The following is a 56,488-nucleotide window of genomic DNA, read 5'->3' on the forward strand; positions in this document are numbered from 1 at the left end:
TCAACAACCCGAACGTCAAGGACGCCTGCGGCTGTGGCGAGAGTTTCAACGTTTGACCGACTCGACAGCGACGAGCAGCCAACTGCCGAGTTATTGCGCTCGCTGACGAAGGCCGCGCTGTCATCAATAGACGATGGACTTCAACGCCGACCACTTCTCCTTGTTCCAGTTGCCGCCGACCTTCCGCCTGGATGGGGCGCAGCTTGACCGGCGCTATATCGAGTGGCAGTCGCAGGTTCATCCGGACCGCTTCGTCGGTGCCGGCGACGCCGAACGGCGCCTGTCCTTACAATGGGCGACGCGGGTCAATGAGGCCTACCAGACGCTGAAGAAACCCTTGCCACGCGCCAAGTACCTTCTGCACCTGGCAGCCCACGATATCGAGAGCGAAAACAACGCCTTGATGCCGGCCGATTTTCTCGTCGAACAGATGGCGTGGCGCGAAGCCGTCGCGGAAGCGCGAGCCGCCCACGAACACCATGAACTCGAGCATTTGCACCACCGGCTGCAACGCGAGATGCGTGACCGCTACGAGGAACTCGCGGTACTGCTCGACGAACGGCGTGACCTGAATCAGGCGGCCGATCGTGTGCGCCGGCTGATGTTTCTCGACAAGCTGCTCGCCGAAATCGACGAGGCGATGGCGGAAGCCGAAGAATAGCTCGCGCGCCGGCCATCGATACCCCAGTAGCAACACGTACCAGGATCTTTTCATGGCACTTTTACAGATTGCGGAACCGGGCGAGTCCGCCGCTCCGCACCAGCATCGACTGGCGGTCGGAATCGATCTCGGAACGACCAACTCCTTGGTCGCAACGGTGCGAAGCGGACTCGCCGTCGTGCTGAGCGACGAACTCGGTCGCCCGCTTCTGCCCTCGGTCGTCCGCTATCTCGCCGACGGCAGCAGCGAGGTCGGTTACGAGGCACAAGCCAGACAGGCCTTCGATCCGCGCAACACCATCGTTTCGGTCAAGCGATTCATGGGTCGCGGGATCAACGACCTTAGCGACCGCGAGGCGCTGCCCTATGCCTTCGCCAGTGGCGAAGGCATGCTGCGCCTGGCAACCGTCGCCGGCCTGAAGAGTCCGGTCGAGGTATCGGCCGAGATCCTGCGCAACCTGCGGCGGCGTGCTGAAGCCTCGCTCGGAGGACAACTGGTTGGTGCCGTGATCACTGTGCCGGCCTATTTCGACGATGCGCAGCGCCAAGCGACCAAGGATGCGGCCAGACTCGCCGGTCTGCCGGTTCTCCGTCTGCTCAATGAGCCGACAGCGGCGGCCATCGCTTACGGGCTCGACAACGCGGCGGAGGGAGTGTATGCCGTTTATGACCTCGGCGGCGGAACTTTCGACATCTCCATCCTCAGACTAGCGCGCGGCATCTTCGAGGTGCTGGCGACAGGGGGCGACTCGGCGCTCGGTGGCGACGACTTCGACCGGCGGATTTTCTGCTGGATCATCGAGGCGGCAAAGCTCAAACCGCTTTCTGTCGAGGACGCTAGCATGCTGCTGACACGCGCCCGGGAAGCCAAAGAATACCTGACTTTTCACGGAGCCGCTCCGATCACCGCCCGGCTCGGCAGCGGCGAATTGGTCGATCTGACGCTGACCACGGAAACCTTCGCAGAAATCACTCAGACCCTGGTCGCCAAAACCATACAGCCGGTCAAGAAGGCCTTGCGTGATGCCGGATTGTCGGTCACCGACGTTAAGGGTGTGGTGATGGTGGGCGGCGCCACGCGCATGCCGCAGATTCAGCGCGCCGTTGGCGAGTTCTTCCGTCAGGAGCCGCTCAACAACCTCGACCCGGACAAGGTGGTCGCCGTCGGAGCGGCAACGCAGGCCAACTTGCTGGCCGGCAACCGGGCCGCCGGCGACGACTGGCTTTTGCTCGACGTCATCCCCTTGTCGCTCGGGCTCGAGACGATGGGTGGGCTGGTCGAAAAGATCATTCCCCGCAACTCGACGATCCCCACCGCGCGTGCGCAGGAGTTCACAACCTTTCGCGACGGTCAGACGGCGCTCGCCGTCCACGTCGTGCAGGGCGAACGCGAACTAGTCAGCGACTGCCGTTCGCTGGCGCGTTTTGAACTGCGCGGCATTCCTCCGATGGTCGCCGGTGCGCCGCGCATCCGCGTCAGCTTTCAAGTCGACGCCGACGGCCTACTGGCGGTGACGGCCCGCGAACAGACTTCGGGAGCCGAAGCGAGTATCGTCGTCAAACCATCGTACGGTCTGTCGGACGACGAAATTGCGGGAATGCTCAAGGAGTCGCTGACGCACGTCAAAGACGACGCACAACGACGCGCGCTGAAGGAATCGCAAGTCGAAGCGCAGCGCCTGATCGAAGCCGTCCGTTCGGCCCTCACGGCGGACAGCGACCTGCTGGCGGCAGACGAACTGGCGCGCATCGATAGCAACATCGTCAGATTGCAAAGTGCGGCACTTAGCGACAACCGACGACAGATCGTCCTGACGATGGACGATCTCGAATCCGCCACCCGGGAATTCGCGGCACGACGTATGGACAAGTCGATCCGGCGGGCCTTCGCCGGCCGCAACATCAGTGAGCTCGACGGCGAAACCACCATCGCGAAGAGCGGAGAGGCGGCATGACCCAGATCATCGTCTTGCCGCATGTCGAGCTCTGTCCCGACGGCGCGCTGTTCGACGCGCGCATGAACGAATCGATTTGTCAGAATCTGCTCGAGAACGGCATCGCCATCGAGCATGCCTGCGAAATGTCCTGCGCCTGTACTACCTGCCACGTCATCGTTCGTGAAGGCTTCGCCGGGCTCGAACCATCCGATGAGGTCGAGGACGACCTGCTCGACAAGGCCTGGGGCCTCGAGCCCAACTCGCGCCTGTCGTGTCAGGCAATCGTCAATGAAACGCCGCTGGTGATCGAAATCCCGCGCTACTCAATCAACATGGCCAAGGAAGGCAAGCGATGAAATGGACCGATATCAACGAACTCGCTGTGGAACTCGCCGAAGCCCACCCCGATGTGGACCCGCTGAAGATCAACTTCCTTGACCTGATGAACTGGGTTCTCGCCCTGCCCGGCTTCGAGGATGATGCGCGACACTGCGGAGAGAAGATTCTCGAGGCCATCCAACAGGCCTGGATCGACGAACGCGCATGAAGCCCGACGACACTGGAGGTCGGCAGCGCAACGTCCTGGGCGGTTTGCTCGGAACTTGCAGCGAGCGACCGATGACGGGATTTTTCCGCGATGGCTGCTGCCACACCAGCGACGAGGACATCGGTAGCCACACCGTCTGCGTCGTGCTCACGGCGGAGTTTCTCACCTTCTCGAAGGCTCGGGGCAACGACCTGTCCACGCCGCGGCCGGAGTTCGGGTTTCCCGGCCTGCAGCCCGGTGATCGCTGGTGCCTCTGTGCCGCACGCTGGCGTGAGGCGCTGCAGGCCGGCATGGCGCCACGCGTCGTTCTCAATTCGACCAACGAAGCCTCGCTGCTGATCGTCGGCCTGGACGACCTGAAGCGCCACGCCATCGACCTGAACTGACGCGCGCTCCGGCAGACGGTTCGCAGGCAGCTAAACCCGGTCGCGACCCGAGCTTGCGCGCTCCCATTTCCCGATGCCCGTCGACCACTACGAAAATTTTCCTGTCGCGTCGCTGCTGCTGCCTCGATGCCTGCGCCGGCCAATCGAAGCGATTTATCGTTTTGCCCGCTCTGCCGACGACATTGCCGACGAAGGCGACGCTACCGAGGCCGTCCGCTTGCAGCGTCTGGCCGACTACCGCCGCCAGCTGACGTACATCGAGCGCGGTGAGGCACCGCCAGACCCGCACTTTACTGACCTGGCGACGACCATCGGCGAGTGGCACCTGCCGATCCAGTTGTTCCACGACCTGCTGGACGCGTTTGCGCAGGATGTGGTGAAAAAGCGTTATGACGACTTTCCGGAACTCCTCGCCTACTGCCGACGCTCGGCCAATCCGGTTGGCCGCCTACTGCTGCATCTGGCCGGGCGGGCCAGCGACGACAACCTGCAGCGTTCAGACAGCATCTGCACTGCCTTGCAACTTGTCAATTTCTGGCAGGACGTCGCGATCGACTGGCAGAAAGGCCGCGTCTATCTGCCACAGTCCGACCTCGCGCGCTTCGGAGTTGCTGAAGCGGCGATCGCTGCCGGGTGTTGGAGTAGCGAATGGGCCGCCCTGATCGAGTTCGAGAGCGACAGGGCGCATCGGCTTATGCAGCAGGGGGCGCCACTGGTCCACCACCTATCCGGACGTCTCGGCTGGGAAATCCGTTTGACGATACAAGGCGGCCTGCGCATTCTGGAGAGAATTCGACGCGTCCGTGGAGATGTCTTTCGGCACCGCCCGGTCCTGGGTTTCAGCGACTGGTGGTGCATCGGGTGGCGTGCACTGTCCATGTAAGTCGTGCCAGAATGACTGCCCAGAGGAATTCTTGAGATCACGCATGACGCCCGACGAATACTGCCAACAGAAGACCGCCCGCAGTGGCTCCAGCTTTTACTACAGCTTTCTCTTTCTGCCGCCACCGCAGCGGCGCGCCATCACGGCACTCTATGCCTTCTGTCGAGAGGTCGATGATGTCGTCGATGAGTGCCAGGATCCGCAGCTTGCCAGCAGCAAGCTGGCCTGGTGGCGGCAGGAGCTGACCCGCCTCTACGCCGGCCAGTCGCAACATCCGGTAACAAAAGCCTTGCAGGCCGTAGCGGCGGACTATCATCTGCCGGAAGAACAGTTGCAGGAAATCGTCGATGGCATGGAGATGGATCTCCATCAGTCGCGCTATCTCGATTTCAAGGCGCTCTCGCTGTACTGCCACCGCGTCGCTGGCGTTGTTGGGCTACTGGCGGCCGAGATATTCGGCTACCACGACCGCAAGACGCAGCGCTACGCACACGATCTCGGACTGGCCTTTCAACTGACCAACATCATTCGCGATGTCGGCGAAGATGCGCGCAGGGGTCGCATCTACCTGCCGATCGACGAGTTGCAGCGCTTCGGCGTCACCGCCGCCGACATCCTCAACGCGCGCCACAGCGATGACTTCCGCCGCCTGATCGAGTTCCAGATCGCTCGTGCCGAAAGCTATTATGCGCAGGCCATCGACCTGTTACCCATCTCCGACCGCCGTGCCCAGCGCCCGGGACTGGTCATGGCGGCCATCTACCGGACGCTGCTCGACGAGATACGACGTGACGGCTGTCAGGTGCTCACGCAGCGTACCTCATTGACACCGATCCGCAAGCTTTGGATCGCCTCGCGGACCTGGCTGCGCGGATGAGGGTGGCGATCGTCGGCGGTGGCTGGGCCGGCTTGTCGGCCGCCGTCGAACTCGCCGGAGCGGGAGTCACGGTCACCGTTTTCGAAGCGGCGAAACAGCTCGGCGGACGGGCGCGCAGCGTCGACCTTCGGCCAGGCCAGTTGGACAACGGTCAACACCTCCTCATTGGCGCCTATCACGAGACGCTGCGCCTAATGAGGGAAGTCGGCGCGGATCCCGAGCGGCTGCTCAAACGTCTGCCGTTCGAAATCTGCTTTCCCGGTAGTCAGCCTGCGTCCTTCCGGATGCGCCTGCCGAAACTGCGGGCGCCGTGGCACTTGGCGGCCGGACTACTGAGCTGTCGCGGCGCCACGCTGAGCGAAAAGTGGCGTGCCTTGCGCTGCATGCGCTCACTGCAACTGGCGGGATATCGGCTGGCGGCGGACGAAACGGTCGCCACGCTACTCGACGGCCACCGCCAGACCGGCAACCTCCGCCGTTACCTGTGGGAGCCACTCTGTCTGGCAGCACTCAATACGTCACCGGAAAATGCCTCGGCGCAAGTTTTCCTCAATACCTTGCGCGACAGCCTCGGCGGCCAGCCTACCGCGACCGATCTGCTATTGCCGGCAGCCGACCTCGATCAACTGTTTCCGGCACCCGCGGCGAGATTCATTGTCGCGCATGGTGGTACGATCCGCCTGTCGACCCGGGTCGACAGGCTGGACGGACACTTCACCGTCACTGGCGAGCCCTTCGACTGTGCGGTGCTCGCCGTCGGCCCGCAGCACGCAGCGGCATTGCTCGCCACACGCGACGAAACACGACCCCTGGCGCGGCTGTTGGCCGACTACCGCTTCGAGCCGATCGGCACGGTCTACTGCGCCTACCCGCCGGAACTCCGCCTGCCCTGGCCAATGCTGGGCCTTGCCGCAGGCGATGCGACACGGCTTGGCCAATGGGCCTTCGATCGCGGCGCGCTAGGCGGCACGGCTGGACTGATCGCCTTCGTACTCAGCGGCCACGGCCAATGGGAGCAGGTGGACAACCAGACGCTGGTCGCCGCCCTGCACGGCGAACTGGCGAGCGTGCTGCGTGTCCGCTTGCCGCCACCGACTTGGCATCAGGTCATCCGCGAGCGGCGCGCCACCTTCTCCTGCCGCCCCGGCTTGGCGCGGCCGCCATCGGCAAGCGCGCTGGCCGGACTGTGGCTGGCCGGCGACTACGTTTGCGCGGACTATCCGGCAACCCTCGAAGCTGCTGTACGCAGCGGGGTGACAGCGGCGCGAGCCATACTGCTCAAGTGATCTCCTCGATCTGTCCGGCGTGCATCCGCATCCGGCGCCCGCAACGCGCCGCGATCTCCTCGTCATGCGTAACCAGAATCAAGGTCGTGCCACGCTCGGCATTGATGGCGAACATCAATTCGATGACCTGGTGCCCGGTCGCCGCGTCGAGGTTGCCGGTTGGTTCGTCGGCGAGAACGAGTTGCGGCCCGGGAGCGAAGGCGCGCGCCAGAGCAACGCGTTGTTGCTCGCCGCCGGAGAGATGTTTCGGATAGTGCTTCAAACGCTGCGCGAGGCCGACGCGCTGTAACCAGTATTCGGCCTCGGCACGCGCCTTCGGCAAGCCAGCCAGCTCGAGCGGCAACATGACGTTTTCTATTGCGGTCAGCGAAGGCAACAATTGAAAATTCTGAAAGACGAAGCCCAGCAAGCGCCCGCGGAGGACGGCCCGGGCATCCTCGTCGAGAACGCCAAGCCTTTCGCCAGCCAGGACGACCGAGCCACTGCTCGGCAGGTCGAGGCCGGCCAGCAAGCCGAGCAACGTCGATTTCCCGGAACCGGACGCGCCGACGATGGCTACCGTTTCACCAGCGGCAACAGCGAACGAAATCTCGTGCAGAATGGTCAACGGCTCGCCAGCGTTATCCACTCGCTTGGCGAGTTCACGAACCTCAACGACCATCGATGCCTCTCGAACCATGTTTGCTTCCCTCGGCTACCGTTGCCTGCTGCTCGCCGCTCTGATACTGGCCACGCCGACGATGTGCGCGGCAAAGACCATACTCGTTTTCGGTGATTCGCTGTCAGCGGGTTACGGCATCCGCCAGGATGCGGCGTGGCCGGCTTTGCTCGGCAAGCGCCTGCAGGACAGGAAGCTGGATTATAGCGTCGTCAATGCCAGCATCTCGGGAGAAACCAGCAGCGGCGGCCGAGCCCGCATCGACGCCGCGCTGGCCAAGCACTCGCCACAGATCGTCATCGTCGCGCTCGGCGCCAACGACGGCTTGCGTGGCCTGCCGCTGACGCAGTTGCGCGACAACCTCGGTGCCATCGTCGCCAGCGCGCAGCAACGGCAGGCCAAGGTCTTGCTGGTCGGCCAACGCGTGCCGCCGAACTATGGCAGCTACGCCGAGCAATTTCACATGACGTTCGCCGAAGTAGCGAGGGCCCGAAAGGTAACACTGGTAGACTTCCTCCTCGACGGCGTCGCGACGCAGGCACAGCTCTTTCAAGCGGACAACCTTCATCCGACGGCCGAAGCGCAGCCTCTGCTGCTCGACAATGTCTGGCGCGGACTCGCCCCGCTGCTAAAATGAGCGGCCTCCGATTCCAGACGCTTCTGGCATGAAACATGATATTGCTTCCGTCGAGCGACTCGACGAACTGACCAGTTTCGACGAGATCATCGACGTCCGCTCGCCTGCCGAGTTTGCTGACGACCACATCCCGGGGTCGATCAACTGCCCGGTCCTGGACAACCAGCAACGCATCGAAGTCGGCACGCTCTACAAACAGGTTTCCCCCTTCGAGGCGAGAAAGATCGGCGCAGCGCACGTTTCCGAGAACATCGCCCGGCATTTGAAAGCAAACTTTTTCGACCGCCCGAAGAGCTGGCGGCCGTTGATCGTCTGTTGGCGGGGCGGCCAACGCAGCGGCTCGCTGACCTACGTGTTGCGGCGTATCGGCTGGAACGCCCAGCAACTTGAAGGCGGTTATCGGACCTATCGTCGTCTGGTCATCGAGCGCCTGTCGGAACTGCCTCGCCGCCTGTCGCTAAAGGTCGTCTGCGGCGCTACGGGCAGCGGCAAGAGCCGCATCCTGCAAGCCATCGGTCGACTCGGCGAGCAGATTCTCGATCTCGAGGAACTCGCCTGTCACAAAGGTTCGGTGCTCGGCATCCTGCCGGGCTCGGCGCAGCCGTCGCAGCGCTTGTTCGAATCCCAACTGCTGACCCTGCTACAGGGCTTCGACCCCGATCGTCCGGTCTATGTCGAAGCGGAAAGCCGCAAGATCGGTACGCTGCATCTCCCCGCGGCGCTCATCGAGACGATGCGCGCCAGCCAGTGCATCAACATCGAAGCGTCCTTTCCAGCCCGCGTCGATTTTCTTCTCCGCGACTACGACTACTTTCTGGCTGCGCCGCAATGGCTCAACGCCTGCCTGCAGCCCTTGCGCGGTCTGCACAGCAGTGAAACCCTGTTGCGCTGGCGGCACTACGCGGACAGCGGCGACTGGCGACCACTGGTCAGCGAGTTGCTCGAGCAGCATTACGATCCGCTCTATCGCCGCTCGCAAAGCCGCAATTACACGGGCTTCAGGGCATCGGCCAGCGTCACCACCGACGATCTGACGGCAACCGGAATCGAAGCCGTGGCCCGCCGACTCTGCGACCGATAAAAGAAACTCTCTTCTCTCGTCGTCCTTCATTTATCATGCCCGTGCTTCTCTGGAGATCACGGCATGGCACAAGGCAGACGCGATAACCCCGTTGTGGTCACCGAACATGGACGGCGACCCTACCAGCAGAACGTGCATATCGGCAAGCACCACTTGATCGCCGACGAGCCCACAGACCTGGGCGGTACCGACGCCGGGCCGGCTCCCTTCGACCTCCTCCTCGCCAGCCTTGGCGCATGCACTTCGATAACCTTGCGCATGTACGCCGATCGCAAGAGACTGCCGCTGACCGGGATCAGCGTCGCTTTGGCGCACGACAACGTCGAGGTCGAAGGGCGCAAGGTCGATCGAGTCTCGCGCACCATCGCTCTGCAAGGCGAGCTGACGACCGAGCAGCGTGACAGCCTGCTGACCATCGCCAACAAGTGCCCAATGTATCGCACGCTGCAGTCGGCAATTGTCATCGAGAGTGCGCTCGCCGACGCCGGCTCGCCGGCGGTCGAGTGAGCGACCACGGCGCAAACGGCCGCTTTTTTTCGCCAAGGTACGACGCCGTGCCGTCTGTCCGAGCACCCTAGGGCCTGGCTGACCCTACTTCTACAGTGGAGAATTTCACCGCAAAGCGTCTTTGGAGCTTCCCGCCTAGAGACTTCCCGATGCGTCTATGGTAAAATTGGTGCGGCGCAACATCCACCTGTACCGCACCTCGCTGAAGAGGTGAAAGGGCCCATCATGCTAGAACATCACTACCTCACCACTCTGTTCGAACCCAAATCCGTCGCCGTCATCGGCGCTTCCGACCGCGAAGACTCCGTCGGCAATGTTCTCTTCCGGAACATCCTCGACTCCGGTTACAAGGGCCGCCTCTACCCGATCAATACCGCCCACGACACCATCCAGGGAGTACAGGCCTACAAGTCGATCGAAGAAATCAGTGCCCGAGTCGAGTTGGCTGTAGTCGTCACGCGACCGCAGACCGTCCCGAAGATCATCGAACAATGCGGTCGCAGCGGGGTCAAGAACGCGATAGTGATCACTTCCGGCTTTGCGGAGGCCGGCCATTCGGGTGCCGCGCTCGAACGCAAGATGATGGAAATTGCCCGCAGCTACGGCGTCCGTCTCCTTGGTCCGAACTGCCTGGGCGTCATTCGTCCGAACCTGGGCCTCAACGCGACATTTGCTCGCGTCAAAGCCAACGTCGGCCATCTGGCACTGGTTTCACAATCCGGCGCCATCTGCTCGGCTGTCCTCGACTGGGCGACCGCCAATCGTATCGGTTTTTCGAGCGTCATCTCGCTCGGAGGGACCGCCGACGTCGACTTCGGCGAGATCCTCGACTACCTGATTTACGATAACTTCACGCATTACATCCTGCTCTACGTCGAAGGCATCCGTGACGCGCGGCGCTTCATGAGTGCGCTGCGCTCGGCGGCCCGGATCAAGCCGATCGTTCTGCTCAAGGCGGGCCGCCACGCCGGTGGGCTGGCGGCAGTCGAAACGCACTCGGGAATGGCCGCCGGTTCGGACATCGTTTTCGAAGCAGCCGTCCGCCGGGCCGGCGTGGTTCGCGTCAAGAACATCGGGCAATTGTTCTACGCGGCCAAGGCACTCGCCTCGAAATTTCGGCCCCAGGGCAAGCGGCTGGGAATTATCACCAATGGCGGCGGCCCGGGCGCAATGGCGGCCGACCGCGCCGGCGACCTCGAGATCCCGCTCGCGGAGCTCTCAGCCAGCACGATCCAGACGCTGAACGCGGCCATGCCGCCAACGTGGTCGCAACGCAACCCGGTCGACATCGAGGGCGATGCGACGCCCAGGCGTTATCACGACGCAATTCTGGCCGTCGCTGAAGACACCGAAGTCGACGGCGTGTTGGTGATGCTGTCACCGCAAGCCATGACTCAGCCAATGGAAGTCGCCAAGGCGGTGATCGAGGTCGATCTGCTGACCGCGAAGCCGATACTGACCTGCTGGATGGGCGAGGAGCAGGTCCATGAGGCCCGCTCGCTGCTCGAAGACTCGGGCATTCCCTCTTTTCGCATGCCGGAAACCGCGGTCGAACTGTATTACCACATCTCCACCTACTACTGGAACCAGAAGCTGCTGCTGCAAACGCCGGCCCCCGTCTCCAAGCATGCGCGCCCGGAAACCGAAGGCGCCAAGATGCTGATCGAGGCGGTCCTGCAGGAGCGTCGCAAGCTGCTCTCGGAGATGGAATCGAAGGCCATCTTGCGTGCCTTCCGCATTCCAGTGGCGCAGACCATGGTCGCCCATACGCCGACCGAATCCCTGTTGCTGGCCGAACAGATCGGTTTTCCGATCGCCATGAAGATCGACTCGCCCGACATCGTCCACAAGAGCGAAGTGGGCGGCGTGCGGCTCAACATCACCAATGCCCCGGCAGCACGCAACGCGTATCACGACATCATCGAGACGGTTAAGAAAAGGCATCCGACGGCGCGCATCAACGGCCTGTCGATCGAACCCTACCTAGCGCGCCCGAACGGCCGCGAACTGATGATCGGCGTTTCCCGCGATGCGATTTTCGGCCCAATCATCACCTTCGGCGCTGGCGGTACCGAAGTGGAAGTATTCAGCGACCGCGCTGTCGCGCTGCCGCCACTGAACCGCTTCCTGGCCCGCGATCTGATTGCTTCGACGCGCGCCTCCAAGCTCCTCGGTGCCTTCCGCAACATGCCGCCGGTCAACCTGGAAGCGCTCGAAGATGTGCTGCTGCACGTCTCGCAGATGATCTGCGAGCTTCCCTGGCTGCAGGAACTCGATCTGAATCCGCTGATCGTCGATGAGAACGGCGCCATCGCCGCCGACGCGCGGATCGTCATCGATCACGCCGCCGCATCGGGTGACCGCTATTCGCACATGGCCATCCACCCTTACCCGGTGCATCTGATCCAGGACTGGGAGTTGCCGGATGGCCGGGTGGTGACGATTCGGCCGATTCGTCCGGAGGACGCCGAGCGCGAGCAGCAGTTCGTCATCGCCATGTCCGACGAAAGCAAGTACTACCGGTTCATGGATACCATCCGCGAGCTGACCCAGACGATGCTCGTGCGCTTCACGCAGATCGACTACGACCGGGAAATGGCGCTGGTCGCCACGATCCATGACAGCGAAGGCAAAGAAATACAGATTGGCGTCGCGCGCTACGTCACCAACCCGGACGGCGAATCGGTCGAGTTCGCGCTTGCCGTCGCCGACGACTGGCAGAAACACGGCGTCGGTCGCAAGCTGATGAACGCGCTGATCGAATGCGCGCGGGCCAAAGGCTATCGCACCGTGGTTGGCGACGTCCTGTCGATGAACACCAAGATGTTCAGCCTGATGACCAAACTCGGCTTTACGATCCACCCGCATCCGGACGATCCGGCCGTCAAGCGGGTCATCAAGCCGCTGAACAATTAGCCGGCCAGAGTTTCCAGGGGCCGGGGGCACAGGCAGCGCGTCAACCTACGCCGAGTCGAAGTCTTCGGCCCCGCCCCGCAAAAAGCCGCCGGTGAAGAAAACAGCCGGCGGCCTTTCTCGCTACGCGGGTGGCACTCCCAGTCCTATTGCGGCTCGAAATTGACGTCGTAAGGATAGGAACGAGGAGCTTCGGTAGACTCGCGACGCGCCTTCTCCTCGTCGAGATCGACCTTCCTGTCCCACCAAATCGCCCGACCTTGACGCTGATCGGCGAGCCATTCGGGGTGTCGAGCCATCATCTCGCGCATGAACTTGGTGTGATCGGACTCGTACAACGCCATCTCGCTTCCTCCTAAAAAAATCACCAATTTCCGTACGTTGCCGGCAAGCCGCTGTGTAACCGCAATTATACGCTCGCCGACGGCTTGCTGCCCGAAGCCCCAGCCGGCACGGCCGTATCAGTGAACCATGATCGGCCGCGCTGCGCCGGCACAGTACTCATCCAGCAACGCGTCTATTGACTGTTCGTCACGCTCGCTTTTGGGGATGCCGTCGATCGCCTGGCGCAAATCCCTGGCTACCGACCCCTGGATGAAGAGACTGCGGCCGGCCGCCTTGTCTAGCAACTCGAAGCTTTGTTGCACAGGGTAGGCCACGATCGCGTAGTGCGGACTGTTGTAGACGATGTTCATGTGTAACCCCTTTCCTGTCGAAGGCAGGATACGCCAGTTCATCCCAATGGGTGACCGCACATCCCGCGATCACCCCCAGTAAAAAAGCAAAATTCGTGCCCAAAATATCTGTCAGTTAGGCTTCATCCCTTTTCGAAGCGCATTATTCCGCCTTCGCCGACGACACGAATCGTGTCGCCCGCCGCAAACCGCCCCTCGAGGATGGCCTTGGCCAAAGGATCCTCGATCTGCGACTGGATCGCACGCTTGAGCGGGCGGGCGCCATAGACCGCATCGAAACCGGCCATCGCGAGCTTCGCCAAGACACCGTCACCCACTTCCAGATTCAGTTCGAGCTGCGCCAGGCGCTGTTCGAGGTAGGCCAGCTGAATCGTGGCAATAGCCTTGATATGCTGTTCGTCGAGCGCATGGAAGACCACGACTTCGTCGATCCGGTTGATGAACTCGGGCCGGAAATAGGTCTTCACTTCACCCATCACTGCCAGCTTGATCAACTGGTAATCATCGCCCGCCATCTGCTGGATCATCTGACTGCCGAGGTTGGACGTCATGACGATGACCGTATTCTTGAAGTCCACCGTCCGTCCGTGCCCATCGGTCATCCGTCCGTCGTCGAGGACTTGCAACAGCACGTTGAAGACATCCTGGTGCGCCTTTTCCACTTCGTCGAGCAAGATCACCGAATAGGGCTTGCGCCGCACGGCTTCGGTCAGGTAACCGCCCTCCTCGTAACCGACATAACCCGGCGGCGCACCGATGAGGCGTGACACCGAGTGCTTCTCCATGAATTCACTCATATCGACACGAATCAAGTGCTCCTCGGAGTCGAACAGGAAAGCGGCGAGTGCCTTGCACAATTCGGTCTTGCCGACACCCGTCGGGCCGAGAAAGAGGAACGAACCGTAGGGTCGGTTCGGATCGGCGAGACCGGCCCGCGAACGGCGAATGGCATTGGCGACCAGACGCACGGCCTCGTCCTGGCCAACCACGCGCTGATGAATTCTCTCTTCCATGCGCAACAGCTTCTCGCGCTCGCCCTGCATCATCTTCGACACCGGAATGCCGGTCGCCCGCGACACGACTTCGGCCACCTCCTCGGTACCCACCTCGGTGCGCAGCAGCGTGTTGCGCGAACGACCGTCGCCCGATTTCTCTGCCGCGCTCAGTTGTGCCTCCAGTTGGGGCAACTTGCCATACTGAATTTCGGCTACCTTTTCCCATTTGTTCTCGCGTTGCAGATGCGCCAGTTCGAGCTTCAGCTTATCGATTTCTTCCTTGATCTTGGCGCTGCCCTGCACCTGCGCCTTTTCCGCCTTCCAGATCTCGTCGAGATCGTTGTACTCGCGCTCCAGCTTGACGAGTTCTTCCTCGATCAGATGCATGCGCTTCTTCGACGCCTCGTCTCGCTCTTTGCGCACCGCCTCGCGCTCGATCTTCAGCTGTATCATCCGCCGGTCCAGTTTGTCCATGGCTTCCGGCTTGGAATCGATCTCCATCTTGATGCGCGCTGCCGCTTCGTCGATCAGATCGATCGCCTTGTCGGGTAGAAAGCGGTCGGTGATGTAGCGCTGCGACAGTTCGGCGGCGGCAACGATCGCTGGATCGGTGATCCCAACGCCATGGTGCAACTCATACCTCTCGCGCAGCCCGCGCAGGATGGCGATCGTCGATTCGACCGTCGGCTCGTCGACCAGAACTTTCTGGAAGCGTCGTTCGAGGGCGGCGTCCTTCTCGATGTACTTGCGGTACTCGTCGAGCGTCGTTGCGCCGACGCAGTGCAGGTCGCCACGTGCCAGCGCCGGCTTGAGCATGTTGCCGGCGTCGATCGCGCCCTCGGCTTTGCCAGCGCCAACCATGGTGTGCAATTCGTCGATGAAGACGATGATCCGTCCTTCGTCCTGTGCAATCTCCTTGAGCACCGCCTTCAGGCGCTCTTCGAACTCGCCACGATATTTCGCGCCAGCGAGCAATGCCGCCATGTCGAGGCTCAGCACCTTCTTGCCTTTCAGCGTTTCGGGAACTTCACCATTGACGATTCGCTGCGCGAGCCCCTCGACGATCGCCGTCTTGCCTACCCCCGGTTCACCGATCAACACCGGGTTGTTCTTGGTCCGCCGCTGCAGGATCTGGATCGCCCGCCGGATCTCGTCATCACGGCCGATCACCGGGTCGAGTTTGCCGGCTCGGGCGCGTTCGGTGAGGTCGATGCAGTACTTGCTCAGCGACTGACGCTGCCCCTCGGCCTCCTGGCTTTCGACCCCCTGGCCACCGCGCAGGGCGGCCACAGCCTGCTCGAGCGAAGGCCTCAGCAGGCCATGTTGTTTGAGCAGACGGCCACACTCGCCCTTGTCGTCGCACAGCGCGAGCAAGAACATTTCGGAAGCAATGAACTGGTCGCCGCGTTTCTGTGCCTCCTTGTCGGTGAGGTTCAACAGATTGGTCAGATCGCGACCAACCTGGACATCGCCAGCATGCCCTTCGACTTTCGGCAGACGACTGATCGCCTGAACGAGCGCCGTCTTCAGCGGCGCCACGTTAACCCCGGCATGGGCGAGCAGCGCTGTCGTCGAACTGTCTTCCTGCTGCAACATGGCGAGCAGCAAGTGTTGTGGTTCGATGAGCTGGTTGTCGTGGCCAATGGCCAAGCTCTGGGCATCGGCCAGCGCTTGCTGAAACTTGGTGGTCAGTTTGTCGAGGCGCATTCAGTGATCCTCCAGGTAAATATCGTCCTGCGCCCCAGATGGGGGCGTGCCGCGCCAAGTCAAGGGATTCTTGCGTCTGCCTCTCGGCGTACGTTTTTCTCTCGGCAAGGTGTGGCACAATCCGGCGATCTCAGAAGCGGGAGGCTGCTGGATATGAAACGTCGCTCAATTCTTACGCCCCTGTGGTGGATGCTCGGTGCCACCGCCATCCTCTCGGCCGCTGTCATCGCTTACGCTCTGTTCAATCTCCAACAGATCGGCGACCGCTTCAGGAGCTTTGTCGACACCGATCACGTGCGCTACGTCAGCATCCAGGAAATGTACGCCCAGGGGCTTCAGTCGGGCCAGGCACTACGCAATATCGTGCTCGACCCAAGCAATGAACAGGGCTACAAGAACCTCGACAACGCCCACAAGAAGTTCGCCGAGGCGCTGGCGACTTCTCGCCAGGTCGCGGCCGGCGACCCGTCGATGGAAAAACTCGTCGGCGAGGTCGGCGAACGCTGGCCAGCGTTGGTGTCGTTACGTGGACGACTCGCCGAACTTGCCCGCAGCGACACCAACGGCTCCGTTGCCCAGCTCAACCACGAGGAAACGCCGGCTTGGCGCGCGCTGCGCAAGTTGCTTCTCGACGAGGTCGAACGTCAGGAAAAGATCGTCGTCGGCACACGGTCAGCGGTCAATGGGCAGGTTTCCCAGTCCTTGCGCGCCTCGCTCGGGCTGGTCTGCACGGTGGCCCTGATCTGTCTGACAATGACGATTCTTCTGGCACGCGCCATTCGCCGGCCGCTTGGCGAACTCGAAAAGTCGATGGATCAACTGGCGTCTGGCGAAGGCAATCTGACCCACCGCCTGCCGGCGAAAGCCGAGAACGAAATCGGGCGCATTTCCGGCAGCTTCAATCGCTTCGTCTGCGACCTCGACACGACCGTCAAGGAGTTGCACCAGATCGCCGCCAAGCTCGGCCAGGCTTCGGATACCCTGGGTGCGCAGACCGAGCAGCTATCCGGGTCGACGCACTCGCAGTCTGACGCGGCGGCGTCGATTGTGACCGAGATTGAAGCACTGACCACAAGGATCGCAAGCGTTGCCGAGTCGGCGAACGACGTACGGCGGCTGTCCGACCGCAGCCTCACGGCCAGTAGCGAAGGGCAACAGCAGCTTGACCTTCAGGTGACGCAGCTCGAACGGCTGGAGCACGCGGTCTCCGAGATTGCGGCATCGGTAACCGACTACATCGCCAGTACGCAGACCATCTCCCGCCTGACCGATGAAGTCCGGGACATCGCCAACCAGACCAACCTCCTTGCCCTCAACGCCGCCATCGAGGCGGCGCGCGCCGGTGAACAGGGACGGGGTTTTGCGGTCGTCGCCGACGAGGTCCGCAAGCTCGCAGAAAAATCCGCCGGCTCGGCCGACGAGATCAACTCCGTTACTTCGATAATCAACGACAAGTCGGCAAGCTTGCAGGCGGTGGTTCAGGAGGGACTTGAAGCACTCGCCGCCAGCCGGCAATCACTAAACGCTGTGGTCAGCCGCCTGATCGACGGGAAGCAAGCGGTTTCGGAAGCGCATCGTGGCATCGACCAGATCACCACCGCCGTCGGCGAGCAAAAAGCCGCCAGCGAGGAGATTGCGCGCGACGTCGAAAGAATCGCATTGCTGGCCGGGGAAAACAATCGCTGCGCACAGGGCGCGGCCAACTCGGTGCACGAGTTCGAAGCCTTGGCGCGCTCCTTGCGTCAGACCGTGGCGCATTTCAAGACGACTTGACCAACTGCCATCCGCAGCCACGTGGTCCTGCGGGTGCCGGTCGATCAATCCTGCCAGCGTGCGGCCGCCAAGTCGTCGCCGGTGCGCGCATCGACCCAGCGCGCACCGGCCGGCGTCACTTCGCGTTTCCAGAACGGAGCGCGCGTTTTCAGGTAGTCGACGATGAACTGACAAGCGGCGAAGGACTCGTCGCGGTGCGTCCCGGCGACGGCGACGAGGACGATCTGGTCGGTCGGCAGCAAGCGGCCGACCCGGTGAATCACCAGCGTGTCGACAATCGACCAACGTCGACAGGCCTCATCGATGATCGCCTGCAAGGTCCGCTCGGTCATTCCGGGGTAATGCTCGAGCGACATTTCGGACACTCGGCTGCCATCGTTCTGATCACGCACCAGGCCAACAAAAGAGACCAAGGCACCCACTGCGGGATTGTTCCCGCGTAGCGCCGCCAACTCGACGCTCAGATCGAAATCGGCCTCCTGTATGCGAATCGCCATTTCAGCCTCCGGTGACCGGAGGAAAGAAAGCCACTTCATCCCCCGCCCGCAGTGGCGTATCCAGATGCGCGAGCTCCTGATTGACCGCGTAGCGCAGATTCCTGAACGTACTCAGGCTTTGCCACCGGCCGCCGCGCATCGCCAGAAAAGCCAGCAGACCGGCGACATCGTGCACGGAGGCGGGCAAGTCCAGTTCGTCGCTGCCCTGCCCAAGTGCTTCGCGCAGGCTGGCAAAGAAAAGCAGCTTCAACCTCATCCGTCCCCCCGGCTCAAGCCAGCAACTCGGAATAAGGCAGGAAACGAACGCTGTCGCCACGCCGGATGATCTGCTGCGACGGGTTGTCGACCAGCCCGTCGCCCCACACGGTCGAGCTCAGCGCACCCGCCCCCTGCTGTGGGAAAAGCTTGACGCGGTCATCGTCGGCGCTTCTGACACGCAGAAATTCCCGCCTTGAGTCTGGCCGCAGCCAATCGAAGTCGGCACGCCGCAGGTAGCTGACCGGCGCGCTCCAGCGGGCGCCCTGCATTTTCAGCAGGAAAGGCCGGACCAGCATCAGGAAGGTCACGAAGCTCGACACCGGATTGCCAGGCAGGCCGATGAACGCCACGTTTCCCCTGGAGGAACGGACGCCACCATAAACGAGCGGTTTTCCAGGCTTGATAGCAATCTTCCAGATCTCGATCCGTCCTTCGGCCTCGACAGCCGACCTGACGTAATCCTCTTCGCCAACGGAAACGCCGCCCGAGCTGAGGATCACGTCACTGTCTGTCGCCGCCGCACGCAAGGCCTGACGTGTCGCACTTAGATCGTCCGCCACCGTGCCTTGGTCGCGAACCTCGCAACCCAGTCGTTCGAGCAGAGCCGTAAGCAGAAACCGATTCGCATCGTAAATCGCCCCCGGCGGCAGCGGCTCGCCGGGCAGGCGAAGTTCGTTGCCGGTGAACAACAGTGTCACGCGCAAACGGCGAAACACTGGCAAACGTGCAATCCCAACCGACGCCGCCAAGGCCGTATCCTGCGGCCGCAAGCGCTGGCCGATCGGGAGAATCTCGCTCCCCGCCGCGATGTCGCTGCCCGCCGAACGAATGTGCTCGCCCACCGTCGGCCGATGATGGATCAAGACCTCATCGCCAGTCTGTTCGCAGAGTTCCTGCATGACTACCGCGTCGGCGCCGGCCGGGATGGGTGCCCCGGTAAAAATGCGTGCCACGCTTCCCGGCCGTAATCCGACGCCGACGCGGCCCGCCGGGATGCGTTGCGAGATCGGAAGGCGGGTCGCCGGACCTTGCAGGTCGGCTACCGCCAGCGCATAACCGTCCATCGCCGCGTTGTCGAGCGGTGGCGCGTCGACGGCGGCCACCTGCGGCAGCGCCAGGATTCTTCGGTCGCACGCCAAGGTCGGCAGCCAGACGATTTCGGAAACCGGCTGCGCACCCAGCAGCAGGCGCGACAGCGCTTCGTCAAAGGACAGCATGCGTTTCCCTCCCCGTTTCGGGATTACCCAACTGCATAGCCTCCACGACGAAGCGGGCAATCGCCTCGGTGTCGTTCAAGTCGAGCCAACAGGGAGGCGTCGAGCCAAGCATCTCTACTGGCTGATCGGAGGCGACGGCAACGATGTACGAATCGTCCGGCCACAGTGGCGGCTTGCCGTTAGCCGGCCGATGGACCTCCAGCTTCGGAATCGCCTCCCGCTTGCAACCTTCGACGAGAACCAAGTCGCAGGGCGAGAAATGCGCCACGTACTCGGCCAGCGACGGCTCGGCCGCACCGTGCCGCTCGCTCATCAGCACCCAGCGCGCCCGACTGGCGAGCAAGACCTCGGCGGCACCCGCCTGGCGGTGGCGGAAAGAGTCTTTGCCGGGACGATCGACGTCGAAGTCGTGATGCGCGTGTTTCAGCACCGAAACACGCAGTCCACCGGCGATCAGGCGTGGCAAAAGCTTCTCCAGCAGCGTCGTCTTGCCCGCCCCGGAGTAGCCTGTGATTCCGAAAAGCCGCATCCTCAGCTTCCCTCCCGAGTCTGACAGTGAACCGGTAGCACCGCCGCGAAACCGCCGCCGGGTGTCCGGAAATTGGTCGTCTGGCCGCGGTAGAGGCGGGCCGAAACGAGCTGTACGGCGCCCCGATAGACGTAGTTGCGCAGATCCAGCTTGAAATCCTTCTCCACGCCGTCGATCAGCAAACGCCGCTCCGAAGGCGCGACGATCGCCTGCGCCACATAGCCGCCGCGCGCCACCTCTTCGAAAACCCGGCGCGTCAGTTTGTCGCCCCGATAGGTCGCCTTGCTGCCGAAGCCAGCCGATGGCTTGAAGAACCACTGTTTGCGACTGGCCCAGAAAGCTTCGGCTTCTTCGGGCATGACCTCCTCGGTACGCGGCACGCTGGCGGCCAGCAATCGTCGGTCTTCGTCCGTCACGCCGATACGTCCGAGCCACTCGTCGTCGCCGAAGGCGGCCAAGTTGCGTTTGTCAGCGAACAGCGCATGCACCCGCGGATGCGGCGTAAGAACCACGGCGTCGGCGAGATAGGCGGCGCGCAGGTGCGCATGTCGAGAGTCTTCGAGAGCAAAATCCGTCAACCGATTGTAGACGAGATCGATGACCTGCCCACGACACCACAGGCCTTGGCCGTCGAACGACAGTTCGGCCGGATCGACGACCACCGCGGCGAACCCGTTCGCCTCGAAAAGCTGCTGGAAGAGTTCGAACTCCGGAGCCAGATACTGTTTCGCCGGCGCGCGATCGACGATGGCGATGTTGGCCAGTGGTCGAACCGACGCATCGCGGCCGCCCAGTTCCCACTCGTCACGGAACATCGCGACGAACGCGGCTTCGACCGGCTGGCCGGCTGGCATCCGGTTGGCCACTGCTTGACAACAAGCGCGCTGAGCGCGCAGCAGGCGCGCGTTGAGCAGCGCGCCGCCGGCATTCGAGTTGATCTCGATCAACTGCGGACCGTCGGGACCAAGATGGAAGTCGTAGCCCAGGAAAACACCTGCCGCACCCGGCGAATGGCGAGCCACTGGTGAGGCATAGGCCAACACCCGTTCCCGATAGGCCGGCAGTCTGGCCACACGTTCGACTGCGGCGATCGTGCGCGCCATGCGCGACAAATGCGCCTGGCTGACGAAAACCATGCTGTCCGCGAACAGGTGCGGCCGAGTGGTCAGCAGTTCGGCATGCGACAGATCACCTTCGCCCTCCTCGAGCGCCCGCTTCAGGGACTGGTGGTCGACCGAGATGCAGCTACAACCTCGATTGAGAATCTCGGCCGCGGCGCGACTGTCTGCCGGCAGCAGCTCGGTCAGCGAACGAACGGGGTAGCTATCCATAGTCCCTAGGCCATCACGTTGGACGAAAAGAAAGCCACGGCCTCGGCAAGTTCGCGCGTCCGCTTCATCGGTGGCAAACTGCGCCAGATCCGCTTGCCATAGGCTTTGTCTATCAGCCGTGGGTCGCAGATCATCAACACGCCACGGTCGTTCTCGTCGCGGATCAGGCGACCCGCCCCTTGCTTGACGTTGATCACCGCGCGCGGCAACTGGTACTCGATGAAAGCGTTGCGACCCTCACTGCGAAGGCGTTCGATGCGTGCCGACAGCACCGGATCGTCCGGCGGCGCAAAGGGCAATTTGTCGATCACTACGAGCGACAAGGCTTCACCACGAACATCGACACCTTCCCAGAAGCTTTGGCTGCCGATCAGGATGGCATTGCCCAAGCGGCGAAAGCGTTCGAGCAGTTCGTTTTTGCTGCGCTCGCCCTGCAAGAGTAGCGGCAGGTCGGGTTGGGCGCGCCCAAGCTCCGCGGCCAGCAACTCGTGCGTTCGGCGCATCGCGCGTAACGAGGTGCATAGGAAAAAGGCGCGGCCACCGCTCGCCACCAGCACCGGCAAGGCCGCCGCGACAACAGCCGCCGTATAGTCCGCACTGTTCGGATCGGGCAGACTTCGTGGAGCATAGAGCAAAGCCTGTCGCGCATAGTCGAAAGGGCTCTCCCAGCGTATCGAACAAGCGTCGAGCAAACCCATTTCGCTACAGTAATGGGCGAAGTCCTCCTGCACGGCAAGCGTGGCCGAAGTAAAAATCCAGGCGCGCGGATGGCCACTCATCTGTTTCTGCATGATCTCGGCGATCGCCAGGGGCGTGGCATTGAGCTGCAAAGAATGGCTATAGCTCTCCCCCCAGCGGACGTAGTCGGCATGGGCTCCGGACTGCCAGGACTGCAGGCGCGACTGCAACTCGCCCGCCCGTCGCCAGCAGTTCTCGAGCCCTTCGCTGCGTTGCGCCTGGGTTTCGAGCAGCGCCGTGAGCGCCGCAAAGGCATCGATCACGGCTGTCAGACCGCTGGCGAAACCGGGGCGTGCCTCGAGTTGCCGCAGTGCATGACGTGCTGGGTCAAGCGGCAGAGTGAGGCGCAATTCGCGGCTTGCCTTCTCGAGCCGCTCGCAGTGAGTGGGCAAGTCGAGGCAGTCGCGTGCCGCAGCGAGCGCCTCGAGCTGTATATCGCGCGTCAGATCGAGGAGTTGCGCCGTCGACACGCTCTCGCCAAAGAACAGGCTGGCGACTTCGGGCAACTGATGCGCTTCGTCGAAAATCACCGCGTTGCACGCCGGCAGCAGTTCGGCCGTCCCTTCGTCGCGCAACATCACGTCGGCAAAAAACAGGTGGTGATTGACGACAACCAGGTCGGCCGCCAGAGCATCGCGCCGCGCCGCCAGAACGAAGCACTCTTTGTGATTCGGACAGTCCTGGCCGAGACAGTTGTCGCGTGTCGAGGTCACCATCGCCCAGACCGTCGAATTTTCCGGCACATCGGTGCACTCCGCCTTGTCGCCGGTGCCCGTCGTCTTGGCAAAGCGCGCGATTCGCTGTGCATAGGCAGCGTCGTCGCGCGACAGGAAACGACCGTCGGCCAGCGAGCGCCCGAGATGGTAGTGGCACAGGTAGTTGGCGCGGCCCTTGAGCACCGCCACCCTGATCGGCGACTTGAGAATCCTGCGGATGGTCGGAATGTCGCGTGTGTAAAGTTGGTCCTGCAGATTGCGCGTCCCCGTCGAGATGATCACCTTGCCACCGGACAGCATGGCTGGCACCAGATAGGCGTAGGTCTTGCCGGTGCCAGTACCGGCCTCGGCGACCAACATCCGGTTGGCCGTCATCGCCTCGGCGATTCGCTCGGCCATTGCCACCTGCTGGCTACGCAACCGATAACCGGGAACTCCGGTCGCCAGTGGGCCCGTGGCGGAAAAGACGTCGGCAAGCGATGCGGTCATGAGCGATCTGTCGAGAGGAACCCGCATGCTACCAGAACCCGGCACCCGCTGCCGAGGACGGAGCCGCACACGGCAGCGGACGCACGAACCCCGTGGGCGCAAAGTCCTCTGCCGAACCCACCCAGCGGCGATGTCCGTGCGCCGCACACGCGGCGGACGGGTTGCGGCGACTCGCTAAGGATTCGGTTTTTCCATCAACTCGCGCAGAAAGCGCACCGGGATGGCGAAACTGATCCCCGACGGCTTGCTGAGCACCGATTCCTTGCTTTCCTTGACGAATACCATGTTGATGATGCCGATCACCTCACCGCGGTTCAGTTCGTACAGCGGCCCGCCGCTATTGCCGGGATACGCCGTCGCATCGAGCTGATAGATGTCGAAACTGCCACTGCGGATCTGTTGGACCACCCTGGCGTTGAGCTGTCGCGCGTTCGCCCCGGGCAGCACGATCGGCGTAATCGCCGAAACGATGCCGCGGTGCGTCACGGGTATCAGGCCAAGCACGCCACCGATCGGGAAGCCGGTGAAGGCCACCGATTGCCCTTCCTTTACCGGTTCGGACTCGTGCAGCGACACGGCCGGCAAAGCTTGACCGTCGATCCGCAACAAGGCGATGTCATGTACCTTGTCGACCGCGAGCGTTCGCGCCGGTCTTTGTTGCACCCCACTTGTTCCGGTACGGGCGACGACGACCAGCGTTTCTCCAGCCGCCACATCGAGCGCCTCGGGAAGCACATGTGCGTTGGTCGCCACCTGACGGCCGTCACCAACGACGAAACCCGTGCCCCGCATGACAAATTGCGGGCTGCGTGTCAGCTGATGTGTCCCGACGACGACCACCGAGGGCTTTACGCGTTCGATCATCTCCGACAGTTCGACCGCCCGTGCGAGGCCAGGCAAAGAGCCGCCACCGATCAGGATGAACGCAAGCAAGAAGCGAAGTAGCGGCCGCATGAGGTGATCAGGAACCTCGGGTCAAGCGAATCCGTGGCAACTCCGGCGACGGTGTCGTCACCCTGGCGTCGTACGGATGGTCGTCGCGCTTGAACAGGCTCATTATCCGTTTGACGTAGCCACGCGTCTCCGCATACGGCGGCACGCCCCGGTAACGATTGACCGCACCTTCGCCCGCATTGTAGGCCGCCGCCACGAGGCTGACATCGCCTTCGAAATACGCCAGCAACCAGCGCAAGTAGGCCAAGCCACCGCGCAGGTTCTGCTCCGGGTCGAACGGTTTCTTGACGTTGAAGCGTGCCGACGTGTCGGGTATCAACTGCATCAGGCCCTGCGCATTCTTGCTCGACAGGGCCGCCGGATTGAAATTGGACTCTGTCCGGATGACTGCCAGTGCCAGCCGCGGGCTGACGCCGTATTCGGGAGCCAACTGGTTGACCAGGCCGACGACCTGTCTCTGGGCTTCGGTGCTTGGCAGCATCACATCCTGGGCGTCATCGGCGGGAAGCAATTGGCGCATGCATTCCGGCACCTCCGTTGTCGGCTCGCCGACAAAGCGCTTCATCTTCTGCGCCGGCGCGTGTCCCTGTTTCGCCGCCAGGTCAAAGAAATACGCCGCCAGCGCGTCGTTCCGTTCGAGGCCCCGGGCATTGGCATACATCCAGCCGAGACTGTACTGCGCCTCGGCGTCGCCGAGACGCGCCCCATCGCAATACAGTTTTGCTGCCCGCGCGTAATCCCTGGCAACGCCTTCGCCATGTTCGTGGGCCAGGGCCTCCGTGCGTAGCGCCAGCAGGCGTTCGGCATCGGCGGGGCGAGGAACTTCTCCTGCCACGGTGGCGGCACACGCCGCCAAACCAAGCAGTCCGCAAAGCAATCGCGCCACTCGGCCGCAACGCGCGGAACCGAGAAAATGCGACGCTTTCATCGACAAACCTCCTCGGCGACAGCGAACCGGGAAAGGTACCAAGGCATCGCCGCGCGCACCCCTTCGGCGAGCCGATGGCTCGGAAAATAGCCGAGCAGGCGCCGGGCCTTGCCGATATCGGCTTGTGAATGGCGGACGTCGCCCGGCCGAAAGTCGCCGTAAATCGGTCGCAAGTGGCGAACTTCAGGCCGCAACTCCGTCAGTGCGTCACGCAGAACCTCGAAAAGCTGATTCAACGATGTCCGGTCGTCAACCGCGACGTTGTAAACCTGATTCACCGCGGCCGGATCGTCGGTCGTCGCGGCCAGCAGGTTCGCCTGCACAGCGTTGTCGACAAAGCAGAAATCGCGGCTGGTCTGGCCGTCACCGTAGATCGTCACGGGACCGCCGGTCAGCATCGCTCGAGTCCACCGCGGAATCACCGCCGCGTACGCCCCCTCCGGATCCTGACGCGCCCCGAAGACATTGAAGTAGCGCAGACCGATCGACGCAAAGCCATAACAACGCCCAAATACCTCAGCGTAGAGTTCATTGACCAACTTGGTCACCGCGTACGGCGAAAGCGGCCGGCCAATGCGTTCTTCCACTTTCGGCAGCGCTTCGTGGTCGCCATAGGTCGAGCTCGAAGCGGCATACACGAAACGCTTGACGCCAGCGTCGCGCGCCGCGACGAGGATGTTCAAGAAACCGTCCACATTGGCCGCATTGGTCGCCAGCGGGTTGGCCAGCGAACGTGGCACGGAGCCCAGCGCCGCCTGATGGAGCACGAAATCTATCCCGCGACAGGCTTCGCGGCAGGCGTCCGGATCACGAATGTCGGCCTCGATGAAGCTGTGACGCAGCCACTGTTCGGGCGTCACCAGGGAGCGCACCTCGTCGAGATTGCTGCGGTGGCCTGTCGCGAAGTTGTCCAGCCCGACGACAGTCTGGCCAAGCCCGAGCAGTGACTCGACCAGATGCGAGCCGATGAAGCCGGCACTTCCGGTCACCAGCCAGCGCGCCGGTTGCTCCGCCAGCCGCCGGCCGAGAGCGGCGATGGCCGGCGACGGCGATAAACTCAGAGACGCCACACCGTCACCCCCTGCGCGACCAGTTGGGCTTCGTTGAACAGGCTCTTGACGTCGGTCAGCACGCCGTCGGGCTGCAATTTACCGACATAGTCGGCCAGCGGCCGTTCCTTGAACTGGCGGTGCCCGACGGCGGCGACGATCGCCGCCGCCATCGGCAACTGGTCCCACTCCGTCAAATCGACCCCGTACTCGTGACGCGCTTCGTCGGCGTCGGCCACCGGTTCGTGGACAAAAACCTTGGCGCCATACGACTCGAGTTCCCGGATCACGTCGATTACGCGCGAATTCCGCAGATCCGGGCAATCCTCTTTGAAGGTCAGACCGAGGACGATGATCGGCGCGCCCTTGACCTGCCAGCCTTTGCGGATCATCTGCTTGACCGTCTGCTCGGCAATGAATTTGCCCATCCCGTCATTGATACGGCGACCCGCGTTGATGACCTCCGGGTGATAACCGAGCATCTCGGCCTTATGCGTCAGGTAATACGGATCGACGCCGATGCAATGGCCGCCGACGAGGCCCGGCCGGAACGGCAGGAAGTTCCACTTGCTGCCGGCGGCCTCCAGGACTTCGACCGTGTCGATGCCAATCCGATCGAAAATGATCGCCAACTCGTTCATCAAGGCGATGTTGAGATCGCGCTGGGTGTTTTCGATGACTTTTGCGGCTTCCGCCACCTTGATGCTGGACGCCGGGTAAACTCCGGCGGTGATGATCTCCGCGTAGACTTGACGAACCCGCTCCAGCGTTTCCGGCGTATCGCCGGAAACCACCTTGACAATCCGCGTCAAGGTCCTCTCCTTGTCGCCGGGGTTGATCCGCTCCGGCGAATAGCCAACGAAGAAATCCTTCTTCCACTTCAGTCCCGAATGCTTTTCGATGATCGGAATACAGATCTCCTCGGTCGCTCCGGGATAGACCGTCGATTCGAAAACCACTGTCGCACCTCGCTTGAGGTTCCTGCCAACCGCTTCCGACGAACCGATCAGCGGCCCAAAGTCCGGCTGATGCGCCTGATCAACGGGAGTTGGTACGGCGACGATCAGGAAATCCGCCTCGGCCAGTGCCGCCGGATCCGTGCCCACCTCAAGGTGGACCGCCGCCGCCAGATCGGCGCTGCTCACCTCGCCCGTCGGGTCGACATGCTTCCGATAATGCGCCACTTTGCTGGCCGACAGATCGAAGCCGATTGTCCGGCGCTTCTTGCCGAACTCAACGGCCAACGGCAGGCCGACGTAACCGAGACCAACTACAGCCATTATTGTCATTGATTTCCCATCCTTTTCGTGTTGTCCGCCTCCCATGGCGGTCGCTTGTGAACTTCTACAAGCCCTTCTGTAACTGCGCGACTTCTGCCTGCCCGGGGAACTTATCGCCGAGCTTTGCAAGCTGATCGAGTTCGCTTCTCGCGTCAGCCTTCTGCCCCGCCTTGAGCAAGGCCTTGGCGTAGTTGAGGCGGATCTGCGAGGCTTGCGGAGCGATTTCCAAGGCTTTCCGGAAGAGTTCGAGACCGCGCGCGGTATCGCCCTTATCGACCAGCAGAACGGCCAGAGTATCCATCACCGGCGGCTGATTCGGCGCCAGCTTGTTGGCTTTCTCGGCGTACTCGATCGCCTTGGGCTCCTTGAGTTGCCCACTCACCCACGCCAGATTGTTGAGCACCGTCGGATTGTTCGGTTGTCCTTCGAGCAGAATGCGATACTGCTTGGCGGCCGCAGCATAGTCCTTGCGGCTACCCGCAAGTTCCGCCAAGTAGAGCCGGAACCGCGCGTCCTTGGCGTGATCCTTGAGCCAGGCATCGGCAAACCTGTCTGCCTCCGCGCCGTTGCCGCTGCCGAGCAGTGCCGAGTGCAGCTTCGGCGCCAGTTCACCGCCATCGGCGACTTCCTTGAGCCCCTTGCGATAGGCGGTCACCGCTTCGGGCCAAGCCTTCTTCGCCGCATGGACGTCGCCCTCGAAGGCGTAACCGACGGCCTCCTTGGGCCGCTGCTTTTGGACCTCGCGCGCCACACTCAGCGCTTCCGGAACGCGACCGGCGTCGATGTGCAGCAAGATGATCCCACGCTGTGCTTCAATCGAGTCCGGCTGCACCTTGAGAGCCTTTTGCAGACTTTGCAGCGCCGCTTCCTTGTTCTTGGCGGCCACTTCGACCTCGGCCATGCGCAGATAAGGCAACACGCTGTCGGGTTTGAGCGTAGCCAGCTTGCCATAGGTGGACAAAGCCTGGTTGAAGTCGCCTGCCGCTTGCTGGGCGCGTCCCGCCGCATCGAGAATCTCCGGCCTTTCCGGCAGCGCGGCAACCGCTTCCTGGGCTGCCGAGAGCGCGCTCTTGACCTCCTGCTTACCGAGGTAGAGACCGATCAGTGCCAAACGCGGTGCTGGCTCTGTCGGATTGGCCGTCACCGCCTTGCCGATCAGTGCCGCCACCTCTTGCGTCGTTCCACCCGCCTTGGCACGCATCTGGGCGAGCGCCAAAAGCGCCTGCATATTCTTAGGATCCTTGGCTAGCATAGCCTCGAAGCGCTTTCTGGCTTCGTCGGGCTTGTTCTCGCCAAGATCCAGATTGGCCAGATTGGCGACCGCCGGGAAATAGGTCGGATTCAGGGCTACGGCCTTGTCGAAGCTCTTGCGGGCACCGGCAAGGTCGCGCTTGCCGAGCAACGCGGTGCCTCGCAGGTTGTGCGTCAGCGGGTTGTCAGGCTGTTTGCTCTCGAGGCCGGCGATCGCTTTCAGCGCCTGATCGAAGTCCCGGCGCTGCAAGTGCGCGGCAATCAGGGCCAGATCGGCGCGGTTACCCGGATCGGCCGCGGCTACCGCCTCGAGATCGCGGAAGGCCAACTCGGTATCACCCCTGGCCATATTGACCATGGCCAGCGAAGTGCGTTTGCCCGTGTTCTTGGGGTCCAGAGCGGCCGCCTTGGCGAAATAGCCTCCCGCCTTGTCGATCTGCCCATTCTGTACGAACACCTGACCGGCCAGCGCCAGCATGTTCGAATCCCGGTCGATCTTGTCGAGCACCGGCTCGAGAATGCCCAGCGCCTTGGCCGGCTGCGAACTACGCAGATAGTTGGCGATCAGCACGCGCCGCGTGATCCCGAGTTCAGGAGTCCGCGGAAGCGCCTTCAGCAGATAGGCTTCGGCCTGCGGGTAGGCCTGCAGTTCATACTCGATCAGACCGGCCAGTTGCAGAGTCAACGGGCTGTCCGGTGTACTCTTCAGCGTCAGCAGAATGGCTTCCCGGGCCGCCGTGTAGTCCTTTCGCTGATAGGCCAGCATGGCCCGCAAGTAAGTGGTTTGCGGATGGTTGGGCGCCAGCTTCTTCATGGCCTCGATCTGTTCGGCGGCTTCATCGAGCTTGCCCTCGGCCAGCAGGCTCCTGACCATCGCAGAGTAGGCCGGCAGGTAGTCGGGCTTGACCTCGAGCGCCTTGCGGTACGCCGCCATCGCCCCAGCGCTGTCGGCCTGAGCAGACAACAATTCGCCCTTGAGCTGCCAAGCATCGTAGAGTCTCGGCGATTTTTCCAGACCCGTGTCGAGCAGTGCCACGGCGCCCGGCAAATCGCCCTTGCCCGCCCTGACCCGCGCCTGACCCAGCAGGGCCGGTGCGAAACCCGGTTGCGCAAGCATCGCGGCAGCGAACGCCGCCTCGGCCAGATCGGGTTTGCCCTGCATGAGATAGGCCTGGCCCAGCACTGTCTGCAAGTCTGCCTTCGCTTCGGGCGACGAGAGTTCGGCTTTGCCCATATCCTTGACCACTTTGTCCGGCTGCCCGAGTGCCAGCAGCGCACGCGCCAGCAAGGGAGTCACCTGATCCGCCGGATAGTTGAACTCCTGCGCCTTGCGCAACTCGATCTCGGCGCCCTTCGCGTCGCCTCCCTCAAGCAGTGCCTTGCCAAGCAGAAAGCGTGCCTCGGCCAACTCGGGACTTTTCTGCAAAGCGTTCTTGAGCTGGATCACTGCCGCCTTGTGATCGTTCTTGGCGAGGTAGTCCTTGGCCGATGCGAGCATGGCTTCCGGCTTCTCACCTCCGCAACCTGCCAACAGAAGGGCGGCCAGCAGAGCCGACGCGGTCGCATTGCGCAGGCTGCGCAGTGAGTTACGAGTAGTCATGAATACCCTCATGGAGTGGTGGATGGTGGCCCAGGAAACCGCTACTTCAGTCCAAATCGATGCATCAGGTCATACAGCGTCGGGCGACTGACGCCGAGCAGTTCGGAGGCCTTGACGACATTGCCGTCGGCACGTGCCAATGCGGCGATGATGGCATGCCTCTCCGCATCGTCGCGCGCCTGCCGCAGGTCCATCACTTCGCCGCCATGGCGTTCGCTAGCGGCCAAGCCGACGTCGGCCGCCGTGATCTGGTTGGCGTCCGCCATGATCACCGCCCGCTTGATGCAGTTCTCCAGTTCCCGCACGTTGCCGGGCCAACCATGGCCTTCGATCGCCCGCAAAGCGTCTTCGCGCAGACTGATGCCGCTGCGGTTATGCTCCTCGGCAAACTTTCTCACGAAGGCGTGCGCGAGCAAGGCAGCATCACCGGAGCGGGCACGCAACGGGGGGATATTTACCACAATTTCCGCCAGTCGATAAAACAAATCCTCACGGAAACGCCCCTCCACGATCAAGGTCTTGAGATCCTGGTGCGTCGCGCAGACGATCCGCACATTGACCGGAATTTCCTGGCGCCCGCCGATCCGTTCGACGACGCGCTCCTGCAGGAAGCGCAACAGTTTGGCCTGTAGCGAATGCGGCAGGTCGCCAATCTCGTCGAGCATCAGAGTACCGTTGTTGGCGGTCTCGATCTTGCCCAAGGTAGTCCTGGCGGCGCCGGTGAACGCTCCCTTTTCGTAACCGAACAACTCGCTTTCGAGCAGGTTTTCGGGAATCGCCGCGCAGTTGATCGCCACGAATCGCTCGCGCCGTCGCGGCGACGACTGATGCACCCCGCGCGCCAGAAGTTCTTTGCCGGTCCCGCTCTCACCGAGCAGCAGGACAGTCGCATCGGTCACTGCAACCCGTTCTATCGTGCGGCAGACTCGCAGCAACTCGGGGTCACGGGTCAGCAAGCCCGACAGCGCATCGGGCTGCTGCATCGACTGCAGCCGCTTGTTCTCCTGCTGCAGTTCGTACAGCCGATAGGCGCGCTGAATGGTCAGGCCGAGCATGTCGACCTCGAACGGTTTGGCAAAAAAATCGTAGGCCCCGAGTGCCACGGCACGCAGTGCGTTCGCCCGGTCATTCTGACCAGTGAGAACGATGATCTTGGTATCCGGTGCCAGCGTCAGGATGTCTTCCAGCAACTTGAAACCTTCGGAAACGGAATCGGCATCCGGCGGCAAGCCGAGATCCATCGTCACCACGGGTGGACGATGACGCCTGACCTGCACCAGAGCACTCTCGCGGTCGTCAGCCGTGAGCGTCTCGTACTGATCGAACGCCCAGCGGATCTGCTTCTGCAGCGCTCGGTCGTCCTCGACAATGAGCAGGTGCGGCAACTTCTCGGAAGTCATTCCGTCTCCTTGGCTGAAGCATCCGACTGCAGGCCGGTGCCGCTGTCGAAAAGTGGCAGCAACAAGCTGACCTGGGTGCCAACATCGACGGCACTATCGACCGACAACTTGCCTCCCAGTTCGTGAACGTACTGGAAACTCTCGTAAGCGCCAATACCCATGCCGGTCGGCTTGGTCGTCTGAAAGGGCTTGAAAAGACGCTCGCGGATGAACTCCGGGCTCATTCCGTGTCCGGTGTCGCCTACCTCTACCAGTGCCTGAGTTCCTTGTCGGGCCAGCCTCATCCAGACCCGGCCGTTGGCGTTGGTGGCGTCGAGGGCATTCTGCACGAGATGACCGATGACACGTTCGATCCGTTCTTCGTGCCCACGCGCCACCAGACGTTCCTCGATCTTCACGTCGACGCTCCTTCCCTGCCCGGACTTGGCGGTCTGGATGCGCCGCAGAACGTCGGCCAGATCAATGCCGCGCGGGCCGTCGAGCGGTGTCGCGCCCTCGCGCAATTGCATCATCAATTGTCGCATGCGCTCGACCGAGTGTTCGACGGTCATCAGCATGTCCTTCTGAAACTCTGGATTGTCGCGATGGCGTTCGGCGTTCTTGAGCATCAAGGACAACTGCGCGACGATGTTCTTCAGATCGTGGACGACAAACGCCGACATGCGGTTGAACGAATCGAACTTGCGAACTTCGAGCAGTGCTTCGCTGGCCTGCATTTGTCCCAGGAACGCACCGGCCTGGCGAGCGGCAGTCTTCAACAGGTCGTTCACCTCCCAGTTCACGTCGACCCGCGTACGCGCCGTCGCCAGTACGACGAAGGCGATCAGTTCGCTACCGGTGTTAAGTGGCACGACCAGCCAGGCATTCGGCACTTCGACCAGCCACGCGGGAAGATCGAGACCGTCATAGCGGCGCGGCAGCGAACGGTACTCCTCGAGGTTGATCACCCAGCCACTGTTCAACAGGAACTGACACAAGGCGCTCCCCTCGTCCTCGGTGGCCGCCGACACGGGCATGTTCCAGCACGCGGCCTGGGCAAAGAAGCGTCCGGAGGGATCCTTGAGCCACAGCCCGCCACCCGGACTCTCGACCATGTCGGCCAGACCGCGCACGACATGCTGCCCCATGGCGGAGAAGCCGCCTTGTGAGGAAAGAGTCTGGGTAAAACGCAGCCATTCCTCACGATAGTCATAGCGATAACTGAAGAAATGCTTGCCGACCTGGACTCGCAACCTGGCTCGCATCGAACCGGAAAAAGTCAGAGCCACAAGGACCAGCAGAGCGGCAAACAGCAGCGCCATCTGCACGGCCCGTCCCCACTCACCGCCAAAAAATCGGACGTAGTAGCCAGCCGAGGCCATGAACAGCAGGTACACCCCGACGATGAGCAGGGTGACCGACTGCAGAGCGGCACGTTGCGACATGACGAGCCTTCTCTTCCAGTCATGGCTGCGAATCGCCGACAACGCGATCAGTGGCAATCCCAGCGCATGCGCAAAGCCCCGAACGCTGAACGCGTCAACGTCGACCCGGTTGAACAATAAGGCGTCCGAATACAGGTACAGGTCGAACAGGAAAGCCCCTCCCAGGCCGAGGCACAGGGGCTTGATGCTCCAACGAAAATCCGGCGAGACCTTACGGAACAACTGCTCGATCAGCACCAAGCCGAAAACGCTCATCGCCAGCGAGACAAGCAAGGCCGTGCGCTGCGCCGGCATCGGTGAGTCGACGCCGAAGAGCGCCAGCATCTGCGAACCGAAACCAGCCACCGTCAGCAGCAGGGCGATCCCGCCCAACCAGCCGAAGCGTCGCGACCAGGAGTCGACCTCTGCCGCCTCCGGTTTGATCAGAACAAGCAGAAAGAAGTACCAGCCACCAAAGCGCAAGGTATCCGTCAGCAAGCTGCCGACCAGGAAGAGGCCCTGCTGCGTCAACGCGAAGGCCAGGGCCAGCATCCCCCATAGAGCCGACAGCGCCACGGCCAGAAACATGGCCCGACTGCGACCGCCGGCCCGCCAACCCGATGCGAGATAAAGCATCAGAAAGGCCGCCAGAACTCCAGCCAGGCCGTAGCTCCACGCGGCGATCATTGCCATCTTGCTGCCCATCACGCTCCGCTATCCCTTCCGTTCCGATCAATCCCAAGCTTGGCAGGCGCCAGCGGACGAATTATCGCGCGCCCTTACCTGTCAACACCACGCCGACTGTCTGAAAGAGAATCACGATATCAAGAAAGAGCGTGTGATTCTTGACATAGTACAGGTCGTACTGCAACTTCTGAATGGAATCGTCGATCGTCGAGCCGTAGTGATAGCAGACCTGCGCCCAGCCGGTAACGCCTGGCTTGACGCTATGGCGCACGGCGTAGAACGGGATGTCGCGCGTCAGTTGGTCGACGAAATAGGGTCGCTCGGGGCGCGGTCCAACCAGGCTCATGTCGCCCGTCAGTACGCTGTAGAGCTGCGGCAACTCGTCGATGCGCAGCTTGCGGATCAGGCGTCCGACACGCGTCACACGATCGTCATTGGCCGTCGCCCAGCGTGGCTGGCCATCGCTCTCGGCGTCGTTGCGCATGCTGCGGAACTTGATGACCTTGAACAGGCGCCCATCGAGGCCAACCCGCTCTTGGCGGTAGAAGACCGGAAAACCGTCTTCGAGAACGATCAGAAGCATGGTCAGAAGCATCACCGGCAGAGCAAGAACCAGCAGGAAGGACGCCACGATGATGTCGAAGCAGCGCTTGATGCTTGCCCGACGCCAGCTCTGGCGAAAGCCTTCGCCAAAAATCAACCAGCTTACACGCAGTGAATCGATGCGCAGTTGCCCCAACGCGCGTTCGAAATAGGTCGCCAGGTCGAGAACTCTGACCCCTGAAAGTTTGCACTCCAGAAGTTCGCGCAAGGGGAGTGCGCCACCACGACGCTCGCGCACGGCGACGATGATCTCGTCGACCTTCAGCGAATGCGCCGTATCCGAAAGAGACATTTTTTGCGACAGCACGACCTGCGCCGGAACGACGACCTCGGCATCGGTGGGACTGGGGTAGAAGCCGACGATTTCGATATCGGGGTCGGACTTGCGCAGAACGCGGCCGACGTTTTCAGCTTCTTCGCCGACACCGAAAACCAGCACCCGGTGATTCAGGAGGGAACCCGTCCGGCTGTGTGCCACATGAACCCGGTGAGCCAGCGTCGCAAACAGGGCGGCCAGGCCGGAGAGCAGCATGAAACCACGGTCCACCTCGGCCACCGCCAGAGCGGCAAACACCAGGTAAGCCAGAGGAATCGCCAGGTAGAGTGAGAGCACCGCGCGCGCTTGAGTCTCGGACCGCGTGCGGCTGTGCACGCGCTGATAGATTCCCAGCCACGCATTCAGGACGATCATCGTAAACGCGAAGACGACCGCGTAGAACGCGACCTTGTCCAGCGCCGGCGACCCTCCCCGCCCGATCCACATGGCCGCAAGTATCACGCAGAGCACGGGGAACATCAGGTCGACCGCAACCTGAGCAATAGTCTTCCGATGAAACCAATGGTTGAATACTTTGATCACGATAGACCCCTTGCAAGCTCGAACCTGAAAACTTCTCGTTGATGACGGATTCTCTTCGAGCTTTCCTGCCGTTACGGCGAGAAAGCTTGGCAAACCTCACGAAACGAAGGCTATCACTCAGGAGAACTGCAGACCGTGACCTAATGCACAGGCCCTCAACAATGGCGCCGAGTCCAACCGCGCGGCTCGCGCCGGCCATGAGAAAACACTTTCAATAAAACGAACAAACATACGGATATAATTAATTTTTCAGAGGAAAAACGACTTGATTATGCGACTATTATACTTCGCGCAGCGTTTTTCTCGGAATTTTGGGGGGCCACTACCGGCGGTGTGGAGCTCGTTGTGGAACGGCCATCGACGACCAGCCCGCAGGACAGCAGCAAGAAGAACAGGAAGGCAGACCGCGGCATATCCAGCAGACTGGAAAACACCCCGACCGCCAGACCGGCGCTCAGCGCGGCCAACAGATAGGGCGCCAGGACATGGTTTCGTCCGGCACCGCACAGCAGATTGGCAAAGACCATGGCGAGGAGAGCGAGCAACAGCAGCAGCCCGGTCGCTCCTTGCTCGAGCAGTGTCTCGAGGAAGAGACTATCGATATGCCAAGGCAGATAGTGATGCCGAACGCCAAAAAACCAGTGCGACAGCCCGGCGGAAAAGTTTCCGTTGCGCAACAGTTCTCGGCCCGCCGCGTCGCGCAAGCTCAGATTGTCGATCTCGACCAGATTGCCGGCACTTTCCGGCCGCAGCACGAGAAAACCGAGCCCAGACGCCGGTCCGGAGCCGGCCATACTTTCCGGTACGCTGAGCACATGCGACAGGTGCTGCCAGCCACCGTCTCCGCCGGGCGCCGGCAGGCCGGCGCGCGCGCATGCCGCATCGTAGAGCAGATGGCGGTGGCAAATGGCGACATTCAACCGTAGCGGCTGCGCGTTGCGGACGTCCATCTCGAGGCTAAGGTCTCCGGCCCCGAGCCGCACGCGCTGCAGCAGTTCGAACGCCCAACGCGGCGGCGTGCCGCTGCCCAGGAGTGCCAGATGTCGTTCATCGCCCTGTTCGACGATGCGCAGCCGAGCAGGGATTTCACGACCCGGAACGTCCCGCGAGTAGTTTGCCGGGAAACGGCCCAATCCCTTGCCCAATAGAAACTCCGACGGCCCTCGCAGCAGGCTCAGGCCCTCGCTCCAGTGCGCCAGACGACCACCCAGATCGTGGTCGCTGGCCGCCAGGCGCCGACCCATGAAATCGCCCAGTCCGAAAACGGCGAGGCTTTCGCAGATCAACACCAGGACCAGGCCGCGGCCAGCCCAAACCCGCCAGCGTGGCGGCGCTTCGGCGACCGATGAGTAGGCGCCCGGAGCCAGCCGACGCGGCGTCAGTGCCCAGGCAAGAACACTCAGTGCGACGGCCGCGCCCAGATAGACAGCGCGCGAGAAACTGGTCAGGGCAGCATAACAGGCGATCACTGCCAGCAAGGCGGCCAGCACCCAGTGGCCTGCCGTCGGCGCGTGCCGTAGCGCATAGACGGCAAAGGGCAACGCGAGAACCAGAAAGCTATCGAGCGCCGCGCCACCGACATGCATCTCCCAGAACAGTGCCGTCGCGCGATAGGGCGTCGAGAAGTCGAGCAATCCAGGGTAGCCGCTACGCTCCCAGACCACGGCCGCGCTCACCAGCGCCAGCCCGCTCGCCACGCCAGCCGCCAGGCGCCGCGCGAGCAACGCCGGGGATTTCTGCAGCAAGCGGCGCAAGGACGGCAACAGCAAGGCAACGAAAAGCAAACTTTTGGCCACACGCAAGCTGTTCAACGGCTCCTCGTAGGACTGATACCAGCCCAAGCCGAAACTGCCCGCGTCGAGCAGACCGCGGGCCAGCGCAAGCAGCCAGAAAAGAAGCGCCACGCCAACAAGGCAGAAGCGCCTGGGGTCTAGGCTCTGCGCGCCGCAGGAAGGCTCGCTCGCCAAGCGTGCCTGACTTCCCGCCGCCGCCCCGAGAACGAGAAGATCGAACTCCTCCACTGCGAGCCATCCCGTCCAGGCGGAAAACCCGGCGACCGGCAGCAAGGCGGGCAGAACGAATGGCCAGGTCGCCGGCTGGTAGAACACCACTCCGCACCAGGCGACGAAAACCAAGCTCAGCACGACCGGCGACAGCGGATGCGCCAGTGCGATGAAGACACCCAGCGAAACGAGGAGCGTCGCCAACGCGCCATGCCACCAGCACACCGCCAAGCCGCGGCCGGCTACCATCGAGGGAAAGCCTAGAGATCCTCGCGAGCGATGCTCAAGGCTTCGCGCAGTACCGCGAGTTCGCCAATGTGATTGGCCAAGAGAAGGATCAGGCGCGCATTCAGCACAGCGCTCTGCTCGTCGGTGAGTCCGCGATGAGTGTCGATCAGTGCCGCGTAGAAGTCGTCACCCGGTGAAAAAGCGCGAAAATGCCGTTTGCCGACCTCTTTGAAATTCGACTCGGTATTCAGTGTCGCCATGCGTGACCTTTCAGGCGCTCCCGGTGGCACGCGCCAGGGCGGCGTGAATCCGGCGACCGTCGGCGCGGCGCCAGCGGGCGCTGACATGTTGATCCGGACGGATCAGGTAGACCGTGCCATCCGTCGCATCGTAGCGTTCGGCATAGCGACCGGCGAGGTCTTCGAGGACACGCCAAGCGGCCACCGGAACGACGCCGCCACGGGCGACGATGAGCATCAACTCGAGCGGCACCGGCAGATCGGACGCCGCCAGCGCCGACAGGCCCGCCGCCGCCGCGGCAGAAAGGGACTCGGCGTAGTACAGCAGGACAAACCGGTCACGTACCGCGTCGAGCAACCAGAGATCGCGTCCAGCCTCGCGCAACGGCGCGTCATCCATCGGGGCGCCAGGAAACATCGCCCCGCCAAACGATTCCTCGTCGGGCGTATTGAGCGATGAAGCGGTGAGGATGGAGGGTACCGATAGCCGACCCGAATTGACCAGCGCGCGCGCGAAAGGATACTTGCGCGCCAAGGTCAGCACCGCGTTGCGAAAGGTCAGTGAGGCTGGACTGCCGGGAGTGATGAACTCGGTCGACCGCGTCGAGTTCATGAGGTTTTCGTCGGCCGCGAACTGGCGCTCTTCGGCATAGCTGTCGAGCAGACTATCCGGCGCCTGGCGGTCGATGACCAGCTTCAGCTTCCAGACCAGGTTGTCGGCATCCTGGATTCCGGAATTGGCGCCGCGCGCGCCGAAAGGGCTCACCTGGTGCGCCGCGTCGCCGACGAACAACACCCTACGATGCCGAAAGTCGCTCATTCGCCGGCACTGAAAGGTGTACACACTCACCCACTCGAGTTCGAAAAGGCGATCGTCACCCAGCATCGCCCGGATCCGCGGAATCACCTTCGCGGGCTTTCTCTCTTCTTCCGGATCGGCCTGCCAGCCCAACTGGAAATCGATTCGCCAAACATTGTCCGCCTGGCGATGCAGCAGGACCGACTGCCCGCGGTGAAACGGCGGATCGAACCAGAACCAGCGTTCGGCTGGGAAATCGGCTTGCATCTTCACGTCGGCGATCAGAAAGCGGTCCGTAAAGATCCTGCCCTCGACCTCGAGGTTCAGCATTCGACGGATGCTGCTACGCGCCCCGTCGGCGACGATCAACCAGTCGCTTTCGAGTGTATAGCCGCCGTCCGGCGTCTCGACCTGCAAGACAACCCGGTCGTCGCTCTGACTGACCGAAACCACGCGGTTCTTCCAGCGCAGGTCGATCTCGGCAAGCTGCCGTGCGCGCTCGACGAGAAACTCCTCGAGGTAATACTGCTGCAGGTTGATCATCCCCGGACGCTTGTGATCCGGCTGCGATAAGAGCTGAAAGTTATAGACCTCCTCGTCACGAAAGAAGGTACGCCCGACGTTCCAACTGACGCCCTTGGCCACGCAGGCGTCGCCGACGCCGAGTCGGTCGAGTACCTCGAGCGCGCGCTTGGCGTAGCAAATGCCTCGCGAGCCGACCGAAACCGTGTCGTCGTCGTCGAGCAGAAGCACCGGCGTTCCTCGTTGAGCGAGGTCGATCGCCGCCGTCAGGCCGACCGGACCCGCTCCGACGACGACCACGGTGTGCTGCCGCCGCTCGCCGGAACGCAGTTCGAGCGGCGGCCGGTAAGCGAACTTCGGAGGCTTATAGGAACTCAACGCCGAGTGTTCCCAAACGCCGCCACTTCCCGGCCGTCCATCAGCCGGTGGCCTGTAGAGCGTGCCACATTTCGCGATCACGTTCGGCAGTCCAGATCCGTGGATGCCGGATGCCGCCCGCCTCGTCGACCGCACGTACCACGTCGAAAGGCAGGCAGTGTTCGTAGATGAAAACCTGGCCGAACTTCGGATCCATCGCGCGGCGCGTATGCGCCATCGCCTGTTGGAGAGTCATCCCGGCGGCCACGGCTTCCTGCGCGCAAGCGAACAACGTGCTGACGAAATCGGTCGTGTAGTCGATGCCTCTGGCGACGGCAGCCGGATCGCGCAGAGCGGGCCCGCGGCCCGGCAGCAGCTTCTCGGCGCCGAGGGCGCGAATTACGGCCAGCGTCGCTGGCCAGTCGGCGAGTTGCGCATCGCCGGCGTAACACGCCGCCTCGCACTCGACCAGATCGCCGGAAAAGAGAACGCTTTCCGACGGTACCCAGACGACGGTATCCCCGCGTGTGTGACCGGCTCCGGGGTGCATGACGCAGACTTCCAGCCCATCCATCCAAAGCGTCAGTGGCCCGCCGAAAACCAGCGTGGGCCAGGTCAGTCCGGGGATCGACTCGAACGCCTGGAACAGTCTGGGAAAGCGCTCGTACTCCGATTGCATGTCCTGCGCGCCGCGCTCGGCAATCATTTCGTAGGTTCCCCGACTGGCGATGATCTCCTGCAGTCCTTCGCTGCGGTACGCCGCGGCGCCAAGAACGCGCACGGCGTGGTAATGCGAGAGAACGACGTACTTGATCGGCCTGTCGGTCAGCCGCCGAATCTCGCCGATCAAGCGGCGCGCCATCACCGGCGTGGCCAGGGTATCGACGACCAGGACGCTTTCATCGGTGATGATCACCCCCGCGTTCGGATCACCTTCGGCGGTGTAGCCCCAGCAATGCGCCGACAACTGGACGAAACTCGTTTTCTTCTCGTCGAGGTCGGCAATTGACGCAAATTGACCAGTCATGCGCGGCTCCGATACGGATGGGGAAGACCCGGAAAGTCCCGGTTCCTGTCCGGCGATTCTGTCGGTCGGGGCCGATTCTGTCAATCACCGGCAGCTCGAGCAATGTTGCCCCTGACCGGCGATCGGCCGCTTGCCGCGCCGGCCGTCGCCCAAGGCACCCCAGCTCACTTGCCACACACCAGGTTATGGCGTCTAATCGGCACACTTTCCGCCAGCCCCCGGCCGCCCGCTGCCGGACGTTCGACCAAACTCGGGGGCCGGCCGTCAAACGGAGGTATCATGTTTTCGCCCGAATGGTGGCACTGGATCGTTCTCGGCCTCGCCTTGACAATGGCCGAAATGGCCATTCCCGCCTTTTTCATCGTCTGGTTCGGGCTGGCCGCGATAGGTGTCGGATTGCTCGTGCTCGCCGCACCGAGCGTCGGCTTGTCGACCCAGATCCTGGCCTGGGCGGCGCTGTCTGCCGGGCTTGTCGGGCTCTGGTTTCGCTTCCTGAAGCCGCGGACGATGACGGCCGTTGGCACCTCGGCGGCCACGGTGGCCGGCGAAGTCGGCATCCTCGTCGCCGACATCACTCCCGATAGCCGTGGCCTGGTACGTTTTCAGAAGCCGATCCTTGGCGCCGATGTCTGGGAGTGCTACTGTGATACCGCCATCGTGGCCGGCGAACGGGTTCGCGTGCTCGCCGTTGAAGGAAGCTACATCAAAGTGGAGAAAGCCAGATGACAGGAATGACCGTCTTTTCGCTCGTTCTTCTCGTTTTCGTCGCCGTCACCGTCGCCTATGGGGTGCGCATCGTTCCGCAAGGCGAGGAGTGGATCGTGCAGCGTCTCGGCAAGTACTGTACGACACTGCTGCCCGGACTGCGCTTCATCATTCCCTACGTCGATATCGTGTCCTACAAGGTGACCACCAAGGACATCATCCTCGACGTCCAGGAACAGGAAGTGATCACGCGCGACAATGCGGTCATCGTCGTCAACGCCATCGCCTTCATCAAAGTAACCGACCCTGTCAAGGCGGTGTACGGCGTGCAGGATTACTCCGAAGCGATTCGCAACATGATCATGACCACGCTGCGCTCGATTGTTGGCGACATGGAACTCGACCAGGCGCTGTCGTCGCGCGACACGATCAAGGCGCGCCTCAAGGCCGGTGTCGCCGACGAAGCGCTGGACTGGGGTTTGACCGTCAAGTCGGTCGAGATTCAGGACATCAAGCCTTCGCCGTCTATGCAGCGGGCAATGGAAATGCAGGCTTCGGCCGAGCGCGAGCGCAAAGCGATGGTGACGCGCGCCGAAGGAGAGAAGCAATCGATGATTCTGACCGCCGAAGCGCGTCTCGAATCCGCCAAACGCGACGCGGAAGCACAGGTCACTCTAGCCGAAGCGTCGTCGCAGGCGATCACCAAGGTCAATAGCGCCTTCGGCAACAACGAACTGCCGATGCTCTACCTGCTGGGCGAAAAGTACATCGCCAGCCTGAGCAGGATGGCCGATTCCGGCAACGCCAAGCTCGTACTCCTTCCGGCCGATCTGCAAAGCACCTTGCGCGGACTCTTCCAGCGCTGGCCCGGGAGCGAGCGGTGAGCCGTGTTCCCGCTCCCAGCCAGCAGATCCCGACCGGCGGTGCGCCGCGATGAACGCCGGCTGGATCATTTTCGGCCTGTGCATCGTGTTCATTGTCGGCGCGGCACTCCCCCTGCTCAGGGAGCGTGGCCGCCGTCAGACACCGCCGCTGCCGCACCGGGAAACCTTGCGCGACTGGCGCAATGAGAAGTAATCGCCGCGTCAGGCGATCGCCGGCCGAAAGAGGCTCGTCCATTGTCGACCGGGCGGCGAAAAGGCCGTTCAGGCATCGGCAATTCACGCTGGCGCCCGGCCGGCGGGGGCCCGAGCGCGAGCTTTTCGGCCAGCCGAAGTCAATGATCAGCGCGGCCGATCGGAAACCAACTCCGGCCCTTGCACCATCAACTCGCCGGAGCGTCCCGGCACGCTGCCCCACACCACCTCATGATGGGGCAAAGCAGCCGGCTTCAGAGCGGCGCGCTGTTCCTGCAGAGTGAGCAGGGAATAACCCTGTTGCCGCCAACCGACGAGCAGTTTCTCGAACACCGGCAGCAGCTTCATTCCCTCCAGTTCGGCGTGCAAAGTGTAGACATGGCCAGCGGCCGGTGCCGCGCTGGTCAGCGACAGAAGGCAGTCGTGAACGTTGGTCTCATCCACTCCGCCGACTCCGATCAGTTCGTCGAGCGTCGGCAAGGTGGTCGGCAATTGCGGGACCTTGACCACATCAGCACCCCATACCGGAAGGAAAGGTCCACGGCCGCGGCAGTCGGAGGCGTGCGTGAAACCAAGATCGTGCGTCAGGCGCAAGGCGTGCGCATTCATTTGCCACCCGGCAGCCCCATGCACCTTCGCCGCCGTCCCGAAGACGCTGGCGTAGCGCCGGGCGGCGAGCACCATTTCCCGTTCCGTCCATGGCCTGTCGGCCTGGCGCACGCCGTCCTGCCAGCGTATGTGATCCCAGCAATGGATGCCGGTTTCGAAACCGGCGGCGGCGGCGCTGCGCAGTACATCGACGCAGCGCCGCCCGATGTCTGGACCCGGCAGCAGAATGCCGTACATCAGCGTCTTGAAGCCGTAGTGCGAGAGCACCGAGGTGCGCGACACTTTGCCGAGGAAGCCCGGGCGGAAAGCACGTTTTATCGCCCGGCCGGTGTGATCGGGACCCAGAGAAAACAGGAAAGTGGCTCCGGCGCCATGCCGGCGCAGAAGCTCGATCAGACGAGGCACCCCGATCAGAGTGCCGCGGTAAGTGTCGACGTCGACCTTGAGAACCAGTTGCGGCATCAAGCGAAGCCGCCGTCAGACGATCAACTGGCTGGCTTTGGCGACGTTACCCCGGTAAGCCTCGAAGATTCCGCGCAGCGCGTCCTCGAAAGTCACTTGCGGCTCCCAGTCCAGGTCGCTCCGGGTATTGTCGATTTTCGGCACCCGGTGCTGCGTATCCTGATAGCCGGCGCCGTAGTAGTCGGCGGAGGAGGTCTCCAGCACTTTCACCTTGGCCGCAGATGCCGCGTATTCGGGGTATTCCTGGGCAAGATCCAACATCAGCGTCGCCAGTTCGCGAATCGAGTAGTTGTTCTTCGGGTTGCCGATGTTGTAGATCTTGCCGTTGGCGACGCCGTCCTTGTTCTCGATGATCTTCATCAGTGCGGCGATGCCGTCGCTCACGTAGGTGAAGGAGCGTTTCTGCGCGCCACCATCAACCAGTTTGATTGGTTCGCCGCGCGCGATATGCCCGAGGAACTGCGTGATGACTCGCGAGGAGCCTTCCTTGGGTGTGTCGATCGAGTCCAGACCGGGACCAATCCAGTTGAAGGGGCGGATCAGCGTGTATTGCAGGCCTTCCTGCTGACCGTAGGCGTGAATCACCCGATCCATCATTTGTTTGGCGCAGGCGTAAATCCAGCGCGGCTTGTTGATCGGGCCATAGATGAGAGGCGACGTATCCGGGTCGAATTCCGGGTCCTGGCACATGCCATAGACCTCCGAGGTCGATGGAAAAATGACGCGCTTGCGGTACTTGACCGCCTGGCGGATGATCGGCAGGTTGGCCTCGAAGTCCAGTTCGAAGACACGCAACGGCTCCTTGACGTAGGTGGCGGGAGTGGCGATCGCCACCAGCGGCAGGATCACGTCGCACTTGCGTACGTGATACTCGATCCACTCCTTGCTGATGGTGATGTCGCCCTCGAAAAAATGAAAGCGCTCGTGGCCCAGCAGGTCGGTCACGCGCTCGCTGCTGAGGTCCATGCCATGGACCTCCCAGTCGGTGTTGGCGATGATGCTTTGTGAGAGATGATGGCCGATGAAGCCATTGACGCCGAGAATGAGGATTTTTTTCATGGTTGTCAGCACAGAGGGACAGGGTTCCGGCCGACTCGCGCCGGAAGCGTGAGGGGATCGATCGCTTCGCCGTCCACTTCGAGGGCGAGAATTCTCAATATCCCGCCGTCGACGCAGCGGGCGAGCAAGCGGCTGGCGTCCGCCTGGAGCACCGGCTGGCCGACCGGCCCCCCGGTTTCCGGTAGAAACCGACTGCGGGTGATGACGATGCGCTGCGCTCCAAGATCGAAGAAGGCTCCGGGATAGGGTGGCGCAAGCGCACGGATCAGATTGTGTATCCGAACGGCCGGCTGGCTCCAGTCGATACGTCCATCCTCCGGCTTGCGCCCGCCGAAATAGCTGCCCGCTTTGAGGTCGAGCGCCTGGTGTCGTGCCGTACCGGCGAGTAGCGCGGGCAGTACGCGGTCGAGCGCCAATTCGGCGGCCACCGTCACCTTGTCGAAAACCTCTTTGGCGGTATCGTCGGGCAAGATCGGTACGGCCCGCTGGGCCACCATGTCGCCGGCGTCCGGCTTGTCGACCATGCGGTGCAGCGTCGCCCCGGTTTCCCGCTCGCCGTGGATCAACGCCCAGTTCACCGGTGCCCGGCCGCGGTACTTGGGCAGCAGCGAGCCATGCATGTTGTAGGCCGCACGCGGAATCGCCAGGAGGGCGGGCGAAAGCATCCGACGGTAATAGAAGGAGAAGAAGAAATCGGGTCGCAGTTCCCGCAGCCGAACGATCAACTCGGGCGTTCCCGGATCGGCTGGCGTGACCACCGGAATGTCGTAGTCGCGAGCCACATCGGCCACCCGCTCGAACCAGACGTTCTCCGCCGGATCGTCCTCGTGACTGACCAGCAGGGCGACCTCGACGCCGTGCGCCAGCAGCACACGCAGACAACGGGCGCCGACGTTATGGTAAGCAAAGACGACGGCGCGCGACACGCGGTTCATTCGCTTTCCTCGAGCACGGCCTCGATCAGGTAGCGCGGACGATGGCGCACCTGCAGATAGACGCGGCCCACATACTCACCGAGCAGACCGATTCCGAACAGCGCCAGGCCGATCAGGAAGAAGAGCAGCGCGAACAGGGTGAACAGCCCCTCGGCCTCGGGACCGACGACGAGGCGGCGCACGATGAGCAACACGAACAACCCGGCCGACCCCAGTGAGACCAGCATACCCAGCATCGAGAACCACTGCAGCGGCACCAGCGAAAAGCCGGTCATCAGATCGAAGTTGAGCCGGATCAAGCTGTACAGGGAATACTTGGACTCGCCGGCGGTACGCTCCTCGTGTTCGACCACCACTTCCGTCGGCTGTCGGGCAAAGGTGTAGGCCAGCGCGGGAATGAAGGTGCTGACCTCACGACACGAATTGACGGCATCGACGACCTGACGCGAATAGGCGCGCAGCATGTTGCCTTGATCGGTGATCCGGATACGGGTCGTCGTCTCGCGCAATCGATTCATGGCCTTCGAAGCCCAGCGGCGAAACAGGCTATCCTGACGCCGGCGGCGGATGCTGCCGACGTAATCGTAACCTTCGCGCATTTTGACGATCAGCTTGGCGATCTCTTCCGGCGGGTTCTGCAGATCGGCGTCGAGGGTGACGACGATCTGGCCACGCGCCTTCTCGAAGCCCGCCAGGATGGCAATGTGCTGGCCAGCGTTGGCGGCGAGAAGAATGGCCCGAGTGACATCGGGACGCTTCTGGTACTGTTCGCGCAGCATGGCGGCCGAGCGATCGCGGCTGCCATCGTTGACGAAGATGATCTCGTAAGGCTCGCCGAGCCGGTCGAGCGCCGCATAGACGCGGTCGAACAGGGCCGGCAGGCCCGCCTCCTCGTTATACACCGGAATGACCACGGAGATCTCGGGGGAACTCATCGCTCAACGTCCCAGCGCTTTGGCCAGAGCGATGCAAACGCGGTCTACGTCGGCCTCGGCCATGGCAGGAAACAGCGGCAAGCTGACGGTCCGCGCCGCCACGTCCTCGGCATGAGGAAACTGACCGGCCGCGTAACCCAGGCTCCGGTAGAGTGTGAACAGGTGCAGCGCAGGATAATGGACGCCGACGCCTATGCCCTGCTCCTTCATCGCAGCAAGGAAAGCGCCACGCTGGGTTCCCGGCGGCAACAGCGGCTGGAACATGTGCCAATTGCTGTGCGTGAAGTCGGCCGGCGGCAGATCCAGGCCGAGTGCCGGGTCGAGTCGCGCAAAATATCGCCGCGCCAACGCCCGACGCCGCTCGGTGAAGTGCGTCAAGTGCTCGAGCTGGCCGAGGCCGATGGCAGCGGCGACGTCGGTAAGATTGAACTTGCCTCCCGGCAGGTCCACGTCCATGCCGCCATCAGGATAACGCTTGACGCCCTGCAGGCGCAGACGCTCGCAGCGCGACAGGTCGACATCGTCGGGCACAACCAGGGCACCGCCCTCGCCCGTCGTCAGGTTCTTGTTGGCGTGAAAGCTGAAAGCCACGAAGTCGCCGCTACAGCCGATCATTTGGCCGTTCCAGAACGCTCCGAAGGACTGCGCGGCGTCCTCCACGACACGCAGTCGATGCCTTGCGGCGATGGCGTAGAGGCGGTCGCGGTCCACCGGCAGACCAGCGAGGTCTACCGGAATCAGCGCTTTCGTCTTTGGCGAAATGGCCGTCTCGAGCAGGTCGAGATCGATGTTGCGCGATGTCGGATCGATGTCCACCAGCACCGGAGTGGCGCCGACGCTCAAAATCACGTTGGCCGTCGCTACCCAGGTCAGCGGTGTGCTCAGCACTTCGTCGCCCGGACCGACGCCGGCCAGCCGGAGAGCCACTTCCAGGGCCGCCGTGCCGGAACTGAAAGCCCGCACCGGGCGCCCGCCGCAGAGCGTGGAGAGCGCCGCCTCGAAGGCCAGCACCTGCGGCCCGCTGGTGATCCAGCCGGAGCGCAGGACATCTGCCACCCGGGCGATGGTTTCCTCGTCGATCGACGGCCGGGTGAAAGGGAGAAAATCAAGACTCACGAATTGGCCACCAGAACCAGGCCGACGATGATGAAACCGATGCCTAGCATCTTCTGCAGCACCAGTGCCTCGCCGAACCAATAGTGCGCGATCACCGCATTCACCACATAACCGATCGAAAGCATCGGATAGGCGACGCTGACCGGCACGCGCGACAAGGCCATGATCCAGACCACCACGCTGACCGCGTAACAGGCCATGCCGCCGACGATGAACGGCTGACAGGCGATCTTCAGGCCGACAGGAATGAGGTTGGCGAGATGAAAGTCGAACTGGCCGACCGCATTGGTCCCCGCCTTGAGCAGCAATTGAGCGGCGGCGTTGAGCAGCACGCCGGTAAGAATCAACGCGAAGGCCGTCGCCGTCATGTCCGCCCGTCCACCTGATCGCACGCCCGGCTGCCAACAACCGGGCTGCGGAAAAACGACGACACGTCCTTGGACGAGGCACCGCAAGCGCTCGAAAGCGGAGCGGCCGCGCTGTCCACTTTCTCGGCAATCACGTAGCGCCGATCGCGGGCGATCTCGGCCATCGGCAGGCCCTCGGCAGCCAGTTTTTCGAACACTTCGATCTTCATCACCGCGTAGGCCTCCCGGTCCTCGCGCCAGCGATCCTTGAACTCGGCAACGGTGGCTATCCAGCGCTGCGGCTCCTGCCTGAGACCGAAACCCATTTCGTTCTGGTTGGCGACCAGGGTCAGCGTCCTTCCGAGGTAGAAAGGCAAGGTCTGCTCGTAGGAGAGCACGCTGTAGAAAGGCGGGCCGGGTTTGATCCGGGGCAGTGCCTGCGCCGCCAAACTGCGAGCGGAAGTGTAGGGCGCCAAGTGATCGTGGCCGATGAGCAGCGCACTACTGCCGACACACGCGCCCAGCGCCAGAATCATCACCGCCTCCGGATTTCGACGTCGCCAGACCAGCAGTGCCGCCGCGACAGTCGTCATCAGAAAAACGCCAGCCGCGCCGGTCAGCCAGTTCGCGACTCCTTGCAGCATGGCCAGCGTGTACTCCTGGCCGGCCAGACGCAACACCCGCGGTGCCAACGCGAGACCGACAAGCGCCAGCACCGACAGCAACCCGAGGTGGATCAGCCACGCGCGGCGTGACAGGCTGGTGAGATGACGTCCACCGAGCAGCGCCAGCGCCGGGAAAATGGGCAGGATGTAGGGCGCCATCTTGGAACCGGAGACGTTGAAAAACGCGAAAGTAATCAATACCCAGAGCAGCAGGAAGCGCTCGGCACCGAAAGTGCCGTCGACCCGCCTGCCCCAGGCCCGCGGAAGCGCCTGCAGCAGGAGCAGCGACCACGGCAGCGCGCCGAGCAGGTAGACGGCGAAAAAGAACCAGGCCGGCTCGTCACGCCGGTGGACCGTGCTGAGGAAGCGTTCGAAGTGTTCATGGACGAAGAAGAAGCGGGGGAATTCGGGATTGGCCAGCGAAACGGCAATGAACCAGGGAGCCGCGATACTCAGCAACAAAGCGAGCCCGGCCAGCGGCGACAGCCGCCGCCACGGCGAGAAATCGCGATTGAGCAGCGAGTAGCCGACCAGAGTGGCACCCGTCAAGACCAGCGCGACGATGCCCTTGGACAGCACCGCCAGCGCCAGCCCCGCCCATGCCAGCAACATCCATCGCCGGCTGGCGCGAGACTCTTCCTGCTGGGCAAACAGGAAGCCGGTCCACGCCACTTGCAGGAAAAAGGACAGCCCCATGTCCAGCGTCAGGATGTGGCCCATGCCGATAAACAGCAGCGACCCCCCAAGTATGGCGGCGGCCAGTTGGCCGGCTTGTTCCCCCCACAAGCGGCGCCCGGTCCACCAGACCAGCAGGATGCTGAGAAAGCCGGTCAGCGCCGGCCACAGACGGGCGGTCCACTCGTTTTCGCCGAAAATCTTGAAGGCGGCGGCCGTCGTCCAGTATTGCAGGACAGGCTTCTCGAAATACTTGATGTCGTTCAGGCGCGGCGTCAGCCAGTCGCCGCCGGCCGCCATTTCGCGCGGGATTTCGGCATAGCGGCCTTCGTCCGGGCGGACCAGCGCGCGCTCGTCGAGTGTGCCGAACCAGAGCGCCGCCAGAGCGATCCAGAACAGCCAGACGAGGCGGCCGGTCATCGACCACTCACCGAAAGCGGAAAGATCATCGCGCATGCCCGGTGATAGCCGCACCGGCGCGTCCCAGCGTAGACGGAGGCTGACGCGAGACGGTCACCAACGAGCCACGCAGCGCCGCCTTAAGCAGCGGACAACGAGCGGCCACATCGGTCGTCGGGTTGACCTGTCTCATCGAAGAAAGCGCGGAGGCGGTGCAAGGAAGGGAGCGGAGGGCGGGCAGATGTGACGTTAGCGCGCTATTATACACGGCCGGCGGCGAGGGTTTTGCGGCTCGGCGTCGCCCCACCGAAACAGGGAGAGAACGCGCATGACCAGATACGGTTTCGTCGCCTCGGGCGGCGGTTATCGGAGCTTCTACACCGGAGGCGTATTGGTCTGGCTGAAGAAGAACAAGGTGCCGGTAGTGCATTTGACGTCGACCAGTTCCGGCAACAACATCGTCATCGACTACCTGCTGTGGGACTGGCAAGGCGAGGAACTCCCGCCGGTTCTGGCGCGTACGCTGCGGCTCGACGTGACTGACGTCTTCCATATCTTTGCCAACTTCCTGGGTCTGCGCCCCCAGTTGCTGCCCACCGGCACGCATCTGTTCACCGTCGACAAGGACAGTTGTCGCAAGTCGCTGCTGCTCGACGACGGCCGGCGACGCCAACTGCTGGCCGAGCATCTCAAGACCTTGCGCTGGGATATCCGAGCCACCAATCTGAGCCAGCGACGTGGGTGGGTGTTCAAGGTCAACGAGATCCTGGCGACCATCGACGACACCAGCCTCGACGCCTTCATGGAGGCCTTTCTGGCCGGGATCACGACCATTCCCTACTTCAAGGCTGTCACCATCGACGGCGAGTATTACATCGAGGGCGGCTACCTCGACAACACGCCCTTGCGAAGCCTGTTCGAAGACGATGACGTCGACGAGATCATCGCCGTCGACTTTACCGACTACGACTATCACCGGAAGCTCGACCAGCTCTACCAGGCGAAGGCCTTCGTCCTGCCGTTCAACAGCATCGACACGCATTTGCTGGTCAGCGACATGCAGCTCACCCTGCCCAACGCCCGAATATTTGCGCAGGCGGCTTTGATCAACGACATGCTGGCGGCCATGGGTCAGCGCAGCGCCGAGATTGCCGGCCGGCGCTACTACGCCAAACCGCTGCATGTTCTGCGACCGAAGAATCTGGAAAGCATGACCGTCTCCCTCAAGGACCGGAGTGCCCAAAAACGCTATTTCGAACTTGGCGAACAAGAGGCGGCGGCGCTGTTCGGTAGCCGCTAGCACGGCCTGGGTTCGTCGCCGACCAGCCGGTCGACGCTATCGCCCACGGCCCCAGCGGCGATGCGTCGACCCGGCCGCAGGCGGTCACCGATGACGCACAGCGTCCAGCACAGCCACGCCGACCACAGCGTGTGACTCGGGTAATGCGCGCCGCGCGCGAGTTGCGCCCAGCCAAAAGCGGCTCCGGCCAGCAACACCGCCACCAGAGAAAAATCGGCGAGCACCGGCCGATACGGCCGCCACAAGAAATAGACGCCGAAGAAGGCAAATGCGGCCACCGCATGCCCAGACGGAAAGCAGTGGCCCGGCCCTCCGTCCACGCTCCCGAACTGCCAGTGCGAGACGTAACGGGCGACGCCGCCGAACTCGGCGAGTTCCCACGGGCAACTGGTCGTGCTGATCTGCTTGATCGACGGCACGAGCAGTGCGCCGGCCAGCATCACCGCAATCCACCACCAGCGTTCGGCGCGCCCAGGTCCCGGCCAGGCGGGGCGCACGGCGTCGAGCACGAGCAGGCCCAGCAAAGCCCTGGCCAGCCAGCGACCGCCGTCGTGCAGCAGGCTGCGCGTCAGCCAGGCGTCGCGCCAGACGAAACCGGCCGTCGTGCCGTACCAGCGGGCAAACGCCAAATCCCACCCGGTGGCGTCCCAGGCCAACAAAGCGGCCAGCGCCACAAGGGTGATCGACGAGTCGGCACGACCGCTGCGTCTCATGACGCGACCGGCCGTCCGCTGCGGCAACCGTACAGGAGGTCCCAGTCGTTTTCGTAGAGCGCCGTCCGCACGTCGAACAAAGCGATCAGAGTGTGAAACAGATGGTCATGGCTCACCGGCTGCCGCGCGCGGCGCTGCAGGCAGGCCGTATCTATCTTTGCCGCGTGCTGAAGACCCTCGGAGAACCACATGAACATCGGCACCCGCGTCTGCTCCTGCGGTGCGATCGCGTACGGCACGCCATGCAGGAAAAGCTGGTTTTCGCCCAGCGACTCGCCGTGATCGGAAACATAGATCAGCGCCGTGTCCACCTTGTCGGCCTGCGCCTGAAGCTTGGCGATCAGGCTGGCAAGCACGTGATCGGTATAGAGCAGCGCGTTGTCGAAGGCGTTGACGATCTCGGCCGGTGAACAGAGGTTCAGATCGTCGTTCTCGCAAGCTGGCTGGAAACGCGCGAATGCTGGCGGATAGCGACGAAAATAGGCCGGGCCATGGTTACCGAGCTGATGCAGCACGAGAAACTGCGTTCCGCGAGCCTTCGCCAGTCGCTCGTCGAGCCCGTGCAGCAGCCCGGCGTCGAGGCAGCGCCCGTTGGCGCAAAGTCCTGGCGGCGCGAGCGACATCACATCCTCATAGGACAGGCCATCGCAAACGCCCTTGCAGCCTGACTGGTTGTCTCGCCAGTGCACGCCCACGCCGGCACGCGCCAGCACGTGCAACAGCGACTCGCTTCCGCTGATGCGGGCCGCGTCGTAGGCACGCCGGCCGACCGGTGCAAACAGGCAGGGCACCGACACCTCGGTATTGGTGCCACAACTCGTCACATCGGCAAAGCTGATGAGCGGCTGCCTCGCCAATTCGGGTGTCGTCTGGCGGGCATAGCCGTTCAAGCCCCAGTTGGCGGCGCGCACCGTCTCGCCGACCACCAGCACGACGACCATCGGCCGGCGGCGGGCTTCCCAGCCGGGACCCAGCACAGCGTCTAAACCGATCGGCTGGCGGGGCACGGTGGCGCCACGCGCCTCGGTCGCGGTGACGCTGGCCAAGGACCAAAGAAAGTTGGCCGGCGTGACCAGATAGCGAACCTCCTTGTGGTTGCGCAAGAGCGACGAGAGGGGCTTGAAGACCAGCAATGACGCCCCGCCGACGGCGACGGCGGCAAGCAGCAGTGCTGCCAGTCGCCTGCCCAGAGCACTCCACACCCGGCGCCGATGGACGATTTCGACCCGCCACAGGAGCAGCAAGGGCAGCCCCGCGTAGACCATCAATTGCGGCAACAGATCCCAGGAGAACAACTCGCGACTTTCTCCGAAGTCGGTGTGAATGACGTTGCGCAACATCGACGGGTCGAGGTAGACGCCGTAGACCTGCATGAAATGAGTCGCCAGCGCGGTAGCTACGAGGAGCACGGCGAGCAAGGGTTTCACCGTCCAGCGATTGGCCAGAATCGCCAAGAGAAGAAAGTGCAGCGCGACCAGTAGCATGCCGAGAGCGAGAACGAAGCTCCATGTGTCGAGGTCGGTCAAAGCGCGGCCCTTCAGTGCCGCGCCGAAGAAGGAGCGGTTGGCCGTCAGCGTCCAGAAGACACTGGCCACCCAGAGCAGTTGTTCGACCGTCGCCGGAAGCACGAAAGCTTGGCGGCTGACAGCCGCCTCGCCTGGCGGTGGCGACTGTAGGCGGGAAGCATCGGAAGTCATCCGGACAATACTGGGGCCGGTGGCTGAAGCTTGGCTTAAGCCGTTTGCCAGGCGCCGGCGCGCGCCCCCGGCAGATGGCCGGATTTGCGCGTTTGCGGCACAATGAATCCTTCTCGCCATCGGCACCAAGGAGCCACCCCGACCGCGATGCGACTGCTGCTCATCGAAGACGACGACATCCTCGGCGACGGGCTGCGCGACTATCTGAGCGAAGAAGGTCACCGCGTCGACTGGTGCCGCAGCCTGTACGAAGCGGCGGCCTGTCACGGCGAACCCTACGACGCGCTGCTCGTCGACTGGCGGCTACCCGACGGTTCCGGCCTCGCCTGGTTGCGCGGGCGACGCGCGGCGCGCGACAACACCCCGGCGCTGATGCTGACGGCACGCGACCAGCTCGCCGACCGCATCGCCGGTCTCGACGGCGGCGCTGACGACTACCTGGTCAAGCCATTCCCCCCGGAAGAATTGGTCGCCCGACTGCGCGCCGTGTGCCGGCGCAGTGCCGGAGCCGCCGCCGGCCGCCTGTCGTTCGGCAGCGTCGAGGTCGACCTCACTGGACGTAGCGCCTGGCTGGCGAATCAGCGCATCGAGCTGACGGCGCGCGAATGGTCCGTCCTGGAAGCGCTGGTCCTGCGCGATGGCCGCATCGTCAGCAAGAGCGACCTCGAACGACTGGTGCTGGGCTTCGATGGTGAGTTCGCGAGCAACGCCATCGAAGTCCACGTCTCCGCCTTGCGGCGCAAGCTTGGCTTCGATCTCATCGACACGGTACGCGGCTTGGGCTACCGCATCGCTCGGCGGTGAAGCCGCGACCCTTGTCGTCGATCCGCCAGCGACTGACGCGCGCGCTGCTCGGCTGGTCGGTGTTGTGGAGCGTATCGGTTTCGGTTGCCGTGTGGCTGGCCGTGCAGCATGAGGTGGACGAGTTGCTCGACGATACCCTGCGGGCCGCGGCCGAGATCCTGAGCAGCTCGCTGCCAACGATGGATGACCCACCGCCGGCGACCACCGGGCGAGACGCGGCAACGCAGGCGGCACGGCGGCCGAGCAGCCGTTTCACCTGGCAGGTCGTGGCCTATGGTCCGGGCGCCGGAGCACAGGTCGTGCTCGGGTCGTCAAGGTCGCCGACGCGGCCACTGCACCTCACACCCTCCGCCGGCTTCGCCAATGCTCCGGGCTGGCGAGTCTTCGGCGTGCCACTGGCCGGTGGCGGGCGACTGCTCTACGTCGCGCAGAGTCAACTGGAGCGTCGCGAGGCGCAGCGTGAAGTGGCCTTCAGTGCGGCGCTGGCAACCCTGGCCATCGCGTTGCTGGCGCACCTGTGGCTCGGAGCACGCGTACGATACGAACTGCTGCCCCTCGACCGTCTGGCACAACGGCTGTCCGCGCACGATCCCATGCCGGGGGCCACACTCGGCGTCGCGGAGCGTCAGGAATTGCAACCGGTGCACCAGGCGATCGACGCCTTGACCGAGCGGCTCGCTCGCCGCCTGGCCCACGAGCGTGCCTTTACCGCCCACGCCGCGCACTCGCTGCGTACGCCGCTGGCGGGCATCGATGCCCAGCTCGCGGTCGCCTTGCGCGAATGTCCGCCGGCGCTGCAGCCTCGCCTGCAACGCGCGCGTGCGGCCGCTGGTCGCTTGCAGCGGGTGGTCGGCGCGTTGTTGGTACTTTTTCGCAGTGCGGTCGATGTCCAGCGCCAGCCGCTGGACCTGGCGGCCTTGGTCGCCCGTTTGCCGATCGACGGGCTGTCGATCGACGTCCAGGCCGCGCACCGGCTGGCCGCCGACGCCGACCTGCTGGAGGCGGCGCTGCTCAACCTGCTCGACAACGCGCTGCGCTATGGCGCGCGTCACGTCACCGTATCGACACCGGTCGACGACACGCTGCGCCTGCACGACGACGGTCCCGGCGTCAGTCCGGAACACCGCGATGAACTGCAAGCGGCGATCACGGCCCAAGCCTACGAGGGTCACACCGGGCTCGGCTTGATGTTGGTAGACCTGATCGCGCGGGCACACGGCGGCGCGTTCGTGCTGCCCGAGGTCGAGCACGGCTTCGCCGCCGAACTTCGGTTAGCGGGAAGCGGGCGCGCGCCCACTCCGCGCGGCTAGCCAGCGGTTGAAACAGGCGCGGGCGCCGTCGATGATCTCGCCCGCCGTCAAACCGACGGGTCCGCAACCGCCGGCCACCCGTTCGTCGGCCGCCAAACCGTGCACGTGTACGGCGGCGAGCAGGGCCTCGAGGGCTGGCCAGCCTTGTGCCAGGAGGCCGACGACGAAGCCGCTGAGGACATCGCCGGTACCGGCCGACGCCAGGCCGGGATTGCCCGTGGTGTTCACGAACCAGCGTCCGTCGGGCGTCGCGACGATGCTGCCACAGCCCTTGAGCACCACCGTCGCCTGATAGCGAGCGGCAAGCTCCAGCGCCGCGGCGCCGCGGTCCGCCTGCACGTCGGCAGTGGTCGCGCCAAGCAGCCGCGCGGCCTCCGTCGGATGGGGCGTGAGCAGCGTCGGCACGCCACGTGAACGGCGCGCCGCCAGCGCGCCTGACAAGCGGGTCTCGGCGGACAGCAGGTTCAAGGCGTCAGCATCGAGCAGCAAGGGCAGATCGAGCGCGCAGGCCCGCTCGAGCAGCGCCAGCACCTCGCCCCCCTGACCCATTCCCGGCCCACAGGCGAGCGCGCTGAGACCGGCCGCCAGCAAGGCGTCCGGGCGGCGCAGCATCAGTTCGGGCTGCAGCGGGTCGATCGTCGGCGCCTGCGGGTCGATCAGCCCGAGGTAGACGCGGCCGCCGCCGATTTTGAGCGCCGCGCGCCCGGCGAGGAAGGCGGCGCCGAGCATGCTGCTGGCGCCGCCGAGAATGCCGGCGCTGCCATGGTCGCCCTTGTGACTGTTCAGCGCGCGCGGCCGCAGGCAATGCGCGAACAGGTCGCTGCCGATCGTCCGACCGCCAGCCTCGACCAGGCGCTCGACATCGAGATCGAGCGCGGCGATCGAGACGGCGCCACAGTGATCCGGACCGTCGCCGGTGAACAAACCGGGCTTGCCGGCAATGAAGGACAGCGTGTGAGTGGCGCGAATCGTCGTGCCGCACAGCCTGCCGGTATCGGCATCGAGGCCGCTCGGACAGTCGAGGGCAAGCAAAGGGCAGCCGTCGTGGCTGGCCAAGGCATTGGCGGTCGACACGAGCTCGCCGTAGCGGCCGCTCACCGGGCGCTGCAAACCGATGCCGAACAGGCCGTCGATGATCAGCGACCAGCGCGGACCGCTCGGGATGCCATCGCTCA

52 protein-coding genes (2 of these 52 only partly in view) are annotated in these 56,488 nt (G+C 63.3%); 20 read left to right on the plus strand and 32 right to left on the minus strand.

Annotated features, from left to right (window positions below):
* From iscA to hpnE, 9 genes are all read left to right on the plus strand, one after another.
* Positions 1–56 carry the 3' portion of an iron-sulfur cluster assembly protein IscA gene (gene iscA / locus Q1M07_RS03325; protein WP_300450670.1) on the plus strand. 268 nt of this gene lie to the left of the window's left edge, so the window shows 56 of its 324 coding nt (coding positions 269–324); its start codon lies off the left edge, out of view; its stop codon occupies positions 54–56.
* Positions 57–133: 77 nt separating this feature from the next.
* Positions 134–661, plus strand: a complete 528-nt coding sequence (gene hscB, locus Q1M07_RS03330; protein ID WP_300450672.1) for a Fe-S protein assembly co-chaperone HscB — start codon at positions 134–136, stop codon at positions 659–661.
* Positions 662–713: 52 nt separating this feature from the next.
* Positions 714–2,615, plus strand: coding sequence for a Fe-S protein assembly chaperone HscA (gene hscA, locus Q1M07_RS03335; protein ID WP_300450675.1), 1,902 nt, complete (start codon positions 714–716; stop codon positions 2,613–2,615).
* Positions 2,612–2,953, plus strand: coding sequence for an ISC system 2Fe-2S type ferredoxin (gene fdx / locus Q1M07_RS03340; RefSeq protein WP_300450678.1), 342 nt, complete (start codon positions 2,612–2,614; stop codon positions 2,951–2,953). Before hscA ends, fdx begins: the two co-directional genes overlap by 4 nt.
* Entirely contained in the window at positions 2,950–3,144 is a 195-nt protein-coding gene (iscX, locus tag Q1M07_RS03345) for a Fe-S cluster assembly protein IscX (RefSeq protein WP_300450680.1), read from the plus strand. Before fdx ends, iscX begins: the two co-directional genes overlap by 4 nt.
* Positions 3,141–3,530: a DUF2237 domain-containing protein gene (locus tag Q1M07_RS03350; protein ID WP_300450683.1), complete on the plus strand. Its 390-nt coding sequence runs from the start codon at positions 3,141–3,143 to the stop codon at positions 3,528–3,530. The genes iscX and Q1M07_RS03350 overlap by 4 nt, the downstream gene beginning before the upstream one ends.
* 73 nt (positions 3,531–3,603) lie before the next feature.
* Positions 3,604–4,413: a squalene synthase HpnC gene (gene hpnC / locus Q1M07_RS03355; RefSeq protein WP_300450685.1), complete on the plus strand. Its 810-nt coding sequence runs from the start codon at positions 3,604–3,606 to the stop codon at positions 4,411–4,413.
* A 43-nt stretch (positions 4,414–4,456) separates the two neighbouring features.
* Positions 4,457–5,290 carry a presqualene diphosphate synthase HpnD gene (gene hpnD, locus Q1M07_RS03360; protein ID WP_300450688.1) on the plus strand — a complete coding sequence of 278 codons (834 nt, stop codon included), beginning with the start codon at positions 4,457–4,459 and terminating at the stop codon, positions 5,288–5,290.
* A complete protein-coding gene (hpnE, locus tag Q1M07_RS03365) occupies positions 5,287–6,576 on the plus strand; it encodes a hydroxysqualene dehydroxylase HpnE (RefSeq protein ID WP_300450690.1) in 1,290 nt (429 codons plus the stop codon). Before hpnD ends, hpnE begins: the two co-directional genes overlap by 4 nt.
* Here hpnE and Q1M07_RS03370 read toward each other — a convergent pair.
* Positions 6,569–7,255 (minus strand): ATP-binding cassette domain-containing protein, encoded by a 687-nt coding sequence (locus tag Q1M07_RS03370; protein ID WP_300450693.1) that lies wholly within the window; start codon positions 7,253–7,255, stop codon positions 6,569–6,571. The genes hpnE and Q1M07_RS03370 overlap by 8 nt on opposite strands.
* A 61-nt stretch (positions 7,256–7,316) precedes the next feature.
* On the opposite strand from Q1M07_RS03370, the gene Q1M07_RS03375 reads away from it, so the two are divergent.
* From Q1M07_RS03375 to Q1M07_RS03390, 4 genes are all read left to right on the plus strand, one after another.
* Complete coding sequence (locus tag Q1M07_RS03375) at positions 7,317–7,871, plus strand: arylesterase (RefSeq protein WP_300450826.1); 555 nt, start codon at positions 7,317–7,319, stop codon at positions 7,869–7,871.
* A 28-nt stretch (positions 7,872–7,899) separates the two neighbouring features.
* Positions 7,900–8,952, plus strand: a complete 1,053-nt coding sequence (gene mnmH, locus Q1M07_RS03380; protein WP_300450695.1) for a tRNA 2-selenouridine(34) synthase MnmH — start codon at positions 7,900–7,902, stop codon at positions 8,950–8,952.
* A gap of 63 nt (positions 8,953–9,015) precedes the next feature.
* A complete protein-coding gene (locus tag Q1M07_RS03385) occupies positions 9,016–9,459 on the plus strand; it encodes an OsmC family protein (RefSeq protein WP_300450698.1) in 444 nt (147 codons plus the stop codon).
* 225 nt (positions 9,460–9,684) lie between these two features.
* Positions 9,685–12,375 (plus strand): bifunctional acetate--CoA ligase family protein/GNAT family N-acetyltransferase, encoded by a 2,691-nt coding sequence (locus Q1M07_RS03390; protein ID WP_300450700.1) that lies wholly within the window; start codon positions 9,685–9,687, stop codon positions 12,373–12,375.
* A 143-nt stretch (positions 12,376–12,518) separates the two neighbouring features.
* Here Q1M07_RS03390 and Q1M07_RS03395 read toward each other — a convergent pair whose 3' ends face one another.
* The 3 genes from Q1M07_RS03395 to clpB form a co-directional block, all read right to left on the minus strand.
* Positions 12,519–12,716: a DUF3460 family protein gene (locus tag Q1M07_RS03395; RefSeq protein WP_300450702.1), complete on the minus strand. Its 198-nt coding sequence runs from the start codon at positions 12,714–12,716 to the stop codon at positions 12,519–12,521.
* A 117-nt stretch (positions 12,717–12,833) separates the two neighbouring features.
* Positions 12,834–13,067, minus strand: a complete 234-nt coding sequence (locus Q1M07_RS03400) for a DUF3567 family protein (protein ID WP_300450705.1) — start codon at positions 13,065–13,067, stop codon at positions 12,834–12,836.
* Positions 13,068–13,189: 122 nt separating this feature from the next.
* The gene (gene clpB, locus Q1M07_RS03405) at positions 13,190–15,769 is read right to left on the minus strand and encodes an ATP-dependent chaperone ClpB (RefSeq protein WP_300450707.1); all 2,580 of its coding nucleotides are present in this window, start codon (positions 15,767–15,769) and stop codon (positions 13,190–13,192) included.
* 153 nt (positions 15,770–15,922) lie between these two features.
* Here clpB and Q1M07_RS03410 point away from each other — a divergent pair, with 153 nt between their 5' ends.
* On the plus strand, positions 15,923–17,542 hold the full coding sequence (locus Q1M07_RS03410) for a methyl-accepting chemotaxis protein (protein WP_300450709.1): 1,620 nt from the start codon (positions 15,923–15,925) through the stop codon (positions 17,540–17,542).
* A 44-nt stretch (positions 17,543–17,586) separates the two neighbouring features.
* Here Q1M07_RS03410 and Q1M07_RS03415 read toward each other — a convergent pair whose 3' ends face one another.
* The 18 genes from Q1M07_RS03415 to Q1M07_RS03500 all read right to left on the minus strand — a co-directional run bounded on the left by Q1M07_RS03415 (position 17,587) and on the right by Q1M07_RS03500 (position 40,506).
* Complete coding sequence (locus tag Q1M07_RS03415) at positions 17,587–18,039, minus strand: molybdenum cofactor biosynthesis protein MoaE (protein ID WP_300450712.1); 453 nt, start codon at positions 18,037–18,039, stop codon at positions 17,587–17,589.
* Between the two features lies 1 nt (position 18,040).
* A complete protein-coding gene (gene moaD / locus Q1M07_RS03420; RefSeq protein ID WP_300450715.1) occupies positions 18,041–18,295 on the minus strand; it encodes a molybdopterin converting factor subunit 1 in 255 nt (84 codons plus the stop codon).
* A gap of 13 nt (positions 18,296–18,308) precedes the next feature.
* On the minus strand, positions 18,309–19,514 hold the full coding sequence (gene glp / locus Q1M07_RS03425; protein ID WP_300450718.1) for a gephyrin-like molybdotransferase Glp: 1,206 nt from the start codon (positions 19,512–19,514) through the stop codon (positions 18,309–18,311).
* On the minus strand, positions 19,501–20,043 hold the full coding sequence (mobB, locus tag Q1M07_RS03430; protein ID WP_300450721.1) for a molybdopterin-guanine dinucleotide biosynthesis protein B: 543 nt from the start codon (positions 20,041–20,043) through the stop codon (positions 19,501–19,503). Before mobB ends, glp begins: the two co-directional genes overlap by 14 nt.
* 2 nt (positions 20,044–20,045) lie before the next feature.
* The gene (locus Q1M07_RS03435; RefSeq protein WP_300450724.1) at positions 20,046–21,374 is read right to left on the minus strand and encodes a hypothetical protein; all 1,329 of its coding nucleotides are present in this window, start codon (positions 21,372–21,374) and stop codon (positions 20,046–20,048) included.
* 5 nt (positions 21,375–21,379) lie between these two features.
* A complete protein-coding gene (locus tag Q1M07_RS03440) occupies positions 21,380–23,317 on the minus strand; it encodes an ATP-dependent DNA helicase (protein ID WP_300450727.1) in 1,938 nt (645 codons plus the stop codon).
* 174 nt (positions 23,318–23,491) lie between these two features.
* Positions 23,492–24,271, minus strand: coding sequence for a serine protease (locus Q1M07_RS03445; RefSeq protein WP_300450730.1), 780 nt, complete (start codon positions 24,269–24,271; stop codon positions 23,492–23,494).
* 7 nt (positions 24,272–24,278) lie between these two features.
* Positions 24,279–25,199 carry a transglycosylase SLT domain-containing protein gene (locus Q1M07_RS03450; RefSeq protein WP_300450733.1) on the minus strand — a complete coding sequence of 307 codons (921 nt, stop codon included), beginning with the start codon at positions 25,197–25,199 and terminating at the stop codon, positions 24,279–24,281.
* On the minus strand, positions 25,196–26,236 hold the full coding sequence (locus tag Q1M07_RS03455) for an SDR family oxidoreductase (RefSeq protein ID WP_300450829.1): 1,041 nt from the start codon (positions 26,234–26,236) through the stop codon (positions 25,196–25,198). The genes Q1M07_RS03450 and Q1M07_RS03455 overlap by 4 nt, the downstream gene beginning before the upstream one ends.
* 20 nt (positions 26,237–26,256) lie before the next feature.
* Positions 26,257–27,537, minus strand: a complete 1,281-nt coding sequence (locus Q1M07_RS03460; RefSeq protein WP_300450736.1) for a nucleotide sugar dehydrogenase — start codon at positions 27,535–27,537, stop codon at positions 26,257–26,259.
* 55 nt (positions 27,538–27,592) lie between these two features.
* On the minus strand, positions 27,593–30,379 hold the full coding sequence (gene prsT / locus Q1M07_RS03465; protein ID WP_300450739.1) for an XrtA/PEP-CTERM system TPR-repeat protein PrsT: 2,787 nt from the start codon (positions 30,377–30,379) through the stop codon (positions 27,593–27,595).
* 41 nt (positions 30,380–30,420) lie between these two features.
* Entirely contained in the window at positions 30,421–31,779 is a 1,359-nt protein-coding gene (prsR, locus tag Q1M07_RS03470) for a PEP-CTERM-box response regulator transcription factor (protein ID WP_300450742.1), read from the minus strand.
* Positions 31,776–33,887: an XrtA/PEP-CTERM system histidine kinase PrsK gene (prsK, locus tag Q1M07_RS03475; RefSeq protein WP_300450745.1), complete on the minus strand. Its 2,112-nt coding sequence runs from the start codon at positions 33,885–33,887 to the stop codon at positions 31,776–31,778. The genes prsR and prsK overlap by 4 nt, the downstream gene beginning before the upstream one ends.
* Positions 33,888–33,948: 61 nt before the next feature.
* A complete protein-coding gene (locus tag Q1M07_RS03480; RefSeq protein WP_300450747.1) occupies positions 33,949–35,331 on the minus strand; it encodes a TIGR03013 family XrtA/PEP-CTERM system glycosyltransferase in 1,383 nt (460 codons plus the stop codon).
* 269 nt (positions 35,332–35,600) lie between these two features.
* Entirely contained in the window at positions 35,601–37,583 is a 1,983-nt protein-coding gene (locus Q1M07_RS03485; RefSeq protein WP_300450750.1) for an O-antigen ligase, read from the minus strand.
* A gap of 11 nt (positions 37,584–37,594) precedes the next feature.
* Entirely contained in the window at positions 37,595–37,822 is a 228-nt protein-coding gene (locus Q1M07_RS03490) for a DUF2783 domain-containing protein (protein WP_300450753.1), read from the minus strand.
* 10 nt (positions 37,823–37,832) lie between these two features.
* Positions 37,833–39,500 carry an FAD-dependent oxidoreductase gene (locus Q1M07_RS03495; protein WP_300450756.1) on the minus strand — a complete coding sequence of 556 codons (1,668 nt, stop codon included), beginning with the start codon at positions 39,498–39,500 and terminating at the stop codon, positions 37,833–37,835.
* Between the two features lie 40 nt (positions 39,501–39,540).
* Positions 39,541–40,506, minus strand: coding sequence for an MBL fold metallo-hydrolase (locus Q1M07_RS03500; protein WP_300450759.1), 966 nt, complete (start codon positions 40,504–40,506; stop codon positions 39,541–39,543).
* A 279-nt stretch (positions 40,507–40,785) separates the two neighbouring features.
* Here Q1M07_RS03500 and Q1M07_RS03505 point away from each other — a divergent pair, with 279 nt between their 5' ends.
* The 3 genes from Q1M07_RS03505 to Q1M07_RS03515 are packed head-to-tail and all read left to right on the plus strand — an operon-like array spanning position 40,786 to position 42,288.
* Positions 40,786–41,232, plus strand: a complete 447-nt coding sequence (locus Q1M07_RS03505; protein WP_300450762.1) for an NfeD family protein — start codon at positions 40,786–40,788, stop codon at positions 41,230–41,232.
* Positions 41,229–42,095 (plus strand): SPFH domain-containing protein, encoded by an 867-nt coding sequence (locus tag Q1M07_RS03510; RefSeq protein WP_300450765.1) that lies wholly within the window; start codon positions 41,229–41,231, stop codon positions 42,093–42,095. Before Q1M07_RS03505 ends, Q1M07_RS03510 begins: the two co-directional genes overlap by 4 nt.
* Before the next feature lie 49 nt (positions 42,096–42,144).
* Positions 42,145–42,288 carry a hypothetical protein gene (locus Q1M07_RS03515; RefSeq protein ID WP_300450768.1) on the plus strand — a complete coding sequence of 48 codons (144 nt, stop codon included), beginning with the start codon at positions 42,145–42,147 and terminating at the stop codon, positions 42,286–42,288.
* A gap of 146 nt (positions 42,289–42,434) precedes the next feature.
* On the opposite strand, the gene Q1M07_RS03520 is transcribed toward Q1M07_RS03515, so the two are convergent.
* The 7 genes from Q1M07_RS03520 to Q1M07_RS03550 are packed head-to-tail and all read right to left on the minus strand — an operon-like array spanning position 42,435 to position 49,546.
* Complete coding sequence (locus Q1M07_RS03520; protein ID WP_300450770.1) at positions 42,435–43,358, minus strand: polysaccharide deacetylase family protein; 924 nt, start codon at positions 43,356–43,358, stop codon at positions 42,435–42,437.
* A gap of 15 nt (positions 43,359–43,373) precedes the next feature.
* Entirely contained in the window at positions 43,374–44,417 is a 1,044-nt protein-coding gene (locus tag Q1M07_RS03525) for a bifunctional UDP-4-keto-pentose/UDP-xylose synthase (protein WP_300450773.1), read from the minus strand.
* 5 nt (positions 44,418–44,422) lie between these two features.
* Positions 44,423–45,352, minus strand: a complete 930-nt coding sequence (locus Q1M07_RS03530; RefSeq protein ID WP_300450776.1) for a formyltransferase — start codon at positions 45,350–45,352, stop codon at positions 44,423–44,425.
* Positions 45,349–46,287, minus strand: a complete 939-nt coding sequence (locus Q1M07_RS03535; RefSeq protein WP_300450779.1) for a glycosyltransferase — start codon at positions 46,285–46,287, stop codon at positions 45,349–45,351. Before Q1M07_RS03535 ends, Q1M07_RS03530 begins: the two co-directional genes overlap by 4 nt.
* 3 nt (positions 46,288–46,290) lie before the next feature.
* Positions 46,291–47,403 carry a DegT/DnrJ/EryC1/StrS aminotransferase family protein gene (locus Q1M07_RS03540; RefSeq protein WP_300450782.1) on the minus strand — a complete coding sequence of 371 codons (1,113 nt, stop codon included), beginning with the start codon at positions 47,401–47,403 and terminating at the stop codon, positions 46,291–46,293.
* Positions 47,400–47,771, minus strand: coding sequence for an SMR family transporter (locus Q1M07_RS03545; RefSeq protein ID WP_300450785.1), 372 nt, complete (start codon positions 47,769–47,771; stop codon positions 47,400–47,402). The genes Q1M07_RS03540 and Q1M07_RS03545 overlap by 4 nt, the downstream gene beginning before the upstream one ends.
* Complete coding sequence (locus tag Q1M07_RS03550; RefSeq protein WP_300450788.1) at positions 47,768–49,546, minus strand: glycosyltransferase family 39 protein; 1,779 nt, start codon at positions 49,544–49,546, stop codon at positions 47,768–47,770. The genes Q1M07_RS03545 and Q1M07_RS03550 overlap by 4 nt, the downstream gene beginning before the upstream one ends.
* 271 nt (positions 49,547–49,817) lie before the next feature.
* Between Q1M07_RS03550 and Q1M07_RS03555 the strand changes: the two genes are divergently transcribed.
* Positions 49,818–50,789 (plus strand): patatin-like phospholipase family protein, encoded by a 972-nt coding sequence (locus tag Q1M07_RS03555; RefSeq protein WP_300450790.1) that lies wholly within the window; start codon positions 49,818–49,820, stop codon positions 50,787–50,789.
* Here the strand turns inward: Q1M07_RS03555 and Q1M07_RS03560 are convergent.
* On the minus strand, positions 50,786–51,502 hold the full coding sequence (locus tag Q1M07_RS03560) for a phosphatase PAP2 family protein (protein WP_300450793.1): 717 nt from the start codon (positions 51,500–51,502) through the stop codon (positions 50,786–50,788). The two genes, Q1M07_RS03555 and Q1M07_RS03560, sit on opposite strands and share 4 nt — an antisense overlap.
* Positions 51,499–53,199: a phosphoethanolamine--lipid A transferase gene (locus Q1M07_RS03565; protein ID WP_300450795.1), complete on the minus strand. Its 1,701-nt coding sequence runs from the start codon at positions 53,197–53,199 to the stop codon at positions 51,499–51,501. The genes Q1M07_RS03560 and Q1M07_RS03565 overlap by 4 nt, the downstream gene beginning before the upstream one ends.
* A gap of 147 nt (positions 53,200–53,346) precedes the next feature.
* On the opposite strand from Q1M07_RS03565, the gene Q1M07_RS03570 reads away from it, so the two are divergent.
* On the plus strand, positions 53,347–54,003 hold the full coding sequence (locus Q1M07_RS03570) for a response regulator transcription factor (RefSeq protein WP_300450796.1): 657 nt from the start codon (positions 53,347–53,349) through the stop codon (positions 54,001–54,003).
* Entirely contained in the window at positions 54,000–55,313 is a 1,314-nt protein-coding gene (locus Q1M07_RS03575; protein WP_300450799.1) for a HAMP domain-containing sensor histidine kinase, read from the plus strand. Before Q1M07_RS03570 ends, Q1M07_RS03575 begins: the two co-directional genes overlap by 4 nt.
* On the opposite strand, the gene Q1M07_RS03580 is transcribed toward Q1M07_RS03575, so the two are convergent.
* On the minus strand, positions 55,275–56,488 hold the 3' portion of the coding sequence (locus Q1M07_RS03580; RefSeq protein WP_300450802.1) for an NAD(P)H-hydrate dehydratase. Its footprint extends 322 nt past the window's final position; the window shows 1,214 of its 1,536 coding nt (coding positions 323–1,536); the start codon falls outside the window, past its right edge; it ends in the stop codon at positions 55,275–55,277. The genes Q1M07_RS03575 and Q1M07_RS03580 overlap by 39 nt on opposite strands.

Source organism: Accumulibacter sp. (genome assembly GCF_029255285.1).
Lineage (GTDB): Bacteria > Pseudomonadota > Gammaproteobacteria > Burkholderiales > Rhodocyclaceae > Accumulibacter.

What these genes read in the sequence shown, in the direction of transcription:
- Q1M07_RS03520 (WP_300450770.1), bottom strand. Translation starts at nt 43,358, where the DNA reads ATGCCGCAACTGGTTCTCAAGGTCGACGTCGACACTTACCGCGGCACT.
- mobB (WP_300450721.1), bottom strand. Translation starts at nt 20,043, where the DNA reads ATGCGGCTTTTCGGAATCACAGGCTACTCCGGGGCGGGCAAGACGACG.
- Q1M07_RS03485 (WP_300450750.1), bottom strand. Translation starts at nt 37,583, where the DNA reads ATGGTAGCCGGCCGCGGCTTGGCGGTGTGCTGGTGGCATGGCGCGTTG.
- hscB (WP_300450672.1), top strand. Translation starts at nt 134, where the DNA reads ATGGACTTCAACGCCGACCACTTCTCCTTGTTCCAGTTGCCGCCGACC.
- Q1M07_RS03530 (WP_300450776.1), bottom strand. Translation starts at nt 45,352, where the DNA reads ATGAACCGCGTGTCGCGCGCCGTCGTCTTTGCTTACCATAACGTCGGC.
- Q1M07_RS03500 (WP_300450759.1), bottom strand. Translation starts at nt 40,506, where the DNA reads ATGACTGGTCAATTTGCGTCAATTGCCGACCTCGACGAGAAGAAAACG.
- Q1M07_RS03390 (WP_300450700.1), top strand. Translation starts at nt 9,685, where the DNA reads ATGCTAGAACATCACTACCTCACCACTCTGTTCGAACCCAAATCCGTC.
- Q1M07_RS03460 (WP_300450736.1), bottom strand. Translation starts at nt 27,537, where the DNA reads ATGACAATAATGGCTGTAGTTGGTCTCGGTTACGTCGGCCTGCCGTTG.
- hpnD (WP_300450688.1), top strand. Translation starts at nt 4,457, where the DNA reads ATGACGCCCGACGAATACTGCCAACAGAAGACCGCCCGCAGTGGCTCC.
- Q1M07_RS03370 (WP_300450693.1), bottom strand. Translation starts at nt 7,255, where the DNA reads ATGGTTCGAGAGGCATCGATGGTCGTTGAGGTTCGTGAACTCGCCAAG.
- Q1M07_RS03535 (WP_300450779.1), bottom strand. Translation starts at nt 46,287, where the DNA reads ATGAGTTCCCCCGAGATCTCCGTGGTCATTCCGGTGTATAACGAGGAG.
- Q1M07_RS03490 (WP_300450753.1), bottom strand. Translation starts at nt 37,822, where the DNA reads ATGGCGACACTGAATACCGAGTCGAATTTCAAAGAGGTCGGCAAACGG.
- Q1M07_RS03570 (WP_300450796.1), top strand. Translation starts at nt 53,347, where the DNA reads ATGCGACTGCTGCTCATCGAAGACGACGACATCCTCGGCGACGGGCTG.
- Q1M07_RS03560 (WP_300450793.1), bottom strand. Translation starts at nt 51,502, where the DNA reads ATGAGACGCAGCGGTCGTGCCGACTCGTCGATCACCCTTGTGGCGCTG.
- Q1M07_RS03350 (WP_300450683.1), top strand. Translation starts at nt 3,141, where the DNA reads ATGAAGCCCGACGACACTGGAGGTCGGCAGCGCAACGTCCTGGGCGGT.
- Q1M07_RS03505 (WP_300450762.1), top strand. Translation starts at nt 40,786, where the DNA reads ATGTTTTCGCCCGAATGGTGGCACTGGATCGTTCTCGGCCTCGCCTTG.
- Q1M07_RS03400 (WP_300450705.1), bottom strand. Translation starts at nt 13,067, where the DNA reads ATGAACATCGTCTACAACAGTCCGCACTACGCGATCGTGGCCTACCCT.
- Q1M07_RS03565 (WP_300450795.1), bottom strand. Translation starts at nt 53,199, where the DNA reads ATGACTTCCGATGCTTCCCGCCTACAGTCGCCACCGCCAGGCGAGGCG.
- Q1M07_RS03555 (WP_300450790.1), top strand. Translation starts at nt 49,818, where the DNA reads ATGACCAGATACGGTTTCGTCGCCTCGGGCGGCGGTTATCGGAGCTTC.
- prsT (WP_300450739.1), bottom strand. Translation starts at nt 30,379, where the DNA reads ATGACTACTCGTAACTCACTGCGCAGCCTGCGCAATGCGACCGCGTCG.
- Q1M07_RS03510 (WP_300450765.1), top strand. Translation starts at nt 41,229, where the DNA reads ATGACAGGAATGACCGTCTTTTCGCTCGTTCTTCTCGTTTTCGTCGCC.
- hpnC (WP_300450685.1), top strand. Translation starts at nt 3,604, where the DNA reads ATGCCCGTCGACCACTACGAAAATTTTCCTGTCGCGTCGCTGCTGCTG.
- Q1M07_RS03395 (WP_300450702.1), bottom strand. Translation starts at nt 12,716, where the DNA reads ATGGCGTTGTACGAGTCCGATCACACCAAGTTCATGCGCGAGATGATG.
- Q1M07_RS03545 (WP_300450785.1), bottom strand. Translation starts at nt 47,771, where the DNA reads ATGACGGCGACGGCCTTCGCGTTGATTCTTACCGGCGTGCTGCTCAAC.
- Q1M07_RS03375 (WP_300450826.1), top strand. Translation starts at nt 7,317, where the DNA reads ATGTGCGCGGCAAAGACCATACTCGTTTTCGGTGATTCGCTGTCAGCG.
- hpnE (WP_300450690.1), top strand. Translation starts at nt 5,287, where the DNA reads ATGAGGGTGGCGATCGTCGGCGGTGGCTGGGCCGGCTTGTCGGCCGCC.
- Q1M07_RS03435 (WP_300450724.1), bottom strand. Translation starts at nt 21,374, where the DNA reads ATGGATAGCTACCCCGTTCGTTCGCTGACCGAGCTGCTGCCGGCAGAC.
- clpB (WP_300450707.1), bottom strand. Translation starts at nt 15,769, where the DNA reads ATGCGCCTCGACAAACTGACCACCAAGTTTCAGCAAGCGCTGGCCGAT.
- Q1M07_RS03450 (WP_300450733.1), bottom strand. Translation starts at nt 25,199, where the DNA reads ATGAAAGCGTCGCATTTTCTCGGTTCCGCGCGTTGCGGCCGAGTGGCG.
- prsR (WP_300450742.1), bottom strand. Translation starts at nt 31,779, where the DNA reads ATGACTTCCGAGAAGTTGCCGCACCTGCTCATTGTCGAGGACGACCGA.
- iscX (WP_300450680.1), top strand. Translation starts at nt 2,950, where the DNA reads ATGAAATGGACCGATATCAACGAACTCGCTGTGGAACTCGCCGAAGCC.
- mnmH (WP_300450695.1), top strand. Translation starts at nt 7,900, where the DNA reads ATGAAACATGATATTGCTTCCGTCGAGCGACTCGACGAACTGACCAGT.
- fdx (WP_300450678.1), top strand. Translation starts at nt 2,612, where the DNA reads ATGACCCAGATCATCGTCTTGCCGCATGTCGAGCTCTGTCCCGACGGC.
- Q1M07_RS03440 (WP_300450727.1), bottom strand. Translation starts at nt 23,317, where the DNA reads ATGACCGCATCGCTTGCCGACGTCTTTTCCGCCACGGGCCCACTGGCG.
- Q1M07_RS03415 (WP_300450712.1), bottom strand. Translation starts at nt 18,039, where the DNA reads ATGGCGATTCGCATACAGGAGGCCGATTTCGATCTGAGCGTCGAGTTG.
- Q1M07_RS03515 (WP_300450768.1), top strand. Translation starts at nt 42,145, where the DNA reads ATGAACGCCGGCTGGATCATTTTCGGCCTGTGCATCGTGTTCATTGTC.
- hscA (WP_300450675.1), top strand. Translation starts at nt 714, where the DNA reads ATGGCACTTTTACAGATTGCGGAACCGGGCGAGTCCGCCGCTCCGCAC.
- moaD (WP_300450715.1), bottom strand. Translation starts at nt 18,295, where the DNA reads ATGAGGTTGAAGCTGCTTTTCTTTGCCAGCCTGCGCGAAGCACTTGGG.
- Q1M07_RS03445 (WP_300450730.1), bottom strand. Translation starts at nt 24,271, where the DNA reads ATGCGGCCGCTACTTCGCTTCTTGCTTGCGTTCATCCTGATCGGTGGC.
- Q1M07_RS03385 (WP_300450698.1), top strand. Translation starts at nt 9,016, where the DNA reads ATGGCACAAGGCAGACGCGATAACCCCGTTGTGGTCACCGAACATGGA.
- Q1M07_RS03550 (WP_300450788.1), bottom strand. Translation starts at nt 49,546, where the DNA reads ATGCGCGATGATCTTTCCGCTTTCGGTGAGTGGTCGATGACCGGCCGC.
- Q1M07_RS03410 (WP_300450709.1), top strand. Translation starts at nt 15,923, where the DNA reads ATGAAACGTCGCTCAATTCTTACGCCCCTGTGGTGGATGCTCGGTGCC.
- Q1M07_RS03525 (WP_300450773.1), bottom strand. Translation starts at nt 44,417, where the DNA reads ATGAAAAAAATCCTCATTCTCGGCGTCAATGGCTTCATCGGCCATCAT.
- prsK (WP_300450745.1), bottom strand. Translation starts at nt 33,887, where the DNA reads ATGGGCAGCAAGATGGCAATGATCGCCGCGTGGAGCTACGGCCTGGCT.
- glp (WP_300450718.1), bottom strand. Translation starts at nt 19,514, where the DNA reads ATGCTGTCCTTTGACGAAGCGCTGTCGCGCCTGCTGCTGGGTGCGCAG.